Here is a 57,519-nt window from a genome sequence, read left to right on the forward strand (position 1 = left end):
AAATCGATCGGCGTTCGTCAAAACTCAAATGCGAAAAGGTACGGATCAAACCATGGCTCCCGAAAAGCAGGCAGCTTAGCGCCTTTGTTGCAGTTCGAGATAGAATGTACCGCCCTTACAGAAGAAGATCGCATAATCAGTCTTATGGAACTTAAGACGCATGGCAAATTCTGCTGCATAATTATTTGAAAACACGTAGAAAATTACTTTTGGCGCTTTCCGCATCAATGTGCCAGCGTCAGCCAGTCGCCGATCGTTGTCCCGACATGTTGCATGGAACGTGTTGCTGGGATAACCGGGCGCTCGGTTGCTATGGTCTTTCGGACTTCACGCGGGCTGAGCCCGAATTCATGGCTGAACGCGCGCGTGAAATTGGCTGCAACATCGAAGCCGGCGGCCTCGGCAATCTCCGAGATCGGCCTGGTGTCGGTCGGGTTGGTAAGATCCGCATAGGCCTGCAGCAATCGACGTTTGCGAATGTAATTGAAGACGCCCCCGCTCGTTTCGAACAATTGATAGAGCCGCGTCCGCGAAATCCCCAGCGCACGGCACATGACCTCAGGCGTCAAGCCATCCGAATGAAGATTGAGGTGAATATAGCGATGCGCCCGCTCCATCAGCCCCATATTGGTCTGTTCGTGACCGCGGTCAGAACTTGTGGAGGATGCAGCGCATGCAACGACCATATCGCCGATCGTCCGTATGATCCGCGGCACCTCCTCCACTGTCAAACTGCTCAGGTTCGCTTCCAGGCCGTTGATATAGCTGACCAGCAATTCAGCCAGACTACCGGAGAAGGCGGTATTGTTGGCGTTCTGCAAAAGGCTCGCGTCACGGGTCAACAGTTCATAGGGCAGGAAGACGAGCACAGCGACTGAATCGGTCATCCGCCCGCGGTACGGATAACCAAGAGACCTGAAAAATATCTCACCCGGGCCGGTCTCCGTTACATGCCGATCGGCCTCGGTCCAGGCCCGGCCGCTGCGCAACACGCCGACGTTCCAATGATCGATCGGGCTCGATCGCAGCATCGCCTGATCGCGAATATAGCTGCACGCCTGCGCGCGCTGCTGAACGATGAGGATATCGCCGAGATGCCAGCCGGTCTGTTCCGCAAGGAAACCGTCCCCCTCCGATTTTCCGTCCGGCAGATGAACATCCATAAGGGGCGCCACATGTGATCGCCAAGCCTGGAACTGTTCTTTCGGTGGCAATTCGTGCGTCGAGAATCGCAGGGGCACCAGCGCCGGTGGAACGTCCACTCGATGTTCTTTCTGGGAAGACGGTTCGCGCGGCCAGCGCCGCCGCTCCAGGTGCGCCGGCCATTCCCGTCCCGCAGCCGGGTCATCTCCAGATTCCGTAACCATCCAATTCCTCCAGCGCATTAGCCGATCCGGGCTGTTGAAACTGAAGCAAACAATCGTTTTCGCGGCTGAACGCGCAGCCAATTTGCGCTAAAGCTCTACGTGCATAAGCTACTTATCATATTCCTTTGCGAGCAGAAATGGACGGACCGATAATTTTCTGGATTCGGCGATAACGACAATTGCGTCCCGTTCATATATCTAAATAAGCAATGGTTAATTCCGAAAGACGTTCGGAAATTTCCAAAATACTCAACTGCCGGTGCAATGTAGTGTCGAAGCGCCGTCAACGTAAAAAGACACTCATTCAAAACAAAAGATGCAAACATGGGAGATAGGCCGTGAACTATCGGAGAAATAGTCGTGTGCGCTTTGCGCAAGCCTTGGCTTGCAACAGGAATTATCCTGAGGGTGCGCCAGGAAAGATTCTACCGCCCATCGTGCAGATTCATGCGAGACGCTCCTGATGCCGGACATCGGCAAATAATGGCGCGCGAGGGGTTGCGCGCAGCTGAGGCCATCTGTGTCGATGCGTAAAGGCTCGAGGCTTGCACGCAACCCCTATCATATCCACCCATTGTCGAATTTCTTTCACGCTGCCTTTCATGTGGCAGAGGAGGCTAAGATGACTACCGCATGTGATGAGAACGTTATCCAATTGAAGCCGATTTCGAGCTGCAGACGAGAAGTCGAAGTCGCAATGGTGGAAATGCTCGTCAGTTTGCAGAAACGTGGATGGTCGGCTGCGGAGTTGGCATTGACGCTCGCAGATGCCTCCGAAGATCTCGTCATGCTGATCGCGACCAAAAAGCTTCGACCGAATTAAAGCAGTTCCGGAAAAAGTGAGAAGCGGTTTTCTCAGGCCAAGCGCGAAGCGCTTTTGCTGGAAATTGCGTAAATAAAAAAGGTTAGAGCGGTTCTGGGCTTTCGTGAAAAGCTGAACCGCTCTGCTGTTTCTGTCTCGATGACATGGCGGCCTTGCTAGTAGGCGCGGTAATTTCCATCACCCCCTACCGCCTACGCTCTATCCCTGACCCACCAGGTCAGCCGCCGCGCCGGCTTGACCACATGGCCTGCACCGCCGGCGCCACGCCCGGTCGGCGGCATTTCGTCCAGAGCCGAACTGTTTCTGTAGCAGGTTCACGACGTCACTTGCCTATAAATTTCCATGCGCTAAATTATGCAATAATGAGTTGCATCCGTCTGTGCCGGCTCGATAGGGACGGATGGCTGCAGTCGCGATACCTTCGGATGCCGACATGATCTGGAATCATCGCATTACACGCATCGTTGTCGGCCTGTTGCTGCTGGCACTCGTGACCGTCGTGTCATTGCCGACGATTACCGGCTTTACCAGCCTTGATGGCACGGTCAATGCCCGGTTTGCTGTCGTTAATGCGCCAATCGACGGCACGATTGCCGAAGAACCCCTCAAGGTCGGCAGCCCGGTCAAGGCGGGGCAACCCCTCGCAGAAATCAGAAATACGCGCGTCAATCGGGCAATCCTCGCTTCGCTCGAGGCAGATCGCAACACGGCGCTCGACCGCGTCGCGGCCCTTAAAAAGGAACGGGAAGAGCTCTCCGCGCTTCGCGAGGAATTGTCTGCCAGATTGGAAATCTACAGGCAGACCACCATTGCCAATCTCGAGCGCGAAGTTGAAATCCTGCGGAAAAAAGTCGAAGTGTCGCAAGCTCAGGATCTGGTCGCGCAGGTCGACCTGAACCGCCGGATGGAGCTCGAGTCAAAAGGCATTCTGACGCAGAAGCTGGTCGAGGTCGCGCGGGCCGCCGGAGCTGCGACTGGTGGCGAGGTCGAAATCAGCAATTTGACTGTCGATCAATTGGAACAAAGGCTCAATGCGGTCCGCCAGGGTATCTTTGTCTTCGGCGACGGACAAAATGACGTGCCTTATTCGCGACAGCGTGAAGACGAGGTTGTCGTTCGCATCAACGACTTGAACTCACGCATCGCGGAAAACGAGACACGAGCCACCGAAGTACAAAAGCAGCTGATCAAAGAGGCAGATCGCGTCAGCAGCCTTGAGTCCGCAACCGCGATAGCGCCGTTCGACGGCGTTGTTTGGACCAGGAGCATCGTCGACGGTTCCAACGTGGTGCTGAACGACGAGTTGATGCGCCTCCTCGACTGTCGAGAGCTGTTTGTGGATATCCTCGTTCCCGAGGTCAATTACGACGAGATCTATCCGGGGCTTGTCGCGCAGGTGCGCTTGTTCGGCCGCAGCGATGTCTTCAAAGGAACGGTCATTTCTGCCAGAGGCAGTTCGGCTTCGGTCGAGACCGATTCCTTTGCCGCCAGTTTGCCGCCGTCGACCGAGCGTAATGCCCGCATTCGCGTTCGCCTCGATCCGTCCTTCATGAACGGCGACTTTGCGAATTCCTGCCAGGTGGGGCGCACAGTGCAGGTACGGTTTTCCAAGCATGGTATCAACGTGTCCAACTGGGTCAAAAGCCTGTGGTTCAGTATTTTTTAGCGCTGGTTCCGACCTTTCTCGTTCTGGCCTTCTTCTTTCTGGGGCCGTTCAATTGGTCGCGGCATCACACCTGGACACGGGCGGTGACCTGCGCGTTCGTCGCAGCATTCGCCTTGCGATACATGTTCTGGCGCTTGACCGAGACGGTGCTTCCCTATCCGAATGACGGCGCGAGTTTCTACTGGGTCTGGATCCTCTTTGTGGTCGAGGTTCTGGCCTGCGTCGAAGTCATCCTCTTTCTGGTATTGATGAGCCGCTATGTCGACCGGAGCGCGGAAACGGACAGGCTGGGTCGTGTTTTCTTCGCGCGCGACAAACGTGAGCTGCCGACAGTCGATGTTTTCATTCCCACCTATAACGAGCCGCTCGATGTTCTCGAGCGAACCATCATCGGCGCCCGCTCGCTGGATTATCCTGCGGACAAATTGAATGTGTATGTGCTTGACGATCAACGCCGGGATTGGCTGAAGGCCTATTGCGAAGAAAAGAACGTCATCCACGTCACGCGCGCCGACAACAGCCATGCCAAAGCCGGCAATATGAACAATGGGCTGAAGGTCAGCTCGGGCGAATTTATTGCGATCTTCGACGCCGATTTTGTTCCCTATCGGCATTTCCTTCGCCGAACGCTGCCCTTCTTTTCCGACGAAAGCATCGGCATTGTTCAGACGCCTCAACATTTCTTCAATGTCGATCCGGTGCAATCAAACCTGGGCCTGGAGAATATCTGGCCGGACGAGCAGCGTTTGTTTTTCGACGAGATTGCGCCCAGCCGAGATGCCTGGGACGTCAGTTTCTGCTGTGGGTCATGCTCGATTGCCCGGCGGCAAGCGATCGACGCAATTGGCGGTTTTCCGACGGAGTCGATCACAGAAGACCTGCTGACAACTCTTTCGATGCTCAACAAAGGCTACAAGACGCGCTACCTGAACGAGCGGCTATCGATGGGACTGGCCGCCGAAAATTTGACCGGTTATTTTGTGCAGCGCGAACGCTGGTGTCAGGGGGGTATTCAAACCCTTTACCTGTATAATGGCCCGCTGCGCGGCCCGGGATTGACGCTCTTTCAACGGATCATGTTCCTGCCGGCATCATGGCTGGTGCAGTATCTGGTCCGCTTCACGATATTGCTCGTCCCCGTCGTCTATCTCTGGTTCGGCCTGCTTCCGCTCAATTTCACTGATATAGCCGATTATGTGTCTCACCAGGTGCCGCTGCTGGCGGCGTATTTTCTGCTCATGCTGTGGATCACGCCGACGCGCTATCTGCCTGTGGTTTCCAGCGCCGTCGGCACCTTTGCGACATTCCGCATGTTGCCGACCGTGGTCTCCAGCCTGGTGAGACCATTTGGCAAGCCTTTCAGGGTGACGCCAAAGGGCAGTGGCAACGAGGCGAACCAGTTCGACCGCTACAGTTTCGCCTGGATCGCAAGCATGATCACGATCACCGTGGTTGGCCTGCTGGTCAACGTCGTACCGGAAACGTCGCATGTACAAGGCCAGTTTTCGCCGGTCGCGGCCTGGTGGTCAGGGATCAATATCGTCGTCCTGCTCATCGCGTCACTCATCTGCTTTGAGAAACCTCGGCGCCTGTTTCATGCGTTCAAGCTCGATGAGCCCGCTATCGTCGACAATGTCCCCGGCCAAGTCGTCAGTCTGGCACTCGACAAGGCGGTCGTTGCAGTCCCTGATATGGCGCGATTTCAATCCAAATCGGCGATGCTGAAACTTTCTGGCTTCGCCCCGATCAAAGCGGAGCTCGGACAGATCACCCAACGACGAAGGAGCGTAAGTCGCGGCGGTGACAAGCAAGCCTATTACCTGCACTTGTATTTCGAACTCAGCGGCTCTGCTCGCGACAGCATGATTGTAAAACTCTACACCGGTCGATATTCGCGCGACGTCCGCGACATCGACAAGGTTGCCGTCTCTCTTAATCTGCTGTTGCGGTCATTCGGGCGAACGCGCACCTTGTAACCCGGCTCACGAGTGAGTTCGTCGCGTTTTTGATGACATTGGTCGCTCCATCTGAGCGGCTGGGTTGGATTTGACGCTCAAAACTGAGAACCAGGACGATTGCCGTGACGCCGAAGAAATCGAATTTGAGGAACACGATCCTGGCTCTGCTTGAGCGAAGCGAGCCAGAGACCTGCTCTGGGCTGTCTACAAGATTCAGCCGGTATGGATTGCCAGCAAATCACCATAAACTGTCTGATTGCTCGCCAGCACCGGATGGCCCTGCAACAAGGCTTCACCCTCGGCCGGGAAGGCTAGATGGGTTCCACCGGCCTCCTTGACGAGGCAGTAGCCCGCCATGCAGTCCCAAGCGCGCATGTGAGGCTCGTAATAGCCGACAAGCCGGCCTGCGGCCACATAGGCCAGCATCAGCGCACCGGAGCCATTGCGGATGAAATTTCCACCTTTGCCGAGCAGGGCAGAGACAATTGCACCTACCCGTTCCGGCGTGACATAGGAGTTGCAGCCGATGCCGGTTATCGCATTCTGCAAAGTCCGCGACGGATCGAGGTTCAGAGTCTTGCCGTTCAGGCTTGCGCCCATGCCTGCTGCCGCTGCATAGAGTTCATCAGCGCAGGGAACATGGATCACGCCGATCACCGGCACGCCGCGGTGCAGAACGGCAATCGATACACACCAAGTCGGCATGCCATTGACGAAGGGCGCCGTTCCGTCGATCGGATCAACCACCCATGTCAATCCCGACTGCCCTTGCTGATAACCGTATTCCTCACCAAGAAATCCATCTGCAGGAAAGGCTTCTGCCACGCGCTGTCGCAGGAGCGTCTCGACGTCACGGTCGGCGATTGAAACGACATCCTGCAAATCCCGCTTCGTCTCGATCACCAGCGTCTCGCGGCCGTTGAAATAATCGAGCGCCATGGCGCCCGCCTCCTGCGCAATGGCTTTGGCGAGGGCGAAGCGTGTATCAAGTTCCGTCTCGTACGACATAATGCTGGTACTCCATGTGATGGTTCTTGTCGTTGCTGTTTCAGACGAGGCTCCGCAGGCGAAGGCGAGCGAAGCGACCGTACAAGCGAATTTTCAGGCATTGATCTGCAAGCTGTCGCCTCTGTTCATGCCGCATTGCTGCTCATGGGCATCGATGCAGTTCACGTCAATGGCGCTCATACCCGCCCGTCGGGCCGATTCAAGGCCTTGTTCGCTATCTTCGAACACGACGCACCGGGCCGGGTTTACTCCCAATAAACCGGCCGCCTGCAAAAACAGGTCTGGCGCCGGCTTTGGATTTGCCACGTCGTCGATCGTGACAATGTGATCGAAATACGTCCGCAGACCCGTCCCTTCCAGCGTCGCCGTCACAATCTCACGAGAACCGCCCGATGCAACGGCCATTGGAAGCAAGCCCGCCAACCGGCGAACGGTTGCAGCAACCGCACCAACTTCGAGCACCTTGTGCACATTCTGGAGAAAGTGCGATCGCATGGCGGCGATCACGGATTCGCGATCAAGCACGACGTCGAAATCTCGCTCGAAGGCGTCCATAAGAACGCCTTCGGACATGCCTGCCCGCAGCAGATACCAATCCCGGTTCATCGGCTTGCCGGAAAGTGAAAGGCCGGCCATCCATGCGTCCGCATAAATAGGCGGCGTGTCAACGAGTGTACCGTCGCAATCAAAAATAACAGCCTCGAAATCATTTTCGAGCGACAGAATATCAATCATTCCTATTCCTTCAGACGGGTGGGACATTGATTTGAAGCGGAGATTCCAGGAGGCGCGTTCATTTTGGTAGACCGGGATCGAACGCCAGTCGTCTCACAGCTTCGCCGGAGAGCTCTCACGCGCTGATAAGAGCAATGCCGCGACTTCGGAAGCCGAGTGTCGTGTCGGAAGCAACCGGCAGGATGCGGTCGACGGCATGGTCGACGATGAAGAGCGTGCCGACGTCGGTTTCGACCTCGTACTCGACATGATCTCCGAGATAGGCCGAGTGCAGGATGCGGCCGGCAAGCCCCTGCCCGCGTCCTTCCGAAAGCGCGATCGCGCCGGGTCGTACGGCAAGGCTTGCCGCGCCCGGCGTCGCCGCGCCCGCCGGCACGCGATGCCTGAAGCTACCAATGCGGATTTCAGCATCGCCGCCATCGATGCCGACCACCTCGCATGGGATGACATTCGCTTCCCCCATGAAATCGGCGATGAAGGCGGAAGCCGGCGCTTCATAGAGATCGCGCGGGGCGCCGGACTGGGCGATTTCGCCGTCCTTCATGACGATGATGCGGTCGGACACGGCAAGCGCCTCGTCTTGATCGTGCGTGACATAGACGGCCGTGAAGCCCAGGCGCTGCTGGAGTTGGCGGATATCCGTGCGCACCTTGCGGCGCAGGCGTGCATCGAGATTTGAGAGCGGCTCATCGAGCAGCAGCACCTGCGGCTCCAGCACCAGTGCGCGGGCGACGGCGACGCGCTGCTGCTGGCCGCCGGAGAGTTCGGCGGGGAGGCGGTGGCCCATGCCGGCAAGACCGACGAGCGCCAGCCCCTCCTCCGCCTTCTCGCGTGCTTCCTTGCGGCTGAGGCCGGAGGATTCCAAGCCATAGGCGACGTTGTCGCGCGCATTCATATGCGGAAAAAGCGCATAGGACTGGAACACCATCGAGACATCGCGCTCGTTGGCCGGCAGCATGGTGACGTCCTTGCCGCCGATGAGAATTTTGCCGGCCGAAGGATGTTCGAGGCCGGCAAGCATGCGCAGCGTCGTCGTCTTGCCGCAGCCGGAAGGGCCAAGCAGGGTGACGAGCGTGCCGGGCTCGATTGTCAGCGACAGGTCGGCAATGGCGGTGAAGGCGCCGAACGTCTTGCGCACGTTCTGGAAGACGACGGAACCGGCTTTTCGGTTGATCATGCGATTTTCTCCTGACGAGAGGAAGCGGAGGTGGCGAGGCCGGCGACGCGGTTTTCACGGCGCAGGCGCCGCTCGCCCACGATGAGCTGGAAGCCGGCGATGACGGTGATCATCACGACGATCAGCATGGAGGAATAGGCGATCGCCACGCCGTATTCGCCATTCTCGACGAGGCCGACGATGTAGGAGGTCGCCATGTTGTACTCGGCGCTGACGAGGAAGATGACGGCGCTGATGGAGGTGATGGCACGCACGAAGGAATAGACGAGCGCGGCAGTGATGGCAGGACGCAGGAGCGGCAGGATGACCTTGCGAATCGTGCGGAAACTGTTGGCCCGGAGCGTCAGCGAGGCCTCATCCAAGCTCTTGTCGAGCTGGCTCATCGCAGCGATGCCGCCGCGCACGCCGACCGGCATGTTGCGGAAGACGAAGCAGGCGATCAGGATCAGCGCCGAGCCGGTCATCTCGAGCGGCGGCAGGTTGAAGGCCATGATGTAGCTGACGCCGATGACCGTGCCGGGAATGGCGAAGCTCATCATCAGGGCGAATTCGAAGGCATTCTTGCCGGCGAATTTCTGGCGCACGATGATGTAGGCTGTAAGTAGACCGACTGCGGCTGTCAGCGGGGCGGAGACCAGCGCGATCTCCATCGTTGTCCAGAACGAGTTCCAGGCGACACCCGTCCAGGCAATCCCGTTTTCGAAGCTGATCGAAAAGGCCTTGGCGTAGTGGTCGAGCGTCAGCGAATTGTCGAGGCCCCAGGTCTTCACGAAGCCGCCGATCAGGATCATGCCATAGATGACGAGCGTGAAAAGGATCCAGGGGATGACGACGGCGTGAATGCCGATCGACAGCCCGCGCGGCAGGGCGATATGCGATCCGCTGTCGCCCTTGCCGGTGACGGTGGCAAAGTTCTTGCCCGCCAGCCAGACGCGCTGGGCGAGGAAGGCGGAGAGCGTGAAGGCGAGCAGCACCATGGCGAGCACGGCAGCGCGCGAGGGATCATTCTGCGAGCCGACGACGGCGAAGAAGATTTCCGTCGAAAGCACGCCATGGCTGCCGCCGAGCACCAGCGGGTTGCCGAAATCGGCCATGCTTTCGATAAAGCCGATGAGGAAGGCGTTGGCGAGACCGGGCTTCATCAGCGGCAGCGACACCCGCGAGAAGGTGCGCCAACGGTCGGCGCGCAGTGTCGTGGAGGCCTCTTCCATCGACGGGCTGACGCCTTCGGCGACTCCGATCAGCACGAGGAAGGAGATCGGCGTGAAGGACAGCACCTGCGCGATCCAGATGCCGGTAAGGCCATAGAGCCAGCGACCGGGCTCTAGGCCGAACAGTTGCGACAGCCCCTGCGTGACGACGCCGGCGCGGCCGAAGAGCAGCGTCAGCGCCAGACCGATGACAAAGGGCGGCGTGATGATCGGCAGGATCGTCAGTAGCCGCAGGCCCTTCTTGAAGGGAAAGCGCGTGCGGGTGGCGACGAGCGCGAAGGCAAGGCCGAGCAGGGTCGAGCCGAGGCCGGTCATGATGGCGAGCCACAGCGTGCGCCAGGCGACGCCGCAGCGGCCGGCGCCTATAACACAGTTGAGGCTCCAGATGCTCGGATCCTGGATGTTGCGGATGAAGTTATCCGCATTGAACGAGCCATCGAAATCCTGCACCGAACCGACGAACATGCTGCCGATCGGGTAGAAGACGAAGACCGCGACGAGGAAGACCAGGAGCGCGATTGCGCTGACGACAAAGGCATCGCCCTTCATCACGCCGCGCTCGGCAAGCCCGAAGGCGAAGAGCAGCACGAACGTGATGGAAGAGAGCACCGCACCCGCCCCCATGGCGGGCTGGCCGTTCGAGAGCGGACCAAAGAGCATGTCGCTCACCGTCCAGTTCCAGCCGGAAAAGCCGATGGCGAGGCCCTGGAGCGAGAGGAAGAGAACGCCGATCGCGCCGGTCCAGGCCAGCACGGCGCCGCGGCGCATCGGATCCACCATGCCGCGACCCGCGACCGCCAGGAGAAGGAGCACGAGCGCAGCGGCAAGCCATGGCCGGTCATGCGCGAAGATCTGTACGAGACCGGGGGCGGCCTCCGTGGAAAGGGGGAAACCGGCCAGCCAACCGAGCCCGAAGAAGCCGTTCTCGATCCGATACCAGGGCAACAGGGTCAATGCGACCACGCCCAGGAGCAGGACCACGTCCAGCCTGCGATTGCCATGTCTCATGGCTAACCTCGCTGTTTTTGAGTGTAGGAAGGCGGCGCCTGTGGAGGCAGGCGCCGCCTGTCAGGACATCAGTTGGCGGCGGCGCCGATTTCGCGATCCCAGCGTTCCAGCAGTGCCTTGCGCTTTGCCGGGTCGCCATAGGTCTTGAAGTCGTAGTCGATCAGCTTGATGTCCTCGAAGCGTGGCGCTTCCTTAGGGATGGTCGCGCTCTTGTTGGAAGGCAACTGGAAGGACTTTGCATCCTTCATGCGGGACTGGACTTCCGCCGTCAGCGCCCAGTCGTACCAGATCTTCGCATTGTCGAGGTTGCGTGCACCCTTGATGATCGACATGGAGCCGATCTCATAGCCGGTGCCTTCGCAGGGCGTGATCGCCTTGACCGGGAAACCTTCCGCCGTCTGCGCCACCGCGTCGTGCACGAAGACGATGCCGAGTGCCGTCTCGCCGCGTGCAGCCGCCTTGACGGGTGCCGAGCCGGACTTAGTATATTGCGAGATGTTGCCGTTCAGCTTCTTCAGGTAGTCGAAGGCCTGGTCCTCACCCATGATCTGCACGAGCGAGGCGAGCGCCGTATAGGCGGTGCCGGAAGAATTCGGGTTGGCGATCTGGATTTCGCCCTTCAATTCCGGCGCCAGAAGGTCGGCCCAGCAGACCGGCTCCTTATAGCCCTTGGTTTTGAAGATTTCCGTGTTGTAGCCCCAACCGAGCGCGCCGGCATAGACGCCGACCGTCTTGTAGCCGGAGCTTTCGGCCTGCTTCTTCGCCCAGTCGTTGAGTTCATCGAGCTTCGGCGACTTGTATTCCAGCGTCAGATTTTCCGATGCTGCCTGAAGATGCGGGTCGCCCGTGCCGGCCCACCAGATGTCGGTTTTAGGGTTGCGGGCCTCGGCGCGCACCTTGGCGTAGGTCTCGCCGGACGAGAGGCGAACCATGTTCACCTTGATGTCCCCATGCGCCTTCTCGAAATCGCCCTTCATCTGCTCGCAGATGACGACGTCGGCCGAGCAGATGAGGTTGAGTTCGCCAGCCGCCTGCGCTGGTAGCGCCGCGAGCGCCGTGCCGGCGAAGAGCATGAGGGAAAGGGTCTTGGTTTTCATAGTGGCATCCTCCTGTTGCCTGGGTTTGATTTCGCATGAACAAGACACAGCGGGGCCGTCGGCCTGCCCGCGGCGGCGCGTTCACGATGTCGCATTGGGGTTTGTCTAATTGCTCGATCAGTTCGTTGCGGCGATTTCCGCATCGAACCTGCGGAGCAGTCGACTTCGTTCTTCCGGCGAACCGAAGGTGGCGAAGTCATAGTCGACCATCTTGATCATCGAAATGTCAGGCGCTGCGATCGGCAGGCTGGATTTCGCGTTGGATGGCACCTGGTTCTGGCCGGACGCCGCTCCCGTACCCTGTCCTTCAGGGCTCAGTGCGAAGTCGACGAAGCGCTTTGCTTCTTCGATGTTCTTCGCACCCTTGACGATGCTCACGGCACCGATCTCATAGCCGGTGCCTTCGCAGGGCGCGACGATCACAAGCGGAAAGCCCGCCTGCTTCTGCGTGACGGCATCATGCATGAATGAAATGCCGATGAGCGTTTCTCCGCGCGCCGCCGCCTTGATAGGCGCAGATCCGGAGGGGGTGTAACGCTCGATGTTGCGGTTGAGCGCGGCGAGATAACGGAAAGCCTCGTCCTCGCCGAAGAGCTGGACCAGCGTCGCAAGCGTGGTGAAGGCGGTGCCGGAAGAATTCGGATTGCCGCTCTGGATGCGGCCGCGATAGGCGGTATCCGTCAGGTCCTTCCAGCAGGTCGGCGCCGGCAGCTTCAGCTCGCGTAAGAGATCGGCATTGTAGGCAAAACCGAGCGCCCCGGCATAGATACCGGCCGAGCGGCCGCCGGACATGGCGAAGAAATTCTGCGCCCAGGGCAGCATGTCGCGCTCATGGGCCGGCTGGTAGGGTTCGAGAAGATTTTCAGAACCGGCCTGCAGATGGGTGTCGCCCGTGCCGCCCCACCATACGTCGACGGTCGGTGCTGCTTTCTCGGCGCGGATCTGATTGAGGATATCGCCGGTGCTCTTGCGGGTCACCGAGATTTCGTGCCCGCTCTTTGCCTCATAGGCCGTCTTCATCGCAGCGCACCACATCTCGTCCACACCGCACAAAACGGTGAGTGACGGGGCAGCCATGCCGGTGCCGGTGCTCGCCAGCCACAAAGCCGCGACCGCGCTGAAAGCGGTGATGCCTCTCACGATTCCCTCCCATCGGACCCTGCGTCCCAATCTCCGCAATCAGGATGTCACATCTGCTGCCTTGCGCAATCGAAGAATGGTTACGGTTCTTACAGCTTTGCCGGCGGCGAACCCTCAAAAATGACAAAGGTTACAAATGTGACAAAGCGCATAACACGAGCCCGCTTTGAAGATCGTGACGGCCCTGCCTATAATGGATGCGGGAGGACGTGCATGTGTTGAATGAGAGGATCAGCATTCTGATCGTCGAGGACGATCCGGACATGGCGGAGCTGATCTCCGACCTCGTGGAGGCGGAGGGCTGGATGCCTCTCACCGCACCGTCGGCGGAGGAAGCAGCAATCGTGCTTTCGCGCGAAACCGTGCATCTCGTGCTCGTCGACCATAACCTGCCCGGCACTTCCGGCCGCACCTTCGCGCAGCGCCTGCGCGCTCAGACCAATATTGGCATCGTCATGGTGACGGCTGCCGGCAGCGCCGTGGACCGGGTGCTCGGCCTTGAAACGGCGGCGGACGACTATGTCGTCAAACCTTTCGAGCCGATCGAATTGACGGCCCGCATCAAGGCCGTACTGCGCCGGACCATCCCTTCACTGAAGCCGGAGCGCGAAAGCGAGCGAGAGCACGAACCCGCATCCCTTAGACTCGGCGATTGGTCAGTGGATCTCAAGAGCCGCCGCGCCACCTGCCGCACTGACCCAGCCAAGTCGCTGACGAGCGCCGAATTCGCGCTGCTCGAAATCCTTGCTGAAACCCCCAACACACCCGTCAGCCGCGCCCAGATCCTCGACCGGCTGGGCGCAGAGAGCGAGCGCTATATCGACCGCAATGTCGACGTGCTCGTGCTGCGCCTGCGTCGCAAGATCGAGCGTAATCCAGACCTTCCGCGCCATATCAAAACGCGCCGCGGCAAGGGCTATGTTCTCGACACCGACGAGGGCGAGATCGCATGGTGATCAGCCGTCCGTTCCTATCCTCCATCGCCTTTCGCCTGCCCTTCGCCATTGTTTTTATCTGCGTGCTCGTCTTCAGCCTCGCAACGATCGCCATCTACGGCTTGCAGCGGGCGCGCCAAGAGATGGCCGCCTATGGCTTGCAGGCGTTTTCGAGTCTTGCCAAGGCTTCGCTGGTCTCGCGGCAGGTTTCCGATCTCGTCTCCAGCGCACCTTTCCTGATGAATGCAACCTCGCCCTATCGAGTGTCCAGCGAAAGCCGCTCGGTCGTCGTGCAGGTCGATGCATTGCTGCGCGCTATGCAACCTGAAAACGACGAGGCTGCCGCGAATAGTTTTACCAGCAGCCGCATCGTCGAGCTGCTGGAAACGATCCGAACGCAGACGACGGCGCTTGCAGGCGATGCGGAATCCGCCCAGCAGCACAAGGCCGAGGCTGCCGCAGCGCTTGGCGAAATTGCGACCGGCAGCGGCATCGCCGATGTCGATCTCCGCAGTCGGCTGAATGCCGTCGTGCAATCCGCCTCCAACTCGGACAGCCTCTTCCAGCTCGGTGAATTGCGCCGGCGCTACGTGTCCGAGACCGCGCCGCGCCTCGAACGCGCCGCGCCGGACATCCGGATCGGCGCCGCCGAACTTGCCCCATACGAACGGGTCTTCGAGGCGCAGACGCGTTATCTCCTCGAAATGTTCGCCATCCGCGCGGCCGTCTCGCGCCTGCATAGTGTTTCCCGCGATCTGTCGCACGCGACTGAAACCCAAAGTGAGGTCGTCGCCCGCGGCCTCAGCGACGACCTCGTCTCGACCTCCGATGCCTTGAGCCGCATCCTCGTCATCGTCGCCGTCGCCTCGCTGCTGGTGCTGGCGATGGCCGTGGTCTCGATCCGCTCGGTCATGCGTGTCTCACGCGGCATTGTCGCGCTTTCGAACGGCATGAATGCATTGGCAGAAGGGCGCAAGGACGTTGACGCGCCGCGCTATGACGGCACGGAAACCGAGTTGGTGCGCCTGCTCGAAGCCTTCCGTGCATTCCGCGAGAGCGTCGAGCGCGTCACGCGGCTGCGGCGCACTGCGGAGGCCGCTGCCCGCACCATCCGCTCCACTTTCCGCAGCATGAACGAGGGCATTGCGCTGTTCGATCCGCGCGGCCGGCCGATCACCATGAACCGCCGCGTCATCGAGTTGGTCGGCTGGTCTGGTTCGGCCAGGAAATTGCCGCTTCGCAATTTCGTGACGCCGCTGCCAGAGATCGATCCGGCACTCCTGCCGGCCGAGAACGACGCCGGTCTGCTCTCCGACAGGTCCGTACTGCGCCACCGCTCTGACGCTGGGCGGGTGACGGAAGTGTCGATATCGCGCCAACCGGATGGCGGCATCGTGTTGCTGGCGCGCGATATCACTGACATGGACCGGCAGGAGGCGGAGGCAGCAAAGATCCAACGGCTCGACGGCATCATGCGCATGACCCACCAGGTGAGCCACGAGGTAGGCAACATGATCGGCATCATCACAGGCAGCCTCGGCCTGCTGGAGCGCGAAACCGGATTCAACGACCGGCAGAAGCGGCACCTCGCTCGCATCCGAAAGGCGGCCGACCGCGGCAGGTCGCTGGCCGGGAGCATGCTTTCCATCGGCAGCCAGCAGCCGATCCGTCCAGGACCGGTGGAGATCGGCGCTGTTCTGCGCGGAATGGCCGACGTGCTGGAAATCGCCATTGGCGAAACATGCCGGCTTGCCTTCAATATTGCCGACGACCTGCCCACAGTGGTCATCGATACAGCGCTCTTCGAACAATCGATCCTCAATCTCTGCCTCAACGCCGCTGCAGCCATGCCGGCTGGCGGAACGATCCTCATCCGCTGTTCCAGCAGCGAGGCGGGCGTCAGCGTCAGCGTTACGGACAACGGTATCGGAATGACACCAGAGGCCGTTGACAAAGCCTTTGAACCCTATTTCACAACCCGCGAAGCGGAAGGTGGCGCAGGTCTTGGCCTGGCCGTGGTTTATGGCTTCGTTCGCCAGAGCGGCGGCGACGCTCGCATTGCCTCGGCGCCGGGCAAAGGAACGGTCGTTGAACTATTGTTCCCGGCGTGAATTGCTCTCTACGCCAGCTTGTGAGGAATCGAGATGACTACTGCATTAGGACGATCCTCGACGGCGGGACCGGGCATACGGGCATGCCATTGGTCGGATCGCACACGACCGGATTGATCGCCCACCCAGGATCAGATCGGCAAAGCCCCGGCCGCGATCTTGAGACACTTAGCCGCCCTCGTCGATTTTTCTTCGAATTTACTGGCCGGACCGTTCGTCGAGGATGGACAGCGCGTCCTGCAGTCTGAGTGCCGCCAGCGCTTCCGTTGCCTCGTCCGGAGACCATCCTGCTTCGAGTGCTGCAGAAAGAACCAGCGATTCCGTTTGAAGTTCGAGCTTCTCATACAGCGGCTCGATGGCTTCGCGCGCGGTGACGACGTGCTGATCGGGCGGAGTAATGGGCGTCGCGGCAACCGTAGGCATGATGCTCCTCCTTTTAAACGCTAAGGTTCGAAACCCAATTGCAGGCATGCTTGTTCCGTTCATATCGCATTTTAGCCGGATCACGGATGACGGAAACTGTTCCGAAACTCTGGACGATCGCAACTTCGCCCGTACTCAACATCTGCGGGCTCACGGCGAAACCTTCGCCGGATGTGAACGAACGGACAGGCTACCGCACAATTGCCGAAAGCGGAAGCGACTTGCGGTAATCATAGAGCGGTTCCGCTATGAAGAACGCTGCCACATCCGGCGAAATTTCCGCCATTTCAGAAAAGCACGCATGACGATGGCCGGCGGTATCTTCTTATGATCGCCTACGCTCCCCGACCTGACGATCGGTGCGTTTGCATCGAGGAGAAACGCGATCAACGTGGCTGGATCCTTAGGATCGCGTCCTCCGTGCCTGCCAGGCTATGACGACACCGCGTCTTGCTGAAGATGCCGATGAATGGCCTTAGTGGCAATTTGAAAACATTAGCCGCAATCGATTCGCTGACGGGATCTGCAATGACCATCGACGCCGCACGAAATCCGCATCCGATCTACTTTGCCGGCGCTTTTGCCACGGGTGGGCTCCTGACATTCATGGTGCACCTCAATGGCGAGCTGGCACGTTATGGCAATCCGCTGTTCTCCTCTTGGACCGCTCACGGCACAGGCATCATCGCCGCCGTCATTCTTCTGCTGCTCATCCACCGGCGAGCCAGGCCCACGCGTGGCAAAACCCCCAGGGCGCCCTTATGGGCCTACTTCGGCGGAATATCCGGCGCGGCAACAGTCATGCTGACCTCGACCGCGGTCAACTCACCGCTCGGGCTCTCCGGTACCCTGGCTCTCGGTCTCGCAGGCCAGGTCGTCTTCAGCGTCGCGGCCGACAGTTGGGGACTGTTCGGCATGCGTAAGCGGCATCCCGATGCACGCGACATCGCGGCACTCGGCCTCGTCGTTGCGGGGGCGGCACTCATTATCCTGTTCGGGCGAGGTGCGGCGTGACGCTCTTCATTCTGCTTGCTTGCCTCGGCGGCGTGCTCGTCGGCCTCAGCCGTCAGCTCAATGGGCGTCTGAGCATCTCCACGACGCCGCTGATCGCGTCCTTCTGGAATCACGCCGTAGGATTTGCCGTCCTCACCTGCCTTGGTCTCTTTGTCGGAGGCCTGCTTCCGGCAGGCGCCGCCGAGGCGCCCTGGTACGCCTATCTGGGTGGTCCGCTCGGCGTTGTCTTCGTGGCCGCCGGCAGTTGGGCAATTGCGCGGATCGGCGCGGTCAATTCGGCTCTGCTGATCATCGGCGGGCAGATGGTAACGGGGGTGGCGTTTGATTACATCAGCGGCGTCCCGGGGTCCTTCTGGGCGAACGCCGGCGGTATTGTTCTCATCGTCGGCGGAATGATGGTCAGCCGGGGACGGCGCAAAGTCGACCGTTCACAGTAGCCAGGCACGAGATTTCCAAGCTGGCGGGGGATTGCTCCCCGCCGCCTCACGTCACTGCAGTCTCAGGCAAGATATTTCGTAAACCAGTCGACCGTTCGCTGCCAGGCGAGCTTGGCTGCCGCCTCGTCGTAACGCGGCGTGGTGTCATTATGGAAGCCGTGATTGACGTCGGGGTAGATATAAGCCTCGTATGTCTTGCCGGCCGATTTCAGCGCCCCTTCATAGGCCGGCCAGCCTTCGTTGACGCCCTTGTCCAGCCCGGCATAGTGCAGAAGCAACGGCGCCTTGATCTTCGGCACGTCTTCGGCGCGTGGCTGTCTGCCGTAGAAGGACACGGCTGCGGCGAGTTCCGGATAAGCGACCGCCGCTGCGTTGGCGACGCCGCCGCCGTAGCAGAAGCCTGTTATGCCGACCTTACCGGTGGTGAGATCACCCTTCATCAGGAACTCGACCGCCGCGAAAAAGTCGTTCATCAGCTTTTCCGGATCGACCTTCTGCTGGAGCTCCCGTCCCTTTTCGTCATTGCCGGGATAGCCGCCGACCGACGTCAGCCCATCCGGCGCCAACGCGATGAAGCCGGCCTTTGCCACCCGCCGCGCCACATCCTCGATATAGGGGTTCAGGCCCCTGTTCTCGTGAACGACGACCACGCCCGCGACCTTGCCGGCGGCTTTTGCGGGGCGAACGAGATAGCCGCGGACATCTCCATTTCCTTTCGGCGACGGATAGGTGATGTATTCGGCGGAGATATCCGGATCTGTGGCCTCGACCTGGGTCGCCAGCGCATAATTCGGGCTCAGCGACGCCAGAATGGCGGCTGCCGTCACGCCGCCGACAGCGAATTTGCCGGCGCGGTCGAGAAACTCACGCTTGGTAATCTTTCCATGCGCGTAATAATCATAGAGTTCGAGCAGTTCCTGTGGGAAATCCTTGGCTGTCATGCGGGTCATGATGGCTCCTCCTGGCCTCGGGTTCTCGCCCATCCTACACACGCAAGCGCGCTCGACTTTTCAACATTTCGCGAGTTTTGCGTGAGCTTGCCGGCGAAGTTGCCGCTAGTTGCCATCAAGCCTGTTTTCTGCGCGCCGGGCTTCAAACATGCGCCTGCTCCATTCCGCTGCCTTGGTATTCTCGCCACTGACCGCGCTTATCGAAAGCCGCCTACCGAATTATGAAAATTAATTTCATGCTCACGTCTCGTGGCCCGTTTTCTATTGACGCCTCCCGATTTTTGTCCCAACTTAAAGAAAATAAATTACTTAATCGGGAACTTGATCGGCATGAAAGTGGGCATCATCGGGCTCGGATTCCGGCTCGGCTACCTCGGCTACGTCTTCAAAGCGATCGATAGCAGCTTCGACATCGTCGGTTATGTGGATCCCGACCCTGCGGGACTGCCGGGTTTGACGGAAAAGGGCATTTCCGCCGGCAAGGCCTACGGCTCGCCGGAGGAGCTCCTCGCCTCCGAAAAGCTCGATCTGCTGATGATCGGTTCCCCCAATCACATGCATCTCGACCACATCCGGCTCGGGCTCCAGTCCGGCCTCAAGGTGTTCTGCGAAAAGCCGATCGTCACGACGATCGCGGAAAGCATCGAGCTTGCCCGTCTGATGGCAAAGTTCGGCCACGAGCGGCTGATGGTCGGTCTGGTGCTGCGATATTCGCCTCTTTATAAGGATCTGCGCGCCATCCAGGCCGAGGGCAAGCTTGGCCAGATCGTGTCGATCGAGGCTTCCGAGCATATCGAGCCCTATCACGGCGCCTTCTTCATGCGCGACTGGCGCCGTTACGAGCGCTATTCCGGCAGCTTCATGCTGGAGAAATGCTGTCACGACCTCGACCTCTATAATGGTGTCGTCGGCGCGCGGCCGGAGCGTGTCGCCAGTTTCGGCGGCCGCAAGAGCTTCATTCCGGCCAACGACCCGGCGCGCGAGGGCATTAACGACCTTGAGCTTTTCCACCGCAAGCCGAGCGGCTGGATGGGCTCGGACAAGGTTTTCGACAGCGATGCCGATATCATCGACTATCAGGTGGCGATCGTCGAATATGCCAATGGCGTCGGCATGAACTTCCACACCAATCTCAACGTACCCGACCAGTTCCGCCGTTTCGCCATCATGGGCTCGCGCGGCATGGCCGAGGGCGATTTCGTTCGCGGTTATCTGAACGTCCATGAACAGCTGACCGGCAACAAGGTGGTCGAGAACACCTATGCCGCCACCGAACTCTCTCAGCATTACGGCGCCGACGAACAGATGGCGAGCGACCTGCTCGAAAGCGTGCGCACCGGGCTCGAACTTCCCGTCTCCACGCTGAATGCGCTCGAAGCCGGCATTCTGGCGCTGGCGATGGACGAAGCGAGGATGAAGAAATCGGTCGTCGACCTGCGTCCTGTCTGGGACCGCTTCGACGAGGCCCTCCACGCCAGAGCGGCTTGAGGAAGGCGGCAAGATGAGTGTTCAAAGAAGCGCCTTCATCTTCGCCTGGATCCTCCTCCTTCCGGCCGTTCTCTATGTTCTCGCCATCGTCGCCTATCCCCTCGTCGATACGTTCATTCTCTCCTTCACCGACGCGTCGCTGAAGAAGACCACCAATTGGGTTGGCTGGGTCAACTACGAGAAGATCTTCAACGCCACATTTGCCGAGGTCATCCTCCGAACCTTCGTCTGGACCTTCTTCTCCGTCGCCCTGAAAATGGTGATCGGCACCTTCGGCGCCTGCATGCTGAATGCCGCCGTGCCCGGCCGGTCGCTGTTCCGGCTGCTGACCATGCCGCCATGGATCGTGCCGATGGCGATCGGCATCTTCATGTGGGGGTGGATGTATAATGGGCAGTTCGGGATGATCTCGGGCCTGTTGCAGCGCTTCGGCCTCGTCGACGGCCCGGTCGCCTTCCTCGCCTATGGCAGCACCGCCTTCTGGGCGACGATCGTCACCGATGTCTGGATCGGCGTGCCGCTGGTGACGATCTATTTCCTGGCGGCGATCCAATCCATTCCGAAAGATCTCTACGAGGCCGCCTGGACCGATGGCGCCGGCCGCTGGTACCGCTTCCGCCGCATCACCCTGCCGCTGATGGTGCCCGCCATCATCACCATGTCGATGCTGTCGCTGATTGCCACCTTCAACTCGTTCGACATCATCTGGATCCTGACGCAGGGCGGCCCGAGCGGCGAGACGACGACGATGATCATCGACACCTACCAGACGGCGATCGGCTCGAAGAAATACGGTGAAGGTGCGGCGCGCGCCGTCTTGATCTGCATCTTCCTGTCGCTCTTCTGCTTCGCCTATTTCCGCGTCACCCGCCGCCTCAACCCGGAGAAGCGCGCATGAGCAGTGCTGCCATGATCGACCGTTACCGCTGGTGGGAAATCATCCTGATCTATTGCGGCATCGCGGTGTTCCTGTTCTTCGTGCTGGCGCCCTTCGTCGAGGGCTTCCTGGTATCGCTGAAGCCGCTCGCCCAGCTTTTCTCCTCGCCCTATCGTTTCTGGCCGGAGAACGGCTCGTTCGAAGCCTACCGGACGATGTGGATCAGCGTGCCGGGCTTCGGGCGCTATATCTTCAACTCCTTCTTCATCTCGATCATCGTCACGCTGATCGTGCTCTGCCTCGTCATTCCGGCGTCTTATGCCTTCGCGAAGTTCGAATTCAAGGGCATGGGCATCCTGCTCGGCGCCTTCCTGACGGTGAACATGTTCTCCGGCGCCGTGCTGTTGATCCCGCTCTTCCGGCTGATGCGCAGCATGGGCGTGCTCAACACCTATCTCGCCATGATCGTGCCGGGTGTTGCCTTCCTGATCCCGTCGGCGATCTGGCTGCTGCGCACCTATATGATCCGCATTCCCCAGGAGCTCAACGAAGCCGCCTTCATGGATGGCGCCAGCCATTTCTACACGCTTCGCCGCGTCATCCTGCCCATTGCGATGCCGGGCATTATCGTCGTCGCCATCACCACCTTCATCGGCGCTTACGCCCAGCAATTCATCTTCGCGCTGACGTTCAACTCGAAGAGCGAATACATGCCCTTGCCGGTGGGGCTCTTTGCTTACTTCGGCAAGCAGGAGGTCATCTGGAACGAACTGATGGCGGCTTCCTTCGTCGGCATCGCGCCGGCGATGGTCGTCATCTTCTTCCTTCAGCGTTATCTCGTCGGCGGTCTGACCGCCGGTGCGGTGAAACAATAAGAGCAATAATCAGTGAACAGCTAACAACCACATTGGGAGTCACAACGTGAGCATAGCAATCAAGACAGGCCTTATGGCGCTCGCCCTGCTCGGTTCGACGGCATTGACCGCGGTCACTGCCCATGCGGCCGACAAGGAAATCAGCTGGATCTATTGCGGCGACACGATCGATCCGGTCCACACCAAATACATCAAGCAGTGGGAAGAAAAGAACGCGGGCTGGAAGGTCACGCCTGAGGTCGTCGGCTGGGCGCAGTGCCAGGACAAGGCAACGACGCTCGCCGCTGCCGGCACGCCTGTTGCGATGGCCTATGTCGGCTCACGCACGCTGAAGGAATTCGCCCAGAACGACCTTATCGTTCCGGTGCCGATGACCGACGAAGAAAAGAAGGCTTACTATCCGCACATCGTCGATACGGTGACCTTCGAGGGCAACCAGTGGGGCGTTCCGATCGCTTTCTCCACCAAGGCGCTCTATTGGAACAAGGACCTGTTCAAGCAGGCCGGCCTCGATCCCGAGAAGCCGCCGAAGACCTGGGCTGAAGAAATCGAGATGGCCAAGACCATCAAGGAAAAGACCGGCATTCCGGGCTTCGGTCTTTCCGCCAAGACCTTCGACAACACGATGCACCAGTTCATGCATTGGGTTTACACCAATAACGGCGCGGTGACGGATGCCGAAGGCAAGATCACGCTCGACAGCCCGCAGATTCTCGCTGCGCTGAAGGCCTACAAGGATATCGTTCCCTACTCTGAGGAAGGCCCGACGGCCTATGAGCAGAACGAAGTCCGCGCCATCTTCCTTGACGGCAAGGTCGCGATGATCCAGGCAGGATCGGGCGCCGCCTCCCGCCTGAAGGAGACGAAGATCAACTGGGGCATCACGACGCTGCCGCTCGGCCCCGATGCCAAGGGTCCCGGCACGCTGCTGATCACCGACAGCCTGGCGATCTTCAAGGGCTCCGGCGTCGAGGACAAGGCGACGGAATTCGCCAAGTTCATCACCTCGCCGGATGTTCAGTCGGAATACGAACTGCAGGGCGGCGCCGGCCTCACCCCGCTGCGGCCCTCGAAGAAGGTCGACGAGTTCGTCGCCAAGGACCCCTACTGGAAGCCGCTCATCGAGGGCATCAGCTATGGTGGTCCCGAGCCGCTGTTCACCGATTATAAGGGCTTCCAGAACTCGATGATCGAGATGATCCAGTCGGTGGTTACAGGCAAGGCCGAACCGGAAGCCGCGCTCAAGAAGGCGGCTGGCGAAATCGAAGCCTTCAAGTAAGCTTGCTTCAACGCCTTGGGATCGCGGAGGAGACAATCCGCGATCCCTCCCCTGATGATGAACGTGCGACGTAGGCGCCGGCGGAGACAGATTTTTGGGTCAGCTTTTTCTCAACAAAGTCCAGAAGTTCTATGGCGACTACGAGGTTCTGAAGGGCGTGCAGCTCGAGGTTCGGAATGGCGAGTTCGTCGTCTTCGTCGGCCCGTCCGGCTGCGGCAAGTCCACCCTGCTGCGAATGATCGCCGGCCTCGATGCGACGACGGCGGGCGATATCGTCATCGACGGCGTCAGAGTCAACGACCTGCCGCCGGTCAAGCGCGGCATCGCCATGGTGTTTCAATCCTACGCGCTCTACCCGCACATGTCGGTTTTCGAAAACATCGCTTTCCCGCTTCGCGTCGAGAAGATGGAAGAGCAAAAGCTCAAGGCCAAGGTCGAAAATGCCGCCCGCATCCTGCACCTCGACCAGCGGCTGCAGCAGAAACCCGGCATGCTGTCCGGCGGCCAGCGCCAGCGCGTCGCGATCGGCCGCGCCATCGTGCGCGAACCGAAGATTTTTCTGTTCGACGAGCCGCTATCCAATCTCGATGCCGCGCTGCGCGCCGACATGCGCATCGAGCTTGCCAAGCTGCACCGGGCGTTGAAGGCGACGATGATCTATGTGACGCACGACCAGGTCGAAGCCATGACCATGGCCGACCGCATCGTCGTGCTCGACGCCGGCAACATCTCCCAGACGGGCGCGCCGCTGGAGCTTTATCACAAGCCCGCCAACCAGTTCGTCGCCGGCTTCATCGGCAATCCGAAGATGAATTTCCTCCCCGTCACCTGCAAGGGTGTCAGCGCCAACGGCGTCGAAGTGGATTATCAGGGTCAGACCGCCATTCTGCCGGTGACGCCGCGCGACGGCATATCAGGCAAGACCCTGACGCTCGGCATCCGGCCGGAGCACATCCAGCTCAATGGCGGCGACATCGTCTTTACGGTGACGCCGACGGTGATCGAGCGCCTCGGGGCCAACACGGTCGCTTACGCCTCGCTCAACGGCGAGGCCGAAAATTTCTGCGCCATGCTGCCCGGCAGCGTCGGCATCCGTGCGGATGCGCCTGTTTCGACCGGCATCAATGCTGCGGACTGCCATCTCTTCGATGAAGCGGGCATTGCCTTCGAGCGGCGCGTGGAGCTGACCGAAATTGATATGAACGTGATCAATCCGACGGCGGCTTGAGGCGGCTCGGCTTCGTTGGACAATCTCCTGCGGACGACAGGCAGGGCCCAAGCAGCATCCGTTTCGCGCCTCGTTCGGTCATTGAAGCCAACTTAGTTCATACCAAAGCAGACCTTCATCACCGGCGTGGCGCTCGGTGACGGCGTCGTCCGATACCGCACTCGTGGTCCCAGTTACAGGCTGGTGGAGGCTTCCACATCCCAAACAGGGTGCATTTTCTCAACAGAAAGCAAATGTTGCGCCTACGAATTGCAGCGACATTGCAATGGAAATCACGAAAAATTAGGCGTCAGGTGGCACCCATCTTGTACAACCCCTGTAGCTTTCCCTCAGCTCCGGCTGTGGAAATTGCTGCAATCCCGAAAAATATTTCGGCCTGGGCGGAGCCGCGTATTTGGATGCCGAAGCTCTTGGAGTTGGCTAGCAAGCGAGCCTCGCTCAACGAAAGGTTAGCCATAAACATTGTATAGATACCAGATGGCGCGCGAATACATCTGTCGGTGATGTCGATCCTAGTGTCTTCTTCGTCCACGACGATCTCGACTAGAGGGAAGTTCATTAGCTCGTTGTCTCTCCCCATGGTTTCCACCAAAGCTGCAAAAGAGAAGCCATCTGTTTTCGAGTATATCAGCATAACCTTGCCGTGGCCCCACAGAGAGTCTCGCTCGCCTCGAACCCACATTGCTTCTTCATGAATTTCCACGCCCCAGGTAGGTTCCGTCACGCCTCCAGTGATGACTTTCAGGCCTTTTAGCTGTTCTTCGCTGACGAGTTGTACTTGATCTCCGCGCGTGCCCGCAGAAAGCTCTAAGAACGGGGCGGGGACGCCCATTTCTGCGATGTAGGTCGCTATTGCCGCTGAAAGCCGTTGGGAACGCGCGATGCTTTCTGGCGTCGGGTTCTTAAATGAAAATTGATGTACGCCAAACTCTGATCCATCTGGGAAATAACGGAGCCTCCCACCGAGAAACATCAGGGTCGCTGCGCTTATGCATTTTCCTGAGGTAAACTTCCGGGGAATGATTAAATCGTCAAGCTGCTGCGGATCTAGGATATATGTGCCAATGGACGTGGAGAACCATGCTTGACGGATCAATCGTCCGATAGCCATCGCAGCTTCAACATGACCACCTCCGGAGTTAATGTAGACCAAAGTTCTGGGCGGGGGTGTAGCGCGATCGAGAAACCGCTGGAATTTTTCGTCATCGCCTTCCTCAATTCGCCCGAATGCACTGATATGGAAAAAGCCTCCAAAGAAACTTTCCATCTGAGTTTGCGGGTCAGAATATTCGAAGTTCATCGCCCGTTGCGCCCTGTTAGCCAATGGTTTTTGATCGCATATTACTCAAGAGTAGGAGTCTCGGTGTCAACCGCGAAGGCTTCACCTCCGACCGAACTTTTGCAACATCTAATCTCTGATGTCTGCTATCGTGACAGGTGGCCAACGGCTTGGCGCATACGGACCCTAAATCTTGACGACCGCTGTTGTCACAATGCGATCATCCGCGGCGCACGTCGCGATCATTTACTTTGTTCTGACTGATCTTAAAATTCGCGAGCGATCCACCGGTAACTGCGGCCTTTGGCGATCAGGGACATTCCGCTCTCAATCCGAACTTGCTCCTACTAGACGAGACCGCGGGCGGCCACCTTTTCGAAGCGCATCACGACGTCGCAACGGTGGAAGACAATTGTGTCGAACAGGTTACCCCTGACAACATCCTGTGCACAACGCCCGATTTAGCGCCGCCGCTAATTACCAGTAACCAAACAACAAGTATATTTTTGCTCATTTGCTGGGAGAATTGCGGATGACTAACCTATATGTTGCCAAAGTACCGGACAAGACCCTTCTCGACATGCTTGCCGAGCTAAAGGCGAAGTATGGTTCGTCTCATATGGGCGTTGATCTCGGTGGTGTACCGCTAGGGGTGAACGAACACGAGCTAATCCGGAATAAGAAGGGGCGGTCCCTACTTATTCAGTCGTTTTCATTCAGTTCGGGCGACAACGCCTTCAACGTGAATATGGATCGCGGCAATGTTCTGCCGAGCCTTAACCCTGCTTATTATGACCTCATAAAGTTCGACCCCACGAATGGCCGTATTAGTGCCGAGAAGTTGCTTGAGGTTGAGGAGGTCCTTCGCCGTTACCTTATCTTTCCTAAGGCTGGCGACGCTAAAGGATTAGCTGAAAATACTCTTGGTATCATCGACCGCGAAACCGCCTCGCTTGCTCAACTCCACCAGACTATGCTGGAGAACGCCGAAGGTCTTCGTATCAGCTACGAGGAAGACGCCGCCGAACGTCGGAAGAAATTCGAGGAGCAGCAGCTTCTAGCCGACGAAGAGATCCGGAAGCGAGAAGCTGAGGCACTTGAGCGCATTAATGTTGAGAAAGCTGCCTTAGACGAGAAGATTAAGGAGTTCGACCAATCCGACCATATGTTTGCGCGCCGAAAACTGCGTGAGGACATTACCAACCAGGTACAGGAGTTTACCAAGCGCCCCCTCTCGTCGCGGCAGTCAGTCTCCAAATTCTGGCTTATCGCAGGTCTTTGCCTCGTCGCCAGCGCGGGCGCGGGCGTGCTCGCCTTCGAAAGCTTTCAGTCTTTCGTTTCGCTGGCCCAAGCAACACAGATCATACCAGACCCAACTGCTAGCGCCGACACTATCCTTAAAACGCAACGTCTCCCGCAAGATACCTATTTGTTGTGGATGATGGCGCTTCGCGGCGCGGTACTCTCGGCGGTTTGCGTCGGTTTCGCTGCGTATCTAATCTCGATGCTTCGCAAGTCCTACGATTCCGAGGTGCGAACCCTGCACGAATTCCAGCGATATGGCATGGATATTAACCGTGCGAGTTGGGTCATCGAGACCGCAATGGAAATGACCACCAAGGAAGGAGCTGCCCTTCCCGAGCGATGGGTCGAGGGAGCATGCGCGGGCCTGTTTCAGGCTGACAACAAAAAGGATGCTGAGGTCAGTTCGCTAGCGGCCCTGGGCGCGGTTATGGGTTTGGGGCCAGAAGTTACAGTTGGGCCTACCGGTGCCAGCTTCAAAATCCCTCCCAAGGGCGCCAAAAAGGCAGCAAACGACGCCGAGTAGATCGGCCTATTGGCGAATGAATCGAGGACAATTTGCGCTCGACCAAAACCTACCAGACTAGCCCACGGGCCGCGACTTCCTCGACTCGCGTCACCACGCCACCCCGATGAAAAACCATCGTATCGAACAGGTTGGAAACCACGCAGGTGTGGTTGGGGATGATGAACAGCTTTTCGCCGATCTGCGGCCGGGGGCCGGTGCAGTTCGTGAGATCGATCACGCCGTGTTCTTCCGACAGGCTTGTGATGCGTGCCTCGGGATAACCGACGATCAGGCCGTAATCGCTGAAGCCCTGAAGGTCCGAGGTCAGCGCCTTCGAGCCGGCGTCGATGACGGCGCGGTCGGCGTTCGGGCGGGAGACGACGGTCGCCAGCACATGCATGGCGCAGTCGTCCTCGGTGCAGTGGCCCATGCGCACCATCTGGCGATCGTTGTAGATATAGGTGCCGGCGCGGTGTTCCGTCGCTGACGTGACGAGATGCGCTTCGAACAGGCTTGGCGTGCCGCCATTGCTGACGATGGCGCAGCTTATGCCTTCCGATTGCAAACGGCTCACTGTTTCGGCGATGAAGGATTCCACGGCGGCGGCCGATTGCGGTTTCGGGTAGGTGACGATGCCGCCGAAGGTGAGGCCGTCGGCGGCGGCGATGCGCTTGGCGAGCGAGGCCGCCTCCTCGGGCGTCTGCACGCCGCAGCGGCCGGCGCCGGTGTCGCATTCCACCAGCACCGTCAGCGGCTTATGGCCGGAAAAATGTGCGGCGAGCCCGTCGATCGTCACTTCGCTGTCGGCGACGACTTTCAAAGCCGGAATTTTGTCGTTCAGCCTGGCCAGGCGCTCGAGCTTCTGCTGCCCGAGAATATTGAAGGTGATGAGGATATCGCCGAAACCGGCATCGGCAAAGACTTCGGCTTCCGTCACCTTCTGGCAGTTGATGCCTTTGGCGCCGGCGGCGAGCTGGGCGACGGCGAGCGCCGGGATCTTGTGCGTCTTGATATGCGGGCGGAAGTTCAACCCGTGCTCATCCATATAGGATTGAACGCGGGCGATGTTTGCAGCCAGCCGGTCCTCGTCGATGACAGGGCGCGGTGTCGAGAGATCGGCGATCCTGTCACCGGCCTTGGCGACGACGGCGAACCTGTTGTCATGCATCTAGGCGGCTCCGCGTTCTGTCCCGTGTGGATCGGCCACGATCGGCCAGATGGTCTTCGGCGCCCGCCGGTAGGGCGTCGTCGCTGGATTATTGGGATAAGGCGTTCCGGCGGAGCAGTAAAGGATTTCCGCGGCGATCTTCGAGAAGGACGCGAAGAAGTGGTTGGTGGATTTGATCACCAGGATCTTCTGCTTCGTCGGGTCGATGCCCATCACCGAAAACAGGCTTGGATCGAAGCTCTGGGCGCGCGTCGAATTGAGAATGATGTCGATGCCGTTGAGAACGATATGGGCGGCATCGCCGAATGGCGCCAGACTCTCGCCGAACTGCATTTCGGCATTCCTCACCAGCTTGACGACCCTGACGGTGCCGTCGATGGGATTGCCGGTGCCGGGCGCTGACTTGGCGCCGAAGCGTAGCGGAATTTCTGCCCCCTCGCCGGCCGCAAAGCAAATCTGGACGGCCATCGGATCCCAGATGGTGCCGATCGCCGCACTGGTGACGCCACGGGCCATGAGCTCGGCGAGAATAACAGTCGCATCTCCTGCCGTGCCGCCGCCCGGATTGTCCCAGACGTCGGCGATGACGACGGGCCATGCGGTCGCGGCCATTGCGCGCGCGACGGCTTCCTTCTCGTCGATCTGCGGCACCATGAAGGTGCCGCGTTTGGAAAACAGTTCGAGTCCGAGTTCGCGCGCCAGCGCCGCGCCTTTTTCCGGCTTGTTATCGGTCACCACAAGCAGCTTCGTTCCCATTTCGGGGACGTCGCCGACCATGAAGCCGTGGATCACCGAAATCGACAGGATCTCGGGATCATCCTTCTCGATCTGCATGATCTTGTTGACGAAGGAGCGCATCGGCTCGCGCGAGGTCGGAAAGACATCGATCATACGGCAATCAAACACCGACATGACTGGCTTGAGCCGGTCTTCGAGCGTGTCGACCGCGATGCGCCAGAGATCCTCGGCGCGGTCGACGAAATCGGTGTGCGGAAATTCCTTGAAATAGACGGCGAAATCGAGGGCCGCGAGGCGCTTAGCGGTGAGATGGCTGTGGGGATCGAGTTCGGCGCAGATCAAGACATCCGGTCCGACGATCTCGCGCATGCGCTGGAGAAGATCGCCTTCGGTATCCTCATATCCCGCGGCCACCATGGCGCCATGAAGGCCCATGACAACGGCGTCGACGGGCATCGCCGCTCTGAGTTGGGCGAGGATTTCATCCCGCAATTCTTCATAGGTTGCCCGGTTGACGAGCCCTGCGGGGTCGGCCCACGTCGCCGTTCCCTCGATCAGGTCCCAGCCCTTCTCTTTGGCGACGCGCCTTCCGACGGTGATCGGCGCGGTGCAGAGCGTTGGCGTCTCGGGATGCTGGCCGGGCGGGGCATAGAGCGAGGCTTCGAATGCGCGGCGATCCACGCAGATTGGGGAGAAGGTGTTGGTCTCGGTCGCCAGTGCTGCCGTGAATATGCGCAAGAAAGTGGCCTTCGTGTTGTCGGCTCCGCCTTACCCCATCGGGTTCGGCAGGTAGCCGGTGAAACCTGAGATCTTCCAGCGTCCTTGGTGAAACCGGCAATAATAGAGCGTCTGCCATTGCAGGACGTCGCGGGTGCCGTCGGACTTGGTAATGCCGCCGTCGAATTTCTTGCGAACGAGCGCCGTCTCGCCTTCGATCTCGATATCTTCGAGCGTCGTCGTGGTGAAGATCGCTGTGCGCGCATCTTCGGCAAAGCTCTGCTCGGCGAAATCCTTCGCCTGCCTCAGCCACTCCTGGCGGTAGGCTTTGAGGGTCGGGAAAGCGAGCCGCCATTTGTCGGGGTTGGTCTCTTTCCGGCCATCGATGCCAATGAAGCCTTCTTCCACGAAGTCATGCTCCACCATCGACCAATCGGCGGCCAGAAAGGCATCGATATCGCGGGAAACGAGCATCTCCCAGATGGCGCGGCGGGCGCTATCCGATGGGAAAGGATTCTGGAATGGATCGCGCATGGCTGCCCCGGATTGAAATTCTTTTCATAAAAGGTGTTTTTCGCTGGTCAAATTCTGCTTTCTATGGTCATTTGTCAACTTATCAAGAAAATAATTTGCAAGGACTTTGAATGCCTATCAAGCGCTATGGCACTGTTCAAACCGGCGCCGGCGGCAAGGCGCTGCCTTTCGCGCGCGCCGTCGAAGCTGACGGATGGCTCTATGTTTCCGGGCAGGTTGCGATGGAAGACGGCGAGATCATCGACGGCAACATCATCGCCCAGACCCATAAGACGATTGCCAATGTTCTAGAGATCCTGGAAGAAGCCGGTTACGGCGTCGAGCATGTCGTACGCGTCGGCGTCTGGCTCGACGATCCCCGCGACTTTTGGACCTTCAACAAGATCTACCAGGAGTATTTCGGCGCGCATCCGCCGGCGCGTGCTTGTGTGCAATCGTCGATGATGGTCGATTGCAAGGTTGAGATCGACTGCGTGGCCTATAAGAAGAAGGATTGACGGTGCCATCGGGGGGACGGGTTTGGATATTTTTTCGACATTGCAGGAAGACAAAGGCCGGCTCTCCCCCTCCGAAAGCCGCATCGCGGAGATCATCGTCAACGATTTCGAATTCGCCGTGAATGCCTCGATCATCGAGCTCGCCGAACGGGCCGAGGTCTCGCCGCCGACCGTCACGCGCTTTTGCCGGCGGCTCGGCTGCGAAAGCTTTTCCGATTTCAAGGTGCAGCTCGCCCGCACCGCCCATATCGGCGTGCGTTATCTGAAGCCGGAATCGAAGAGCACCGATCCGGCCGATGTCGCCCAGGATATCATCACCAAGGCGCAGAACGCGCTCTTCCTCCTGCATCGGTCGCTCGATCTTGCCGCCATCCAGGCTGCAGTTTCCCATATCGCCAAGGCCGATATGATCTATGCCTTCGGTTCCGGCGGCAATTCGTCGATGATCGCCGACGAACTGCAGAACCGCCTCTTCCGTCTCGGCCTTCGCATCACCGCCAGTTCCGACCACAGCATGCAGCTGATGATGGCAGCCGCCGCCAAACCGGGCGACGTGCTGATCGGCTCGTCCTTCTCCGGGCGCAATATGGAGCTGGTGCGGGCCTTCGAGCTTGCCCGCGACACCAAGGTGAAGACGATCGCTTTGACGCAGACGGACAGCCCGGTCGCCAAGGCCGCCGAAATCGTCGTGGCGATCGATCTTCCCGAGGGCAACAATATCTACCGCCCGACCTCGACGCGCATCGCCTACCTCGCGATGGTCGACATCCTGTCGAGCCTGATCGCCTACGCCATTCAGCCGAAGGCGACGGTGACGCTGCGGCGCATCAAGCAGCAGCTCGTCATTCACCGCGACGGCGACGACCGGCAATTGCTTGGAGACTGAAGCATATGAACGGGAGCGACAATCAATGACCCAATCGATCGCCGTCGTGACCGGCGCTGCAGGCGATATCGGCGCGGCGATTGCCGCCCGGCTCGCCGAGGACCATGATGTCGTTCTGCTGGCCGATATCGATGCGGCTGCCGCCGCCGCCGTGGCTTCGAAGCTCGGCCCGGGGGAGCGTTTCGTTGCCGTCGGCTGCGATGTGACCAGCGAGCCGAGCATTGCCGAATTGGCAGAACGCGCTGCCGGCAGCGGCGTGGTCCGAACCCTCGTCAACAATGCCGGGGCCGCCCGCGCCACCAGCCTGCACGACACGACGCCCGAGATCTGGCGGGCGGACAATGCGCTCAATCTCGAGGCGGCCTTCTTATGTTTCCGCGCCTTCGAACCGATGCTGAAGACGTCCAGGGGTTCGGTCGTCAACATCGCCTCGGTCAACGGCCTGCGTGTCTTCGGCCACCCGGCCTATAGCGCTGCCAAGGCCGGCCTCTTGCATTTCACCCGGCTGGTCGCCGTCGAATACGGCAAGTTCGGCATCCGCTCCAATGCGGTTGCGCCCGGCACGGTGAAGACGCAGGCCTGGGAAGCGCGCGCGAGCGCCAATCCCAACGTGTTCGAGGAGGCGCGCCGCTGGTATCCGCTGCAGCGCGTCGTCGATCCCAAGGACGTCGCCAATGCCGTGGCCTTCCTTGCCGGCCCGCTCGCCGCGGCCATCACAGGCGTCTGCCTGCCGGTCGATTGCGGCCTCACGGCCGGCCAGGCCGAGCTGGCGAGAACCTTTTCCCAATCCGAACATTACTGACAGTTAGGGCTTCGTTCTTAGAGACGCGATGCATGACATGACCTCCGGGACTGCCCGCCGCGGCTGCGCCTGCCGATTTCCCTGACGATTGATGATTCCATGAGCCGCCTTTTCCCCGACGTCTTCCGCAATCCGGCGATCCGCGCCAGCATGATCGCCATTTTCACCTTCGGAATGGCGGGGGCGATGACCGCGCCCTATCGCTCGATCGTCGGCATCCGCGAATTGGGTTTGAGCGACGGGCTCTATTCCTTCCTGGCCTTTGCTTCGGCGGCGGTGAACGTGGTCATCAGCGTTCTGCTCGGCAACCTCGCCGACCGGCTCGGCGAGTATCGTTCGGCGATGATCGGCGCCTGCATCTTCGGAGTCGTCGGCTACGGCATGGTCTATGCCATTCCGAGCGCGTCCATCTTCATCGCCAGCGCGCTGCTGCCGCTTCCGATCTACGGGGCGCTGAATTCGTTGCTGTTTGCCAATGCGCGCGCGGCGATGCAGGGCATGAGCCGGGACGACATGGTAACGGCCAACTCGGGCGTGCGCGCCATGATCTCGCTCTCCTGGGTGCTGATCCCCGGCATTACGGGCCTTCTGCTTTCGGGCGCATCGAGCATGCTGCCGGCCTATCTCTTTGCCGCCACCTCCTGCCTCTTATGCCAGAGCATCATCCTCTTCGCCCTGCCGAAGCGAGCGGCAGGGCAGATCGCCGCCATTGATCGTCTTTCCTATCTCGGCGCCCTGCGGCAGGTGATTTCACCGCGGATTTCGGCGCATATCATCGGGGTGGCGCTGATCACCAGCACGCTGCATCTCAACGACGCCCTGCTGCCGTTGATCGCCACCGGCGCGGCCCATGGCGCGCTCAGTGATGTCGGCATTCTGGTCGGGATCGTCGCCTTGCTCGAGATCGTCTTCATCATCGTCTGGTCGCGGATCGCGCGCGACGTCGGTCAGATGACCGCGCTTGCCGCCGGCACCATCGTCTATACCGTCTTCCTCGGCCTTCTCGGTCTTGCCTCTGAGCCGTGGCATCTCTACGCGCTCACCTTGCTCGCCGGCATCGGCGCGGCGGCGATCATCAGCATTCCGATCACCTATCTGCAGGATCTCATCGCCGATCGGCCGGGGCTCGGCAGCGCGCTGATCTCCGTCAACGTCTTTGCGAGTGCCGGGATCGGGGCGCTGGTCTTTGCGGCCGGCACGGCAATGTCCGGCTATTCCGGCACCGCCGTCCTCAGCGCCGTCACGGGATTGTCGGGGATCACGATCCTCGGCCTGCTGCAGAGACGAAATGCCGTTGCGCCTGTCGACGCCGAGACTTGATAAAACCAGGTGAAGAATCTGGCTTTCATCGCCATCCGTCTTGTGACAAGGGTTATGCTTCACTTCCCTTGAAGGCGACATGAAGGCGATCTCCGGCACGAACCTCGAACAGGCCAAGTCTCACAACCGGCGCGTGGTGATCGAGGCTATCCGCACGCATGGTTCCCTGTCGCGGGCGGCGATCGCGCGGATGACGGCGCTGACGCCGCAGACCGTCTCTAATATCGTCGAGGAGCTGGAGAGCTCGCACCTTCTCGTTGCGGCCGAGGCCCAGAAGCTGGCGCGGGGCCAGCCGATCATTCCTTACAGCATCAATCCGCACGGCGCCTATTCGATCGGCCTGGAGCTTGGTCGCCGACGCGCCAGCGGCGTGCTGACGGACCTCGCGGGCGCCGTCTGCGCCCGCATCGAGCACCAGGTCGAACACGCCGATCCGCAAAGGGCCATGCCGGCGCTGCAAACAATCGTCGAGGATCTTCAAGAGGCTTTCGTCTTCGATCGAAACAGGCTGCTCGGCGTCGGCATCGCCCTGCCCGGCCGCTACGCCGATGGCGGCACCACGTCTCTCAGCCCGCACAGCCTGCCCGGCTGGCAGGATTTTCCGGTCGGGCATGCACTGGAACAACGGGTCGGAGTGCCGGTCCTGGTCGAGAACGACGCGACGGCGGCCGCGATCGGCGAGCGTCTTCACGGTGTCGCCCGCGGTCTGGCCAGCTTCGTTTATCTGTTTCTGGCCGGCGGCGGCGGTATCGGCGCCGGAATGTTTCTCGATGGCCATCTCTACAAGGGCAGCCGCAACAATGCCGGCGAGATCGGGCATATCATCGTCGAGCCGCACGGCAGGCTCTGCAGCTGCGGCAAGCGCGGCTGCCTGGATCGATACATCTCGCCCTCGGTCGCCTACGAATTCATGGGCATCGCCAATGCCAGCGAGCTTTCGCCCGACGATCTCGACGCGCTGATCGCCGAGGGGCGCGAAGGCCTGGATGCGTGGCTCGATCAGGCCGTCCAACCGCTGCGGCAGACCGTCGACTTTCTCGAGCTTGCCTTCGATCCTCAGGCCATCGTGCTTGGCGGCAGCATCCCGACGTCACTGATGCGCCGGCTGGCCGAACGGCTGGAACCGCTGCACGATCCGCTCGATCCCGGCCTAAAGCGGACGTTGCCCCGCATCATGATCGGTATGACCGGCAAGGATACAGCGATCCTCGGCGCAGCCGCCCTGCCGATCTTTTCGGAAACCAATCCGCGCTTCGACGTCCTGCAAAAGCCGGTCGGCTGACACATCTCAGCCGCCTGCCGGCAGCCTCGCATCTTCTTGCCGCGCCCGACGGGGCAGAGGTCGTGCGAATATCACCACGTTGCCGAGAAGTGTCAGCGCCAAGCCTATCAGGCCGAGACTGGTCCAGTGGTAGCCCTCGAAGATCGTCGACAAGGACAGGGCGACGATCGGGAACAGGACGGTGGCATAGGCAGCGCGCGAGGAGCCGATGCGGGAGACCAGCATGAGATAGGTGGTGAAGCCGATCACCGATCCGACTGCCGCGAGATAAAGCAGGGCGGTGAGATAGGTGATGTCGGGCGGCGCCACCACCGGCGTTTGCGTCACGGCGATCAGCAAGAGGAGGATGATCGCGCCATAGGTCATGCCCCAGCCATTGGCTGTCAGCGGTGAGATTCCGGCCGCGCTGTTTCGGCGTGATGCCATGTTGCCGAGCGAGAAGAACAGCGTGCCGAGCGCTGCGAGCCCGATCCCCTTCAAAGTGCCCATATCGAAATCGACGACAACCTCCTCTCCGAAAAGCAGGAGGAGGCCGGTGGCTCCGAGCGCTGCTGCGAGGAGCGTGCGGCCGGTGATGCGGTCGCCGAAGAACAGGCGGGCATTGACGGCATTGTAGATCGTTGCCAGCGAGAAGATGACCGAGATCAGCCCTGAGGGAATGAAGCCGGCTGCAGTGTAGAAACAGATGAAATTGAGGCTGAACAGGCAGAGCGCCTGCGCCAGAATGAAAGGTTGGTCACGCAAGGCAGGGAGATTCAGCCGCCGCATGAGAGCCAGGATGGCGACAAGGATCACGGCTGCGAGCGCAAATCTGTAAAAGACCGAGACCAGGACCGGCACGGGACCGACCTGCATCGCAATGGCGATCCAGGTCGTGCCCCATATGAGGACAGTCGCGATGAAGAGAGCGGCATTTGCCATGGATAGTGATCCTCGTTTTCTCGAGCGATAGACCAACCGTGAGCCGGTCTCTTGCAGATTCTTGCTATGAAATGGATCTGCCCGGACTTCCCACTCGCCACGTGGGCCGTCCACCGGTATTGTTGGCAAGGCTTCGCACGTGTGGGGAAGAATTGGTGAAAGATAGCCGTCTCTCGGTTTTCAGGTTTTTGTCCGCATCTCCCTCTGCGCGGATGTCGCAGTCGATCGATTTGGGTTTCGGGCGATCAGCAGCTCTCTGGAGCAATGGCAGCGACAGGATGAGCTATGAGCGGCCGGACGGACATACGTTCAGCCTTTATCTCAACGGTGGCGCCGGAACGCGCCGCCTGGATGGCAGCCCCGCCGCGCAAGGCCGGCCCGGCGCCTTGTGCGTCATGCCACAGGGGCACTCCTCCGAATGGGAAATCACGGATCCCTTCGACTTCGTCCATCTCTATGTTCCCGACGATCAGATGCGCCGGATGTTTGCGGAGACGTTCGATCGCGATTCCAGGCTTATGGCTGTTGCCGAAGTGACCTTCGCCGATGCACCCGTCGTGGCGCATACGCTTCGGCAGCTGACCGAAGCGATGTTGGCGGGTGATCATCTGCTGGCCGAAGAAGCGATGACGCAGACGGTCAAAGATTTTTGGGTCGATCCGCGTTATGGAGGGATGCGCCCCTGCACGATCAGCGGCGGCCTCGCTCCTCATATCAGGCGCCGCAGCCTGGAGTATATCGAGGCTCATCTCGGTGAGACGATCCACTTGCAGGATCTGGCGGCGATCGGACAGCTCAGCGCCTTTCATTTTCAGCGGATGTTCCGGGCAAGCTACGGCGTGTCCCCGCATGGCTGGGTGGCCCACCGGCGTGTCGAGCGCGCCAAATCGATGTTGCGCGGCACGGACCCGATCGCACAGATCGCTTCGGCCTGCGGCTTCAGCAGCCAGAGCCACATGACACGCGCATTCAAACTCGGCACAGGCGTCACACCCTCTGCCTACCGGCAGCGACAGTGATGCGCCTTCACCTCACTTCACAGCGATGACGACCTTGCCTTTCGCGCGTCCCGTTTCGACATAGGCCAGCGCCTCGTTGGTCTTCTCGAATGGGAAAGTCCGGTCGATGACGGGGCGGATGGCGCCCGTCTCAATCAGCGCGGTGATCTTGCCGAGCTGCGCGCCGTTTGCCGTCATGAAGAGGAAGGAATAGTCGATCCCCCGGCGTTTCGATTTCCGCCGGATGCCGAAGCTCAAGAAGCGCATGACCTGCTGCAGCAACCAGCCGAAGCCGTTTTCCCTGGCGAAATCGGGATCGGGAGGACCCGATATCGAGATCAGCCTGCCGCCGGGCTTGAGGACGGCGAGCGATTTCTCCAGCGCCTCCTTGCCGAGGCTGTTCAGCACAACGTCATAGCCCTTCAGCAGCTTTTCGAAGTCGTCCTTCTTGTAATCGACCACCACGTCGGCGCCGAGGCTTTTCACCAGATCGACGTTTGCCGTGCTCACCGTCGTCGCCACATGGGCGCCGAGATGTTTGGCAAGCTGGATCGCGATGGTGCCGACGCCGCCGGAGCCCGCATGGATCAGCACCCTCTGCCCCTTCTGCAGCTTGGCGCGCTCGACCAGCGCCTGCCATGCGGTCAGTGCCACAAGCGGAATGGATGCGGCCTCTTCCATCCTGAGATTGGCGGGCTTCAGCGCAATATCGGCAGCGTCGATGGCGATATACTCGGCGAAGGTGCCGATGCGATCCTTGCCGGGCCGTGCATAGACCTCGTCGCCGGGTTTGAATTGCCGGACATTGGCGCCCACCCGCGCCACGACGCCGGCGACATCATTGCCGAGCACCAACGGAAGCCGGTAAGGCAGGATCAGCTTGAACTCTCCGTCCCGGATCTTGGCATCCAGCGGGTTGACGCTGGCGGCATGGATCTCGACCATGACGTCATTCTCGCGCAGCTGCGGTTCAGGGCTCTGACCGAGCCTGAGGGCGCCGCCTTTGTTGTAACGATCGATCAGGAATGCTTTCATGGGACGAACTTTCGTTTCTGGGAGGAGCCGGCGGCGCGGCAACGAGGTTCAATCGGAAAGCCGATTGAATTTCCGGAGGCTCTTGTCGACGAAGGACTCGGGCAGGAAACGGCGGACGAAGCGGACCTGTCCGGCTGCTTTCCCGGACGTGTAGCGTCTTTTGGGCGAGGCCGCGTTGGCAGCCCGGATAACAGTTGCGGCGACCACCTCGGGCGCATCACCTTTCGAAACGATCTCGCGCATCAGCTTCTCCGCGTCGGCGCGCACCGCATCATAGACGGCAAGCGGCCGGTCGGGGCGCGTCATGTTCTCCTCGAAGGAGGTGCGGGTGACACCGGGTTCGACGAGCACAACGCGGATACCCTGAGTGCGCACTTCATGGTCGAGCGATTCCGAATAACCTTCGATCGCGTGTTTGGTCGCTGCGTAGAGCGCATTGAAGGGCGCCGGGATCAGCCCAAGTATCGAGCTGAGGTTGACAATCCGGCCGCTGCGCTGCCGCCGCATCACCGGTAGCACCGCATTGGTCATGCGCAGCGTGCCGAAGACATTGACGTCGAACACGGCTTTCGCCTGCCCTATCGTCGATTCCTCGGCGCCGCCCAGCAGACCGATCCCGGCATTGTTGACCAGCAGATCGATCCGCCCTGCCCGGCTGAGAACCTCGTCGACGGTGCTCTGCACGGATTGATCGTCGATGACGTCGCATATCAGCATGCTGATCCCATCGGCGGTGTCGGCGATCGGCTTTCGGCTGGTGCCGAACACACGGTAACCGTCGCGCCGCAGCGCTTTCGCCGTCGCCAGCCCGATGCCGGAGGAAGCCCCGGTGACCAGGGCAATGCCGCGTTCTCTCTTACTCATCGACGTCGCCTTCGTTTTATCGTGGCATATCCATTGCAAGCTGTTACTATCAAAATGATAGCAAGTCACTACTAAAAAGATATCGACATGAAAAATCTTTCGGAACAGCCATGCCTGATCGCCCGCAGCCTGGCACTTGTCGGCGATGCGTGGAGCATGCTGATCATGCGCGACGCCCATGCCGGGCTGACCCGTTTCGATGATTTTCGAAAAAGCCTCGGCATCGCTCCGACCATGCTGACGGGTCGGCTGTCATCGCTGACCGAGGAAGGGCTGCTGCAAAAACGCCGGTATTCCAAGCGTCCTCCGCGCGACGAATATGTGCTGACGGAAGCCGGCCGCGACTTTCTGCCGGTGCTGTTTGCGATCGGCGCCTGGGGCCGCAAGCACCGCGGCGGCGGCGCGGTCACCCGCTTCTTCGATGCCGAGACCGGAACCGAGATCGATCCGGTCACCATCGACCGCGCGACTGGCGCTCCTGTTGGAACCCGTCCTATTCGCATCGTTGCAGCCGGATGTGAGCCGCCCGCGACGGATGAACCGGCCTCTGACAGCTCACCTTGACGCAACGCCGATACCCTTGCCGTCACCGTCTCCTGCGACGGCAAGGGATCGCCCTCAGATCATCTTCCTGCCAATCCGGGCGCTACGACTCCTGCAACCCGTAGAGCAGCGGCATCAGCCCCGCGAGCGCCTTGAAACGGTCCCATGACTTGGACGAGGGCTTCGTCCAGCCGGTCTCGGCAAGTGCGGAAAGGCGTGGGAAGACGAGACGGTCGAAGACGGCGCGATCCGTCATCGGTTCGGACCAGATGCAGGCCTGGATGCCGAGCAGCTGCTGTTTCTGGCTCGCTGTCCAGCCGCCGACCGGATCGAAATTGTAGAGCTTTTCCGCGTCCGAATTTCCTGCCCAGCTGGCGCCGGGCTCATCCCAGTCCGTCCTCAGCGCCATGTCGAGATAATAGACCTGGCCGGGGCAGACCACCATCTGATAGCCGCGTTCGGCGAGCTCGGCCGAAATCTCGACATTGCGCCAGCTGCAGAGATAGCTTTTCGACTTGTCGATGACGTCGCCGTGCGCGGCTTCCTCCCAGCCGCCGGTGACGCAGCCTTTGCTCGCCAGGAAGCGCTGGACGCGCTCCAGGAATTCCGCCTGCAGGATGGCGGCGCCTGAGCCGTGAATGTCGTCGGCGCCATGGGTGTTGGTGACAACGTTCAGCCGCTTGGCATGCGCATCGGCAACCTCGTCGCCGGCGATGGCGCTGAGGCGCGCCAGCGCTTCCGGAGAACCGGACCATGCGCCGAGCGGAACCTCGTCGGCGCCGAGGTGGATCGTCTTGAATGGAAAGAGCTCGATGAGTTCGGAAAGAATGGTCTCGACGATCTGGTAGGTCTGCTCGCGTACCGGATTGATGCAGTTGTCGGGAAAACCCTGAACCGAGTGATAGCTGCCTTTCTCGGCCGGATCGCGCAGCTCGGGTATGGCCTGCTGCATGGCATAACAATGTCCGGGCATATCGATCTCCGGCACGATTTCGATGCCGAAGCTCTTTGCGAGGGCGACGATCTCGCGGATGACAGGCTTGGTGTAGTAGCCGCCCGTTCGGGCCGGGCTTGAACCCAGAAGCGGCGGCACGGCGAGACCGTGGCCGCGCCAGGCGCCGATCTCTGTCAGGGCCGGGTAGGCATCGATTTCCACGCGCCAGGCCTCGTCGTCGGAAAGGTGCCAGTGGAAACGGTTGAGCTTGTTCCAGGCAAGCACTGCCAACAGCTTCTTGACTTCGGCCCCGCCGTAAAACTGGCGGGCGACATCGAGATGCAGGCCGCGCCAGCCCATCGACGGCTCGTCGACGATCTCGCCGGATGCGGGAAACTGGAAGACGCCGGGATGCAGCCTGGCGCCGCGCCAGATCTGGCCGAGCGTAACGAGGCCGTAGAGAAAGCCGGTGCGGCTGCTTGCCTCGATCGTGATCGACTCCTCTTCGAAGCTCAGCCGGTAAGCCTCCGGCCCGAAGCCGGCTGTGTCCTTCAGGCCGATACGAACCGCGCCTTCCGCCTCGGTTCGCACGATGCCTTCGACCGCGAAGAGATGCTCCACCAGCGCCGCGAAGCTTTTCGCTGCCGCCTCCCCTTCAGGGCTCTGCGCCTGCGGCGCAAAACCCGCCGGCAGCGGGCGGCGCGAGGCGACGGCGACGCGGTTCGGCCAGGGGATGATCGACACCGCGACGGGCGCGTTGACGGGAACGGGATAGATCTCGGCACCGCGCTTCAGCGGCGCATTGCTAACCGAAGAGCGTGTCGGCTCGACGCCGAGCACGATGGTGCTGCCGTCAGACAGTGCGAGATAGGCGCTCGTCGCGCCGTCCGTCCAGTGGCGGAACTGCCAGCTGAGCGCATAGACGGAGATCGTCCAGGTTTCGCCTGCGCCGAGAACGAAGTTGGCCGGCGGCTGGAATTCGGTGAAGTTCGAAAGCCGTTGCGACACTGTTGCGCCTTCGACCCGCCCGGCAGGATCGACGCGGCCCGGGCCGCTGACGCAGAGGGAAAAATTCGAAAGCGGTTCGTTGCCGAGGTTCCTGAGGCGCAGGACATAGGAGAATTCCTTGCCCTCGGCAGGCGGGTTCCAAAGGGTTTCAAGCCGCAGGGCGTTCGGTCGCGGTGTCGACATTGATTACTCTTCCTTGGGAAAAACGAGGTTTTTGGGCGTTCCGGCACGGCCACCGGGATCGGAGCGGCAGTTGAAGTCAATCAAATTGATTTAATAGTGATAGCCAGTTTGCCGCCGAGCCGTCAATCGGCCATCCGGAATTTTGCTGCCCGGCACCAGGACAAATTCTCCCGATGACATCGGCGGGGTGTCGCAATTTGGGAAAAAATCTCGGCTCGCCAATTCGCGTTAACGATTAAGGTACCTTTAAGTACCATAATCGCTTCAACGGTGGCGAATTGACCACCCCGAAGAGGGGTCGATAAGCATGAGGCTGCTCGCCACGGCCCGGATGTGCCCGGGATGCAATCCATCCAACTTCCGAATCAGGCGACATTTCCATGACCAGCATCAATACGAACAATTCCGCGATGGCAGCCCTTCAGACGCTGCGCACCGTCAATTCCAATCTCGAATCGACGCAGAACCGTGTTTCCACCGGCTACCGGGTCGACACCGCATCCGATAACGCCGCCTACTGGTCGATCGCGACCACGATGCGGTCCGACAACAAGGCGCTGTCAGCCGTGTCCGACGCCCTTGGGCTCGGCGCCGCAAAGGTCGATACGGCTTACACGGCAATGGACAGCGCGATCGACGTCGTCGACGAGATCAAGGCCAAGCTCGTGGCCGCGACAGAAGATGGTGTCGATAAGTCCAAGGTCCAGGAGGAAATCAGCCAGTTGCAGGAGCAGCTGATGAGCATCGCCCAGTCGGCTTCCTTCTCCGGCGAAAACTGGGTCGCCGGCGCTGACGGCACCGTGAGCGTCGTCTCGTCCTTCGTCCGCGACGGCTCCGGCGCCGTTTCGGTGAAAATGACCGATTATGCTCTCGATACCGCCTCGATGGGCAATGTCCTGTTCGGCATGAGCGGCGGCTCGATCGAAACTTCCACCGGCATTCTCGGCACTTCGTCCGGCGCGACCGGCTCGGTCTATTCGATGGATATCACCGACTTCACGCTCGGCCAGATCCAGTCGGCGCTGACAACCGTCGAATCGGCGCTGTCGGCGATGACCTCGGCAGGTGCACAGCTGGGTTCGATCTCGACGCGCATCGAACTGCAGGAAGATTTCGTCGGTGCGCTTTCCGATTCGATCGATTCCGGCGTCGGCCGCCTGGTCGATGCCGATATGGAGGAGGAGTCGAGCAGGCTTTCCGCCCTGCAAACCCAGCAGCAGCTGGCGATCCAGTCGCTGTCGATCGCGAATTCGTCGTCCCAGAACATCCTGTCGCTCTTCCGCGGCTAATCCTGGCCGACGCAAAGGGAGCCGGGCGCATAGAACGTCCGGCCAAAATTCGCCGATCGAACACCGAGCCTGGCCTTCCCGGTCAGGCTCGGTTGCGTTTCGGGAATGTGCGACAAAAGCCGGGGGGTGGCGATGTCCTCGGTCTGTGCGCGTTGTAAGCTTTTCGCCGCAGCGTGGCGGTTGACATGCCGATCGTTTCGATCGCAAACATGAAAGCCCTAGATTTCTCACAGATGCAGCCGCGCTGGCGGGATCCTCGCATGTCGGAACGACTTGAAGCTGCTCGTCCTGATGGAAGGCCCGCCATCGTCTGGCTCGGCTTCCTGGCCATGTGCGTCGGCATGTTCATGGCGATCCTCGACGTTCAGGTGGTGGCGACATCGCTGCCGACCATCCAGTCGGCGCTCGATATCGGTCCGGATCAGATGAGCTGGATACAGACGGCCTATCTGATCGCCGAGGTGGTCGCCATCCCGCTGACCGGCCTGCTGACGCGGCTTCTGACGATGCGGTGGCTGTTCGTCGTCGCCATTGGCCTGTTCGTGACGGCGTCCGCCGGCTGTGCGGCCAGCGGCAGCTTCGGCGCGCTGGTCGCCTGGCGGGTGCTTCAGGGCTTTTCCGGCGGAACGCTGATCCCCTCGGTGTTTTCAGCCGTGTTCATTCTGTTTCCGAACGAGCGGCAAGCGCTCGCGACGACGATTGCCGGCGTGCTGGCGGTGCTTGCGCCCACCGTCGGCCCGATCGTTGGCGGATGGCTGACCGAAACCTATTCCTGGCACTGGCTGTTCCTGATCAACATCCTTCCCGGGATTGCCTCGGCAATCCTGGCGGCCCGCTTCCTGCCGAAGCAGGCGGTCGATCCGTCCGAACTCAGGCATCTCGACGGTCTGTCGCTCCTGTTGATGGCGGCAGCGCTGACGGCGCTGGAACTCAGCCTCAAAGAGGCGCCGACCAGCGGCTGGACCTCGGCCTATGTGCTGAGCCTGCTGGCCGTCTGCCTTGTCTCGGGCGGCGCGTTCATAACGCGAACGCTGCGCCGGCGCCGGCCGATCGTCGATCTTGGTAATTTCGGCGATCGGAATTTTCTCGTCGGCTCGGTTCTGAGCTTCATCCTCGGCATCGGCCTCTTTGGCTCGGTCTATCTCATGCCGGTCTTTCTCGCCTTCATCAGGGGCCACGACGCCCTTGAGATCGGCGTGACCATGCTGGTCACCGGCATTGCGCAGCTGATCACGGCGCCGGTCGCCGTCGCGCTGGAAAAGCGCATGGATGCGCGGCTGCTGTCGGCCGCCGGTTTCGCCCTGTTTGCGATCGGCGTCGGCATGAGCGCGTTTCAGGATCCGCGCTCGGATTACGACGCGATGTTCTGGCCGCAGGTGGTGCGCGGCGTCGCCATCATGTTCTGCCTGCTGCCGCCGACCCGGCTGGCGCTCGGCACGCTTCCGGCCGATCGCGTTCCCGATGCGAGCGGGCTTTTCAATCTGATGCGCAATCTCGGCGGCGCCATCGGCATCGCGCTGATCGACACCATCATCTACACACGCTCGGAGCCGCTGGGCCAAGACCTCTGGGCGCGCCTCCAGGCCGGCGACATCGAGGCGGCCACATTTGTCGGCGCGCCTGCCGAGATCATATCGAGACATAGCGGCAGCTTCGATGCGGATACCATGGCGACGCTCGATCCGCTGGTCCAGACCGCGGCAAGCGTTCAGGCGATCAACGAAGCCTGGATGATCGTCGCCGTCCTGACCGGCTGCGCCCTGCTCTCAGTCCCCTTCGCCAGGCGGCCGGCGCCGGGCGAAGACCGTCGCTGACGAAGCCCAGTCCATTGTGGAACCGCCGGCGCTCGCCAAAAGTTTGGCTTTTGAAGCCATTAGCATTGGGAGGTCGGTATGAACACCGAGACGATCATTTTCGAACCGAGCGGCTGGGTCCCGAACAACCCCCGTCTGCCTGTATTGCTCTATCGGGAGCTTTTTGCCGATGATGATCCTGCTGATTTCAAAAGCCGCTTCGCGGCAAATGGTTGGACCGGCATCTGGACGAACGGTGTCTTCGATTATCAGCACTACCATTGCGGTGCTCACGAAGTCCTGGGCATTGCACGTGGTAGCGCCACACTGCTGATCGGCGGCCCCGGCGGTCGAGCGCTCGAAGTCGCGGCGGGAGACTGTCTGGTGCTTCCAGCCGGAACCGGGCACCAAAACCTCGGCTGCACGGCGGAGTTCGAAGTCATCGGGGCTTATCCCAAAGGGCAGCATGCCGACATTCAGACTTCGGCTGCTTCAAGCGAAATGCTGGCGAAAATCTCCTCGGTACCCCTGCCCGATACCGATCCCGTTCAGGGATCATCGGGATTTCTCGTCGAGAAGTGGCGGTAACCATCTGCGCCGCCGCGACCGGGGTCAAATGCCAGTCCTCTCGTTTTCTGATCCGCTCTGATGTGAGTCTATCGGTCGCGCCACCTTGTCGATCTTCCCGTCACCGGTAAGATTTCTCTCAATCTTTTTGAGCCATCCTTTGATTCCCCCGCGGACACCAATCGACGAGATCTCAATGGCCCTGAACCTCAAGCGCAGTTTGCAAATGCCACGACGCGAAGAGCTGGGTCTTCTCGCCATTAGCAACGGTTCCGGCCTGTCGATATCGGCGCTGCCGAACGGCACGCTGTTTGCCATCGAATATGCCGACGACAAGGGGGCGGTGCAGATCAATCAGATCCAGGGCTCGCCGCTCTACGGCGGCATCAGCCGCCTTTACCTGCGCATCGGCGGCGCCAAGCCTGATGTCGTCGAGATCGTCGGCCCTCGCGCCGACGGCCGCTTCGGGCACGACGCGACGAGCCTTTCCTGGAGCGGCAAGGCCGGCGACATCAGCTACACCGTCCGCCTCGAGCTTCATGCTTCCGAAACGGCCTGGTTCTGGCGCGTCACGCTCAAGCATCCGAAGAAGGGAATGCTGCCGGTGGATCTGGTGCTCGTCCAGGACGTCGGTCTCGGCGATCGCGGTTTCCTGATGAACAGCGAGGCCTATGCTTCGCAATATGTCGATCACCATATCGCCGATCACGAGACATACGGCCCCGTCGTCATGAATCGGCAAAATCTCAAGCAGTCGGGCCCCCGCAATCCCTGGCTCATCCAGGGTTGCTTCAATGGCGCGGCCGCCTATGCCACGGATGCGATCCAGCTGGTGCAGGCGAAGCACGGACAGGGCGACCTGCTGGTCGGTCCCTTCGGCACCAGCCTGCCGAGCGAACGGCGGCAGCAGGAGACGGCCTGTCCGGCCATTCAGTCGAGACCGCTTTCCGTGTCCGCAGACGGCGCGGCTGCGACCTTCTTTGCCCTGTTCGCCGCCGATCATCCCGAGGCGTCAAGCGATGCCGACCTCTCGCGGCTCGAGGATATCAAGGTGCCGGGGAGTGCAGCCGCTGATCCGGAGGCGGCCGCGGCCGCTCGCAGCCTGCTCCAGGATGCGCCCCTGCTGGAGGCAGAGTCGCTGGATCTGAAGGCGATCCGAAAGCTCTATCCGGAGCGGAGCCTGGAAGAGCGCGCGCACGGAAAGCTTCTTTCATTTTTCGTGCCGGACGGCGTGCTCAACCGCCACGTCGTTCTGCGCGACAAGGAACACGTCGTCGCGCGGCGCCATGGCGCCATCGTGCGGAGCGGTCAAAACATGCTGCTCGACGATACCACCCTTGCCGCCAGCTGCTGGATGCAAGGGATTTTCGCCGCGCAGCTGACGATCGGCAATACGTCCTTCCACAAGCTCTTTTCGGTATCCCGCGATCCCTACAATCTGACGCGCGCCAGCGGGCTGCGCATCATGGTCGATCTCGGCGCGGGCTGGCAGCTTCTGGCGGTGCCGTCGGCTTTCGAGATGGGGCTGAGCGACTGCCGCTGGATCTATGAGTGCCCGGATCGCAGGATCATCGTCACGGCGATCGCTTCCGGCGAGGATGCGGCGATGCAATGGAGTGTGTCCGTGGAAGGCAAGCCGTGCCGCTTCCTGGTGTTTGGTCATATCGTGCTCGGGGAGCGCGAATATGACGCCGGCGGGAACATCGAATTCGATCCCGGCCGCAAACGCATCTCTTTCCGGCCGGACCCGGCCTGGCTCTGGGGCGAGCGTTATCCCGAAGCCGTCTACTGGCTGGTGAGTTCGACGCCGGATACAATCGACGAGATCGGCGGCGACGAGTTGCTCTATGCCGATGGCGTTGCGCGCAACGGCGCCTTCATCGCGCTCAAGTCCCTGCCAACGCGGGCGTTCTCCTTTGCCGTCGTTGGCTCGATGACCGATGCCGAAGAAGCCGAACGGCTGGCGAGCCGGTATGAGGCCGGCCTCACCGATGAGGCCATGCTTGCGCCGGCATCGTCATTCTGGCGCAACACCGTGCGCGGCATGAGGATCGACAGTCCTTCACCCGATCTCGCCGCCCAGGCAACCCTCCTGCCCTGGCTCGCGCATGACGCCATCGTCCATCTAAGCGTGCCGCACGGCCTGGAACAATATACGGGTGCGGCCTGGGGTACGCGCGACGCCTGCCAGGGGCCGATCGAATTCCTGCTCGCCTATGAGCACGACCGCGAAGCCAGGGAGGTGGTGAAGACCGTCTTCAGCGAACAATATCTGGAAAAAGGCGACTGGCCGCAATGGTTCATGCTGGAGCCCTATGCCAACATCCGGGCGGGTGACAGTCACGGCGACGTCATCGTCTGGCCGTTAAAGGCGCTCTGCGACTATATCGAAGCGACCGGCGATCTCGCCATTCTCGATGAGAAGGTATCCTGGCGCGACGAAAAGACCATGCAGAAGACGCCCCATCCCGATGCCGTCGCGACCCATGTCGAGAAGCTGCTCGATACCGTCCGCACACAGTTCATCCCGGGAACGCATCTGATCCGCTATGGCGAGGGAGACTGGAACGACTCACTGCAGCCGGCCGATCCGCATCTGCGCGACTGGATGGTCAGCAGCTGGACCGTCGCCCTGCTCTATGAGCAGTTCGTCCGTTATTCCGCCATCCTGCGCCGCCGCGGCCAGGGCGGCAAGGCAAAGGCTCTGCGGAAGATCGCAACCGCGATGCGCCGGGATTTCAACCGACATCTGGTGCGCGACGGCGTCGTCGCCGGCTATGGCATCTTCGATCCCGCCCATAACGGCGTCGAATTGCTGCTGCATCCGAGCGATAAACGCACAGGCCTTTCCTTCTCGCTGATCTCGATGACGCAGGCGATGCTCGGCAAGCTGTTTACGCCGACGCAGAGGCGGCATCATATGCGGCTGATCGAAGAGCATCTGCTCTTCCCCGATGGCGTGCGGCTGATGGAAAAGCCGGCGACCTACGCCGGCGGGCCCGAAACGCTGTTTCGCCGGGCCGAATCCTCCTCCTTCTTCGGCCGCGAGATCGGGCTGATGTATGTGCATGCGCATCTGCGCTATTGCGAAACGCTCGCGCTGGAGGCTTCGGCAGAGGAGCTGTGGAAGGCGATATCAGTCGTCAATCCGATCGCCGTCACGACGGCCTTGCCGCATGCTTCACTGCGCCAGCGCAACACCTATTTCAGCAGCAGCGACGCGGCTTTCCATGACCGTTATCAGGCGGCGCAGCATTGGGCGCGCATCAAGACCGGAAAGATCGCCGTCGACGGTGGATGGCGCATCTATTCGAGTGGACCTGGCCTCTACACCAGGAGTTTCGTCGAAAATATCCTCGGCTTCAAACGACGCTTCGGCCGGCGCAGGCGCAAACCGCTCCTGCCTGCGGCACATGCCGCCGTCGATCTGCAGACGGATCACGCCGCCTGGCGGCGGCTGAGGAAGCCGAAGACGGGGGAATAGCGTTGAGAGAACCCTAAACAGCGGCAAGAGAGAACGGCTGGAGAGCATCCTATGTGGCCCCGTGTTCCCTCGCAGAATGGGGGATTCCGCGCCGCCCCGAGCAACAGAGTTTCTTATGATAGGCAACTCCTCACAAAGCAAAATCCTGAAACACACGGCCCGTTCCGATGCCGAAAAGGCGCGTATTTGTGCCGCTAACAATGCAGATCTGTATCAGGCGGTTTTCCGTGCCCATGGACTGCCTGATCAACGCACCAGCGCATTTTGGTCAAGCGACGCGATCGCACCGCCATACTATTCCAGCATGACGACACTCGACCCGGATGCAATGGAGGAACAGCTGGTTGAAATCGGTCGGCTGACAGATCGGCTGGGACGGCGCCCGGATTTCAAAGACGGGTTTTCCAGGCTCGATCTCGTCGGCAAAGGGTTCCGGTTGTTGTTCTCCGCATCATGGATTTGGGCTGAACCTCACAGAATTTCAGCGCATGCGCCGCAAGATTGGGCACGCATTCGCGACGGGGCGGCCCTGGAGCGCTGGGAATATTCGTGGAAAGAGTCGGGCAGCCCCACAGATGCCAACGTCTTCACACTGGCTCTGCTTTCCGATCCCGACATACATATCTATGGCCGATGGGCCGGTGACGGCTTTGACGCCGGCTGCATCGTAAATCGATCACCCGAGGCTGTCGGAATCTCCAATATCTTTAGCTTGGCTGGCACGCCGCAGGTCTTCCGGGATGCCACCTCGTTGGCCACTGTCGCCTTTTCACCCGATCTGCCGCTTGTCGGATACGAGCGTGATGAACCACTAGACGAAATGACGAAACTGGGTTTCAAGCCGGTCGGCCAATTGCGGATTTGGCTATCCGATGAGGGCGTCATGTAACGCTTTTTCTTCATTTGCGTTGTTCAGCGGGAAATCACGCAACGTCCTCAAGATGCGAACGTTCAGGACAGGCCGGTCGCATCGCGCAGTTCCTCGAACCGGGCCGCACTCTTCGACAGATGGCTGCGGATGGCACGGCGCGCGGCCGCTTCGTTGCCGTCGCGGATCGCCGTGAATATGGCGTGATGTTCCCTGCGCATGCGGGCGGCATGGCGCTTGCGCTCCGCAGCCGTCATCTTGTCCAAGCGCGCCCATTGCCGCGGCACCATGAGGTTGCCGAATGTATCGAAGAGGCGGCCATAGTAGGAATTCTGCGTCGCGACCAGGATCGACCGGTGGAAGGCGTAATCCTCCTCTGCGCCGTATCCGCCCTCTTCCAGCGCCCGGTCGAGCGCATCGAGCCGGTCCTGCATGCGGTCGATATCTTCCGGCGTGCGCCGCAGCGCGGCCAGACCGGCCGCCTCATATTCGACCCCCATGCGCAGTTCCAGCACCCTCAGAACCTCATCGATCGACTGCAGGTCATTGGGAATGATGGAGAAGGATCTCGGTGTCGGATCGTCCGAGACGAAAGCCCCGAGGCCCTGGTGCGTGGTGATCAGTCCTTTGGCGCGCAGGGTGGCGAGCGCCTCACGCACGATCGTGCGGCTGACGCCGGTCGCCGCCATGATCGCCTGTTCGGTGGGCAGGCGCTGGCCCGGCTTGAGGTCACCGGACTCGATTTGCGCCGTCAGCGTATCGGCAAGGTTGCTGCGCAGGTTCGACGGCTGGCGAATGGTGCTGAAAAGCGCGTTGTCCTTGTCCGTCATCCCTTGTCAAATCCTGCCTTTCGGGGCGGCTGCGCCGGCCGGTATGCTTTTGCTAACGCATGCCGGCCGGAAAGGCAAAGACGCGAGCCGAGACTCTATGCTTCGTCAGTCGGCGAAAGCGATCACCGCGCCAGCCAGCCGCCGTCGACGGGCAGCACTGTTCCGTGCACGTAATCGGATGCAGGCGATGCCAGGAACACGGCAGCACCGCCAAGTTCGGACGGCGTTCCCCAGCGTCCCGCCGGAATACGGGCCAGGATGGCGGCGTTGCGATCGGGATCCTCACGCAGCGCTGTCGTGTTGTTGGTGACGAAATAACCCGGCGCGATGGCGTTGACGTTAACCCCCTTGCCGGCCCATTCGCAGGCGAGCAGCTTCGTCAGCCCGGCAAGCCCGCTTTTCGAGGCCGTATAGGACGGGATGCGGATGCCGCCCTGAAAGGAGAGCAGCGAGGCGATGTTGATGATCTTGCCCCTGCCCTTCTCGACCATGTGGCGGCCGGCCGCCTGCGACAGGAAGAAGGCCGTCTTCAGGTTGACGTCGATCACCGCGTCCCAATCTTCCTCGGTGAAGTCGAGCGCATCGGCACGGCGGATGATGCCGGCATTGTTGACGAGAATGTCGAGGCCGCCGAGGGTCTGGATCGTCTCGGCGACGATCCCCTTGACCGGCTCAATGGTGCCGAGATCGGCCTTGATGACATGGAAGCGGCTTCCTGCCTGCCGCACCAGTGCCTCGGTTTCCTCCATCGAGGAGCGACCGACCGCAACGATCGAGGCGCCAGCCTCGGCCAGGGCGGCCGCGATGGCCTGGCCGATGCCGGTATTGGCGCCGGTGACGACGGCGGTCCTGCCGGAGAGGTCGAAGGGATTTGCCACGGTGCTCACCTCAGATCCGCAATGGCGATATGATCCATGTCGGTGAAGCTCTTGTTGTCGCCGGCCATCGCCCAGATGAAGCTGTAATTCTTGGTGCCGGCGCCCGAATGGATCGACCAGGGCGGCGAGATCACCGCCTGCTCGTTGGCGACCAACATATGCCGGGTCTGCTGCGGCTCGCCCATGAAGTGGAAGACACGCTGGTCGGATTCGAGATCGAAATAGAGATAGGCTTCCATGCGGCGGTCATGCGTATGAGCCGGCATGGTGTTCCAGACGCTGCCCGCCTCGATCATGGTGAAGCCGAGGGTGAGCTGGCAGGACTGGCAGACTTCCGGATGGATGAACTGGTAGATCGACCGCTTGTTGGCCGTCGCGGCTTCGCCCGGCGTCAGGTGGCGCGCCTTTTCGCGGGTGAGCAGCACGGTCGGGTGCGTCTGGTGCGCCGGCGTGGAGACCAGATAGAATTTCGCCGGATCGGCGGCATCGGCGCTCTGGAACCGGATGTCCTTGGCACCTTTGCCGGCATAGAGGCAATCATATTTGGCAAGGTCGTAGCTGGCGCCGTCTACGATGATGCGGCCGGCGCCGCCAATGTTCAGGGCGCCGAGTTCACGCTCGGCAAGGAAGGTCTCCTGGCCGATCGCCGTCGGCGCCGTCAGCGTCAGCGCGGTGCCAAGCGGCGTGGCGCCGCCAATAACCATCCGGTCGTAATGGGAATATGTCAGCCGGATCTCACCGCCCGCAAAGACGGTCTCGACCAGAAAGTGACGCCGCAGCGTTTCGGTGTCGTATTCGCGCACGGCCTCGGGATGGGAGGCGTGCCTCACGTCGATCTGCATGTCAGTTTTCCTTCAGCTTCGTTGTCGTCACGCATCGTCGCTATTGCGCAAGCCGGTCTATCAGGCGTCTTCCGCTGCGGCGGTATCCGTCTGGTTACATAGTTGTACGACAAGTTTGGTGTCAACAGGTTTGTCCCGGACTCGGCTGAGCAGACGTGAAGCGATCGCAAGCGGCTTTCGGCGCGGCCGGACATTCCTCGGCCAAAACGAAAAAAGCCTGCCGCGGGAGGAGGTGCGGCAGGCTTTCGATAAAAACCGAACGACAGCTGGGAGGAGGAGTGCTGCCGTTCCCGCAAGCGACCCTGGGAGGAGGATGGGGCGCCTGCATGTTCGAAGGGATGCGGGAGGAGGTGCATCGCTTCGATGGAATAATCATACTTATTTCCTGCTCAGATGATAGGCATTTCTTTGCAGGGCAGCTATGCGTTATGCGAAAAGCGGGCAGCTCGCCGTCTGACGGGCAAGCGCAAAAAGCAAAGCGCCCGCTCGGGAGGAAGCAGGCGCTGGGCAAGTCTCGAAAATGGTGGTCTGTCTGGCCGTTAGCGGGCGATGGCTGCGCGCGCAACGTTGCGGATGTCGCCGCGGCCGATGCCGAGGTCGTCCAGTTCGCGCGTGGACATACGGCCCAGTTCAGCGACCGTCTGACGGTACTTGCGCCAATTGTTGAAAGAGCGTGCTACGTTCATGATGATCCCCTTTCCGTGGGCTTTCGAAGCCTAGCTGCCAGTCCTTGGCGCTTCGTTCGCTTCGATGCGCTGTATATAATACGAGCCCTGCGATTGTTGCAGCGCCAATGCGGCACTGCACCTATGCGATATCTGCATGGGTTCTAAAGAGCAGCGGTTGAAGTCAGGCTTTGAAGCGGTCGAAGGCCGTCAGCCGGACGAGCGGCGGATCGGCCTCCTTCCACCGGTAGATGTCCGACCGCAGATAGGAAAGCTCGTCACCGAGATCGTCTTCGCCGACTTCGATCCACCAGGATTTCAGGCGGCCATCGCTTCCATCAGACCAGCGGTAGCCCCTTGCCTTCAGATGATCCTTCATCTCGAACGGGCTGTGTTCGGCAAAGATGCGGATGCGGCAGCGTTGGCTGGCGCGGTGAAGCTCGGCGAAGGGGTTTTCACCGTCGCCTTGCTGTCGATCGAGGATCTCCAGGAGCGCGTGGCAATCGTCCACCGCGCGGTGGCCTTCGTGGAAATAGCCGGCCTGGCCGACGAGATAACCGAGCTTCGTGCCCTCGAAACCGCGGGCGCTCCAGTCGATCTCCGAAACTGAGCACGCCCAGGCCTTGCCGGCGAAGATGGGTGAGAAGGCTTCGCAGAACGGCCGGTCGAACCCGGCATTGTGGGCAATGATGAGGTCCGCCGGTTCAATCAGGGCACTCAGCGACGCCAGGTCGATGATCTGTCCTTCGACCATGACGTCGGTAATCCCGGTCAGCCTGGTGATGTCGGGCGGGATCGGCCTGGACGGCTGCTGCAGGCCGCCATAGATGCCGACCACATCGCCGACCGCGCCGTCATCGTTGAAGGTGAAGGCGACCGCGCCGATTTCGATGATCTCGTCGCTGCGGTGGTTGAGCCCTGTCGTCTCCGTATCGACGATGACGCCGAGCCGTGAAAACCCCGGCCGTCTCGCTGCCGCGACCGGCCGGGCGGCGAGTTTCCTCAGGATGCGATAATTGCCGCTCTCCTCAAGTGCGCGCGCCATGTCTTCATCGCAGCGGGCCGCTGGCGGTGACGGCCGCCGGCGCGCCGTGCCGCGTGCTTCGGCCATCGCGGGCGATGCCTTGGCAAACATGTCGAGTTGCGAATCTCTGTGCACGCTCATGGAACTTGTATGTCACGGAGGCGCGGGCGAATCCATCGCCCGCGGCGCGCTATGCCCAGCCCTTGCCTTTCATGGACAGGAAAGTTTAGCTGAGTGTCAGCGGCGGAAGGAGAAACCATGCCTCGTGACGACATCAAGGACGCCGACGAAGACGTCGTCATCATCGGCGCCGGTGCTGCCGGTATTGCCGCTGCCCGCCGCCTGCTCGCCATCCGTCCCGGTCTTTCCGTCCTCTTGCTCGAAGCCGGCGATCGTCTGGGTGGCCGAGCCTGGACGGTCGGGCTGCCCGGAGCCGGCGATCTGGGTTTCGATCTCGGTTGCGGCTGGCTGCACGGGGCGCGGACCAATGCCTGGACGGCGATTGCCGGCGAGGTCGGACTGACGGTCGACCGCTCGCCGGCGCCCTGGAACGGCGGCCGGCGGCTTCGGCGCGACGATGCGGAGACCCAGGCCGCGCAGCAGGCGATCGGCGCTTATTTCGAACGCCTCGAAAGCCATGAAGGCAACGATAGCGACCTGGCAGCAAAGCTCCTGCCCGGCGGTCGCTGGAACGGCCAGATCCGGGCGATCGGCACTTACATCACCGGCGCAGAATTGGAGCGCTCGTCGATCGCCGACTACAACAGATATGATCCCGGCGCCGGTCCCGACTGGCGTGTGCGGCAGGGCTACGGAACATTGATCTCGCTTTATGGCGCGCCGGTCCGGTCAATGCTCGGCGTCGAAGCTATGCGCGTCGATCACCGCCATGCCGGCCGTATCAGCATCGAGACGAACCAGGGAGTGATCACCACCCGGACTGTGATTGTCACCGTTTCGACGAATGTGCTTGCCGCCGGCAGGATCGCCTTCGACCCTCCCCTGCCCGACAAGATCGAAGCGGCAGCTCGTTTGCCGCTGGGGCTCGCCGACAAGCTCTTCCTCAGCCTCGCCGATCCGGAGGCGCTGCCGGTGGATACGCATATGCTCGGCTCGACCAGTCGCGGTGCGACCGGCACTTATCAGCTGCGGCCGTTCGGCGCTCCCGTCATCGAAGCCTATTTTGCCGGCGATCTCGCCCATGATCTGGAGCGGGCGGGGTCGGAGGCTGCCTTTTCCTTCGCCGCGGATGAGCTGGCGGCACAATTCGGCACCGACATCCGCAAGCAGTTGTCTGTCGCGGCGATTTCGGCCTGGGCCGCGACGCCGTATATCGGCGGCTCCTATTCTTATGCGCAACCCGGCGCCTCCGATCTGCGCGGGATCCTCGCCGCGCCGCATGACGGGCGGATTTTCTTTGCCGGCGAAGCCTGTTCGCGCTCGCGTTATTCGACCGCGCATGGCGCTTACGAGACCGGCGTTGCCGCAGCCGACCGGATCGTCGGCGCGTCGTCGGGAAATCCATAGCGGCTGCCGGCCGCGACGGCAGGCGGAAATATTTTTTCCCACTTGTCGCACGGATGGGATTGGTTATTCTGCCCTCGCCCCCGCGCTACCCAGCCCGGGGCGCTGTACCTCATCCAGCGGCAGAGGCCGCTTCAAGCACGATATTGTCATTGATTGCAGGAGCCCCGGCTTCTACCCGACGATTTTGCGCGTCGGCCGCGGGTATCCGCATGAGGAGGAAGACATGGATTATCGCAAGCTCGGTCCGAGCGGGACCGTCGTCACCGCCTATTGCCTGGGCACCATGACCTTTGGCGCGGAGGCTGACGAAACGGCCTCGCACAAGCTGCTCGACGATTATTTCGCCTGGGGCGGCAATTTCATCGACACCGCCGACGTCTACAGCGCCGGCAAGTCGGAAGAGATCATCGGACGCTGGCTGAAGGCGCGTCCGACCGAAGCACGCCAGGCGATCGTCGCCACCAAGGGGCGTTTTCCGATGGGCAACGGTCCCAACGATATCGGCCTGTCGCGCCGCCATCTCGGCCAGGCGCTCGACGATTCGCTCCGCCGCCTCGGCCTCGAACAGATCGACCTCTATCAGATGCACGCCTGGGACGCGCTGACGCCGATCGAGGAGACGCTGCGCTTCCTCGACGATGCGGTTTCATCAGGCAAGATCGGCTATTATGGCTTCTCCAACTATGTCGGCTGGCACATCGCCAAGGCGTCTGAGATTGCCAAGGCGCGCGGCTATACGCGTCCGGTGACGCTACAGCCGCAATATAGCCTGTTGGCGCGCGACATCGAGTTCGAAATCGTCGCGGCCTGTCAGGATGCAGGAATGGGCCTCTTGCCCTGGTCGCCGCTCGGCGGCGGCTGGCTGACCGGCAAGTACAAGCGCGACGAGATGCCGACCGGCGCCACCCGCCTTGGCGAGAACCCCAATCGCGGCAGCGAATCCTATGCGCCGCGCAACGCTCAGGAACGCACCTGGGCGATCATAGGCGCGGTCGAGGAGATCGCCAAAGCCCGCGGTGTCAGCATGGCGCAGGTAGCGCTCGCCTGGACGGCGGCGCAGCCGGCCGTCACCTCGGTCATCCTCGGCGCCCGCACGCCCGAACAGCTCGCCGACAACCTCGGCGCGATGAAGGTCGAGCTCTCCAAGGAGGAGATGGTGAGGCTCAACGAGGTCAGCGCCCCGCAACCTCTGGACTATCCCTATGGCAAGGGCGGCACCAATCAGCGCCACCGCAAGATCGAAGGCGGCCGCTGAGCCCTCCGGCCGCAACTGAACGAAGCCTGTCTGCTTCATGCCGAAGCGGACAGGCTGTCCGAGTTGAGGCTTATCGACTCGTGCTTTGGGCTGCTGGTCGGTCGCCCGTGCTGCCCAATGTCTTCAGGTAGATCGATAAAAGCTGCGTCTGCGAGGAGATGCCGAGCTTGC

Annotated in this window: 51 protein-coding genes and 1 pseudogene (1 of these 52 only partly in view); 28 read left to right on the plus strand and 24 right to left on the minus strand. The window is 60.9% G+C overall.

Translation table 11 applies throughout. The features are described from left to right. Positions 1-189 (plus strand): hypothetical protein (locus QWJ46_RS02815; protein ID WP_302748910.1); only part of this gene is annotated, 189 nt, incomplete at its 5' end. Between the two features lie 35 nt (positions 190-224). Here the strand turns inward: QWJ46_RS02815 and QWJ46_RS02820 are convergent. Next, the gene (locus QWJ46_RS02820) at positions 225-1,367 is read right to left on the minus strand and encodes an AraC family transcriptional regulator (RefSeq protein WP_302748911.1); all 1,143 of its coding nucleotides are present in this window, start codon (positions 1,365-1,367) and stop codon (positions 225-227) included. A gap of 622 nt (positions 1,368-1,989) precedes the next feature. On the opposite strand from QWJ46_RS02820, the gene QWJ46_RS02825 reads away from it, so the two are divergent. From QWJ46_RS02825 to QWJ46_RS02835, 3 genes are all read left to right on the plus strand, one after another. Beyond that, positions 1,990-2,190 carry a hypothetical protein gene (locus QWJ46_RS02825; RefSeq protein ID WP_184458619.1) on the plus strand — a complete coding sequence of 67 codons (201 nt, stop codon included), beginning with the start codon at positions 1,990-1,992 and terminating at the stop codon, positions 2,188-2,190. 433 nt (positions 2,191-2,623) lie between these two features. Continuing rightward, positions 2,624-3,856, plus strand: a complete 1,233-nt coding sequence (locus QWJ46_RS02830; protein ID WP_184458618.1) for an HlyD family secretion protein — start codon at positions 2,624-2,626, stop codon at positions 3,854-3,856. After that, entirely contained in the window at positions 3,838-5,832 is a 1,995-nt protein-coding gene (locus tag QWJ46_RS02835) for a glycosyltransferase (protein WP_302748913.1), read from the plus strand. The genes QWJ46_RS02830 and QWJ46_RS02835 overlap by 19 nt, the downstream gene beginning before the upstream one ends. A gap of 195 nt (positions 5,833-6,027) precedes the next feature. Here the strand turns inward: QWJ46_RS02835 and QWJ46_RS02840 are convergent, their stop codons facing one another. From QWJ46_RS02840 to QWJ46_RS02865, 6 genes are all read right to left on the minus strand, one after another. Further along, complete coding sequence (locus QWJ46_RS02840; protein WP_302749488.1) at positions 6,028-6,825, minus strand: inositol monophosphatase family protein; 798 nt, start codon at positions 6,823-6,825, stop codon at positions 6,028-6,030. 90 nt (positions 6,826-6,915) lie between these two features. Then, on the minus strand, positions 6,916-7,557 hold the full coding sequence (locus tag QWJ46_RS02845; RefSeq protein ID WP_184458616.1) for an HAD family phosphatase: 642 nt from the start codon (positions 7,555-7,557) through the stop codon (positions 6,916-6,918). A gap of 115 nt (positions 7,558-7,672) precedes the next feature. Beyond that, positions 7,673-8,734 (minus strand): ABC transporter ATP-binding protein, encoded by a 1,062-nt coding sequence (locus QWJ46_RS02850; RefSeq protein WP_302748914.1) that lies wholly within the window; start codon positions 8,732-8,734, stop codon positions 7,673-7,675. Further along, positions 8,731-10,953, minus strand: coding sequence for an iron ABC transporter permease (locus QWJ46_RS02855; protein WP_302748915.1), 2,223 nt, complete (start codon positions 10,951-10,953; stop codon positions 8,731-8,733). The genes QWJ46_RS02850 and QWJ46_RS02855 overlap by 4 nt, the downstream gene beginning before the upstream one ends. 68 nt (positions 10,954-11,021) lie before the next feature. Beyond that, on the minus strand, positions 11,022-12,050 hold the full coding sequence (locus tag QWJ46_RS02860) for an ABC transporter substrate-binding protein (RefSeq protein WP_302748916.1): 1,029 nt from the start codon (positions 12,048-12,050) through the stop codon (positions 11,022-11,024). A gap of 117 nt (positions 12,051-12,167) precedes the next feature. Then, the gene (locus QWJ46_RS02865; RefSeq protein WP_302748917.1) at positions 12,168-13,190 is read right to left on the minus strand and encodes an ABC transporter substrate-binding protein; all 1,023 of its coding nucleotides are present in this window, start codon (positions 13,188-13,190) and stop codon (positions 12,168-12,170) included. A 215-nt stretch (positions 13,191-13,405) separates the two neighbouring features. Between QWJ46_RS02865 and QWJ46_RS02870 the strand changes: the two genes are divergently transcribed. After that, positions 13,406-14,146, plus strand: a complete 741-nt coding sequence (locus QWJ46_RS02870) for a response regulator (RefSeq protein ID WP_184458611.1) — start codon at positions 13,406-13,408, stop codon at positions 14,144-14,146. Further along, the gene (locus QWJ46_RS02875) at positions 14,143-16,236 is read left to right on the plus strand and encodes an ATP-binding protein (RefSeq protein ID WP_302749489.1); all 2,094 of its coding nucleotides are present in this window, start codon (positions 14,143-14,145) and stop codon (positions 16,234-16,236) included. Before QWJ46_RS02870 ends, QWJ46_RS02875 begins: the two co-directional genes overlap by 4 nt. Positions 16,237-16,434: 198 nt before the next feature. On the opposite strand, the gene QWJ46_RS02880 is transcribed toward QWJ46_RS02875, so the two are convergent. Both QWJ46_RS02880 and QWJ46_RS31240 read right to left on the minus strand, forming a co-directional pair. Further along, a complete protein-coding gene (locus tag QWJ46_RS02880; protein ID WP_064695708.1) occupies positions 16,435-16,659 on the minus strand; it encodes a hypothetical protein in 225 nt (74 codons plus the stop codon). A gap of 246 nt (positions 16,660-16,905) precedes the next feature. Further along, positions 16,906-17,055 (minus strand): annotated as a pseudogene (locus QWJ46_RS31240) (pirin family protein); the annotation flags it as partial. Positions 17,056-17,187: 132 nt separating this feature from the next. Between QWJ46_RS31240 and QWJ46_RS02885 the strand changes: the two are divergent. Both QWJ46_RS02885 and QWJ46_RS02890 read left to right on the plus strand, forming a co-directional pair. Then, entirely contained in the window at positions 17,188-17,673 is a 486-nt protein-coding gene (locus tag QWJ46_RS02885; RefSeq protein WP_302748918.1) for a DMT family transporter, read from the plus strand. Then, positions 17,670-18,110, plus strand: coding sequence for a DMT family transporter (locus tag QWJ46_RS02890; RefSeq protein ID WP_302748919.1), 441 nt, complete (start codon positions 17,670-17,672; stop codon positions 18,108-18,110). Before QWJ46_RS02885 ends, QWJ46_RS02890 begins: the two co-directional genes overlap by 4 nt. 62 nt (positions 18,111-18,172) lie before the next feature. Here the strand turns inward: QWJ46_RS02890 and yghX are convergent, their stop codons facing one another. After that, the gene (gene yghX / locus QWJ46_RS02895; protein WP_302748920.1) at positions 18,173-19,060 is read right to left on the minus strand and encodes a YghX family hydrolase; all 888 of its coding nucleotides are present in this window, start codon (positions 19,058-19,060) and stop codon (positions 18,173-18,175) included. A gap of 330 nt (positions 19,061-19,390) precedes the next feature. Here yghX and QWJ46_RS02900 point away from each other — a divergent pair, with 330 nt between their 5' ends. From QWJ46_RS02900 to QWJ46_RS02920, 5 genes are all read left to right on the plus strand, one after another. Then, on the plus strand, positions 19,391-20,548 hold the full coding sequence (locus tag QWJ46_RS02900) for a Gfo/Idh/MocA family protein (RefSeq protein WP_302748921.1): 1,158 nt from the start codon (positions 19,391-19,393) through the stop codon (positions 20,546-20,548). 13 nt (positions 20,549-20,561) lie between these two features. After that, the gene (locus tag QWJ46_RS02905) at positions 20,562-21,446 is read left to right on the plus strand and encodes a carbohydrate ABC transporter permease (RefSeq protein WP_097601388.1); all 885 of its coding nucleotides are present in this window, start codon (positions 20,562-20,564) and stop codon (positions 21,444-21,446) included. Further along, positions 21,443-22,300: a carbohydrate ABC transporter permease gene (locus tag QWJ46_RS02910; RefSeq protein ID WP_064837045.1), complete on the plus strand. Its 858-nt coding sequence runs from the start codon at positions 21,443-21,445 to the stop codon at positions 22,298-22,300. The genes QWJ46_RS02905 and QWJ46_RS02910 overlap by 4 nt, the downstream gene beginning before the upstream one ends. Positions 22,301-22,373: 73 nt before the next feature. Continuing rightward, entirely contained in the window at positions 22,374-23,579 is a 1,206-nt protein-coding gene (locus QWJ46_RS02915; RefSeq protein WP_221156576.1) for an ABC transporter substrate-binding protein, read from the plus strand. 94 nt (positions 23,580-23,673) lie between these two features. Further along, the gene (locus tag QWJ46_RS02920) at positions 23,674-24,807 is read left to right on the plus strand and encodes an ABC transporter ATP-binding protein (RefSeq protein ID WP_302748922.1); all 1,134 of its coding nucleotides are present in this window, start codon (positions 23,674-23,676) and stop codon (positions 24,805-24,807) included. 289 nt (positions 24,808-25,096) lie between these two features. Here the strand turns inward: QWJ46_RS02920 and QWJ46_RS02925 are convergent, their stop codons facing one another. After that, positions 25,097-26,107, minus strand: coding sequence for a hypothetical protein (locus QWJ46_RS02925; protein WP_302748923.1), 1,011 nt, complete (start codon positions 26,105-26,107; stop codon positions 25,097-25,099). A 511-nt stretch (positions 26,108-26,618) separates the two neighbouring features. Between QWJ46_RS02925 and QWJ46_RS02930 the strand changes: the two genes are divergently transcribed. Further along, complete coding sequence (locus tag QWJ46_RS02930) at positions 26,619-27,914, plus strand: hypothetical protein (RefSeq protein WP_302748924.1); 1,296 nt, start codon at positions 26,619-26,621, stop codon at positions 27,912-27,914. Between the two features lie 49 nt (positions 27,915-27,963). Here QWJ46_RS02930 and QWJ46_RS02935 read toward each other — a convergent pair whose 3' ends face one another. From QWJ46_RS02935 to QWJ46_RS02945, 3 genes are read right to left on the minus strand one after another with little or no spacing between them, the layout of a single operon-like run. Continuing rightward, entirely contained in the window at positions 27,964-29,064 is a 1,101-nt protein-coding gene (locus QWJ46_RS02935; RefSeq protein WP_302748925.1) for a D-TA family PLP-dependent enzyme, read from the minus strand. Further along, on the minus strand, positions 29,065-30,540 hold the full coding sequence (locus tag QWJ46_RS02940) for a M81 family metallopeptidase (protein ID WP_302748926.1): 1,476 nt from the start codon (positions 30,538-30,540) through the stop codon (positions 29,065-29,067). Between the two features lie 30 nt (positions 30,541-30,570). Next, on the minus strand, positions 30,571-31,053 hold the full coding sequence (locus QWJ46_RS02945) for a hypothetical protein (RefSeq protein WP_302748927.1): 483 nt from the start codon (positions 31,051-31,053) through the stop codon (positions 30,571-30,573). Between the two features lie 110 nt (positions 31,054-31,163). On the opposite strand from QWJ46_RS02945, the gene QWJ46_RS02950 reads away from it, so the two are divergent. From QWJ46_RS02950 to QWJ46_RS02970, 5 genes are all read left to right on the plus strand, one after another. Further along, on the plus strand, positions 31,164-31,550 hold the full coding sequence (locus tag QWJ46_RS02950) for a RidA family protein (protein ID WP_302748928.1): 387 nt from the start codon (positions 31,164-31,166) through the stop codon (positions 31,548-31,550). Between the two features lie 22 nt (positions 31,551-31,572). After that, positions 31,573-32,436, plus strand: a complete 864-nt coding sequence (locus QWJ46_RS02955; RefSeq protein ID WP_302748929.1) for a MurR/RpiR family transcriptional regulator — start codon at positions 31,573-31,575, stop codon at positions 32,434-32,436. A gap of 25 nt (positions 32,437-32,461) precedes the next feature. After that, on the plus strand, positions 32,462-33,238 hold the full coding sequence (locus QWJ46_RS02960; protein WP_302748930.1) for an SDR family oxidoreductase: 777 nt from the start codon (positions 32,462-32,464) through the stop codon (positions 33,236-33,238). Positions 33,239-33,337: 99 nt separating this feature from the next. Next, entirely contained in the window at positions 33,338-34,558 is a 1,221-nt protein-coding gene (locus QWJ46_RS02965; protein WP_302748931.1) for an MFS transporter, read from the plus strand. A gap of 79 nt (positions 34,559-34,637) precedes the next feature. Beyond that, positions 34,638-35,840: an ROK family transcriptional regulator gene (locus QWJ46_RS02970; protein WP_302748932.1), complete on the plus strand. Its 1,203-nt coding sequence runs from the start codon at positions 34,638-34,640 to the stop codon at positions 35,838-35,840. 6 nt (positions 35,841-35,846) lie between these two features. On the opposite strand, the gene QWJ46_RS02975 is transcribed toward QWJ46_RS02970, so the two are convergent. Beyond that, complete coding sequence (locus tag QWJ46_RS02975) at positions 35,847-36,761, minus strand: DMT family transporter (RefSeq protein ID WP_184458596.1); 915 nt, start codon at positions 36,759-36,761, stop codon at positions 35,847-35,849. Positions 36,762-37,039: 278 nt separating this feature from the next. Between QWJ46_RS02975 and QWJ46_RS02980 the strand changes: the two genes are divergently transcribed. Next, entirely contained in the window at positions 37,040-37,780 is a 741-nt protein-coding gene (locus tag QWJ46_RS02980; protein ID WP_302749490.1) for a helix-turn-helix domain-containing protein, read from the plus strand. A 12-nt stretch (positions 37,781-37,792) separates the two neighbouring features. Here QWJ46_RS02980 and QWJ46_RS02985 read toward each other — a convergent pair whose 3' ends face one another. Together QWJ46_RS02985 and QWJ46_RS02990 are read right to left on the minus strand one after the other, a co-directional pair. Next, complete coding sequence (locus tag QWJ46_RS02985) at positions 37,793-38,794, minus strand: NADP-dependent oxidoreductase (RefSeq protein ID WP_302748933.1); 1,002 nt, start codon at positions 38,792-38,794, stop codon at positions 37,793-37,795. 48 nt (positions 38,795-38,842) lie between these two features. Beyond that, the gene (locus QWJ46_RS02990; protein ID WP_302748934.1) at positions 38,843-39,658 is read right to left on the minus strand and encodes an oxidoreductase; all 816 of its coding nucleotides are present in this window, start codon (positions 39,656-39,658) and stop codon (positions 38,843-38,845) included. 87 nt (positions 39,659-39,745) lie between these two features. On the opposite strand from QWJ46_RS02990, the gene QWJ46_RS02995 reads away from it, so the two are divergent. Beyond that, complete coding sequence (locus QWJ46_RS02995; protein WP_302748935.1) at positions 39,746-40,222, plus strand: helix-turn-helix domain-containing protein; 477 nt, start codon at positions 39,746-39,748, stop codon at positions 40,220-40,222. 82 nt (positions 40,223-40,304) lie between these two features. On the opposite strand, the gene QWJ46_RS03000 is transcribed toward QWJ46_RS02995, so the two are convergent. Then, positions 40,305-42,326, minus strand: coding sequence for a beta-N-acetylhexosaminidase (locus QWJ46_RS03000; protein WP_302748936.1), 2,022 nt, complete (start codon positions 42,324-42,326; stop codon positions 40,305-40,307). A gap of 380 nt (positions 42,327-42,706) precedes the next feature. Here QWJ46_RS03000 and QWJ46_RS03005 point away from each other — a divergent pair, with 380 nt between their 5' ends. The 5 genes from QWJ46_RS03005 (at position 42,707) to QWJ46_RS03025 (ending at position 50,348) form a co-directional block, all read left to right on the plus strand. Continuing rightward, positions 42,707-43,615, plus strand: coding sequence for a flagellin (locus tag QWJ46_RS03005; RefSeq protein ID WP_302748937.1), 909 nt, complete (start codon positions 42,707-42,709; stop codon positions 43,613-43,615). A gap of 260 nt (positions 43,616-43,875) precedes the next feature. Beyond that, positions 43,876-45,429 carry a DHA2 family efflux MFS transporter permease subunit gene (locus QWJ46_RS03010; RefSeq protein WP_302748938.1) on the plus strand — a complete coding sequence of 518 codons (1,554 nt, stop codon included), beginning with the start codon at positions 43,876-43,878 and terminating at the stop codon, positions 45,427-45,429. 78 nt (positions 45,430-45,507) lie between these two features. After that, positions 45,508-45,996 carry a cupin gene (locus QWJ46_RS03015; RefSeq protein WP_184458589.1) on the plus strand — a complete coding sequence of 163 codons (489 nt, stop codon included), beginning with the start codon at positions 45,508-45,510 and terminating at the stop codon, positions 45,994-45,996. Positions 45,997-46,171: 175 nt separating this feature from the next. After that, the gene (locus tag QWJ46_RS03020; protein WP_302748939.1) at positions 46,172-49,459 is read left to right on the plus strand and encodes a cellobiose phosphorylase; all 3,288 of its coding nucleotides are present in this window, start codon (positions 46,172-46,174) and stop codon (positions 49,457-49,459) included. Positions 49,460-49,574: 115 nt separating this feature from the next. Continuing rightward, on the plus strand, positions 49,575-50,348 hold the full coding sequence (locus tag QWJ46_RS03025) for a hypothetical protein (protein ID WP_302748940.1): 774 nt from the start codon (positions 49,575-49,577) through the stop codon (positions 50,346-50,348). A 62-nt stretch (positions 50,349-50,410) separates the two neighbouring features. Here the strand turns inward: QWJ46_RS03025 and QWJ46_RS03030 are convergent, their stop codons facing one another. The 5 genes from QWJ46_RS03030 to QWJ46_RS03050 all read right to left on the minus strand — a co-directional run bounded on the left by QWJ46_RS03030 (position 50,411) and on the right by QWJ46_RS03050 (position 54,707). Beyond that, positions 50,411-51,157 carry a FadR/GntR family transcriptional regulator gene (locus tag QWJ46_RS03030; protein WP_184458586.1) on the minus strand — a complete coding sequence of 249 codons (747 nt, stop codon included), beginning with the start codon at positions 51,155-51,157 and terminating at the stop codon, positions 50,411-50,413. Between the two features lie 122 nt (positions 51,158-51,279). Continuing rightward, a complete protein-coding gene (gene kduD, locus QWJ46_RS03035) occupies positions 51,280-52,044 on the minus strand; it encodes a 2-dehydro-3-deoxy-D-gluconate 5-dehydrogenase KduD (RefSeq protein ID WP_302748941.1) in 765 nt (254 codons plus the stop codon). Continuing rightward, positions 52,041-52,877 carry a 5-dehydro-4-deoxy-D-glucuronate isomerase gene (gene kduI / locus QWJ46_RS03040; RefSeq protein ID WP_302748942.1) on the minus strand — a complete coding sequence of 279 codons (837 nt, stop codon included), beginning with the start codon at positions 52,875-52,877 and terminating at the stop codon, positions 52,041-52,043. The genes kduD and kduI overlap by 4 nt, the downstream gene beginning before the upstream one ends. A gap of 539 nt (positions 52,878-53,416) precedes the next feature. Continuing rightward, positions 53,417-53,563, minus strand: coding sequence for a DUF1127 domain-containing protein (locus tag QWJ46_RS03045; RefSeq protein ID WP_011428254.1), 147 nt, complete (start codon positions 53,561-53,563; stop codon positions 53,417-53,419). A 163-nt stretch (positions 53,564-53,726) separates the two neighbouring features. Then, entirely contained in the window at positions 53,727-54,707 is a 981-nt protein-coding gene (locus QWJ46_RS03050) for a 3'-5' exonuclease (RefSeq protein WP_302748943.1), read from the minus strand. A gap of 117 nt (positions 54,708-54,824) precedes the next feature. Here QWJ46_RS03050 and QWJ46_RS03055 point away from each other — a divergent pair, with 117 nt between their 5' ends. Together QWJ46_RS03055 and QWJ46_RS03060 are read left to right on the plus strand one after the other, a co-directional pair. Further along, positions 54,825-56,093 carry an NAD(P)/FAD-dependent oxidoreductase gene (locus QWJ46_RS03055; protein ID WP_302748944.1) on the plus strand — a complete coding sequence of 423 codons (1,269 nt, stop codon included), beginning with the start codon at positions 54,825-54,827 and terminating at the stop codon, positions 56,091-56,093. 223 nt (positions 56,094-56,316) lie between these two features. After that, on the plus strand, positions 56,317-57,348 hold the full coding sequence (locus QWJ46_RS03060; protein ID WP_302748945.1) for an aldo/keto reductase: 1,032 nt from the start codon (positions 56,317-56,319) through the stop codon (positions 57,346-57,348). Positions 57,349-57,418: 70 nt separating this feature from the next. Here QWJ46_RS03060 and QWJ46_RS03065 read toward each other — a convergent pair whose 3' ends face one another. After that, a protein-coding gene (locus tag QWJ46_RS03065; protein WP_302748946.1) for a helix-turn-helix transcriptional regulator crosses the window boundary here: on the minus strand, positions 57,419-57,519 show its 3' end. The gene runs 754 nt beyond the window's last position; 101 of the gene's 855 nt are visible here — the last part of the coding sequence; its start codon lies off the right edge, out of view; it ends in the stop codon at positions 57,419-57,421.

This window comes from Rhizobium sp. CBN3, assembly GCF_030518245.1.
GTDB lineage: Bacteria > Pseudomonadota > Alphaproteobacteria > Rhizobiales > Rhizobiaceae > Rhizobium > Rhizobium aethiopicum_A.

What these genes read in the sequence shown, in the direction of transcription:
- QWJ46_RS02885 (WP_302748918.1), top strand. Translation starts at nt 17,188, where the DNA reads ATGACCATCGACGCCGCACGAAATCCGCATCCGATCTACTTTGCCGGC.
- QWJ46_RS02900 (WP_302748921.1), top strand. Translation starts at nt 19,391, where the DNA reads ATGAAAGTGGGCATCATCGGGCTCGGATTCCGGCTCGGCTACCTCGGC.
- QWJ46_RS02945 (WP_302748927.1), bottom strand. Translation starts at nt 31,053, where the DNA reads ATGCGCGATCCATTCCAGAATCCTTTCCCATCGGATAGCGCCCGCCGC.
- QWJ46_RS03050 (WP_302748943.1), bottom strand. Translation starts at nt 54,707, where the DNA reads ATGAGCGTGCACAGAGATTCGCAACTCGACATGTTTGCCAAGGCATCG.
- QWJ46_RS02825 (WP_184458619.1), top strand. Translation starts at nt 1,990, where the DNA reads ATGACTACCGCATGTGATGAGAACGTTATCCAATTGAAGCCGATTTCG.
- QWJ46_RS03030 (WP_184458586.1), bottom strand. Translation starts at nt 51,157, where the DNA reads ATGACGGACAAGGACAACGCGCTTTTCAGCACCATTCGCCAGCCGTCG.
- QWJ46_RS02995 (WP_302748935.1), top strand. Translation starts at nt 39,746, where the DNA reads ATGAAAAATCTTTCGGAACAGCCATGCCTGATCGCCCGCAGCCTGGCA.
- QWJ46_RS02990 (WP_302748934.1), bottom strand. Translation starts at nt 39,658, where the DNA reads ATGAGTAAGAGAGAACGCGGCATTGCCCTGGTCACCGGGGCTTCCTCC.
- QWJ46_RS02985 (WP_302748933.1), bottom strand. Translation starts at nt 38,794, where the DNA reads ATGAAAGCATTCCTGATCGATCGTTACAACAAAGGCGGCGCCCTCAGG.
- QWJ46_RS03005 (WP_302748937.1), top strand. Translation starts at nt 42,707, where the DNA reads ATGACCAGCATCAATACGAACAATTCCGCGATGGCAGCCCTTCAGACG.
- QWJ46_RS03045 (WP_011428254.1), bottom strand. Translation starts at nt 53,563, where the DNA reads ATGAACGTAGCACGCTCTTTCAACAATTGGCGCAAGTACCGTCAGACG.
- QWJ46_RS02980 (WP_302749490.1), top strand. Translation starts at nt 37,040, where the DNA reads ATGAGCTATGAGCGGCCGGACGGACATACGTTCAGCCTTTATCTCAAC.
- QWJ46_RS03060 (WP_302748945.1), top strand. Translation starts at nt 56,317, where the DNA reads ATGGATTATCGCAAGCTCGGTCCGAGCGGGACCGTCGTCACCGCCTAT.
- QWJ46_RS02960 (WP_302748930.1), top strand. Translation starts at nt 32,462, where the DNA reads ATGACCCAATCGATCGCCGTCGTGACCGGCGCTGCAGGCGATATCGGC.
- QWJ46_RS02935 (WP_302748925.1), bottom strand. Translation starts at nt 29,064, where the DNA reads ATGCATGACAACAGGTTCGCCGTCGTCGCCAAGGCCGGTGACAGGATC.
- kduI (WP_302748942.1), bottom strand. Translation starts at nt 52,877, where the DNA reads ATGCAGATCGACGTGAGGCACGCCTCCCATCCCGAGGCCGTGCGCGAA.
- QWJ46_RS02820 (WP_302748911.1), bottom strand. Translation starts at nt 1,367, where the DNA reads ATGGTTACGGAATCTGGAGATGACCCGGCTGCGGGACGGGAATGGCCG.
- QWJ46_RS02965 (WP_302748931.1), top strand. Translation starts at nt 33,338, where the DNA reads ATGAGCCGCCTTTTCCCCGACGTCTTCCGCAATCCGGCGATCCGCGCC.
- QWJ46_RS02975 (WP_184458596.1), bottom strand. Translation starts at nt 36,761, where the DNA reads ATGGCAAATGCCGCTCTCTTCATCGCGACTGTCCTCATATGGGGCACG.
- QWJ46_RS02855 (WP_302748915.1), bottom strand. Translation starts at nt 10,953, where the DNA reads ATGAGACATGGCAATCGCAGGCTGGACGTGGTCCTGCTCCTGGGCGTG.
- QWJ46_RS03015 (WP_184458589.1), top strand. Translation starts at nt 45,508, where the DNA reads ATGAACACCGAGACGATCATTTTCGAACCGAGCGGCTGGGTCCCGAAC.
- QWJ46_RS02915 (WP_221156576.1), top strand. Translation starts at nt 22,374, where the DNA reads ATGGCGCTCGCCCTGCTCGGTTCGACGGCATTGACCGCGGTCACTGCC.
- QWJ46_RS02880 (WP_064695708.1), bottom strand. Translation starts at nt 16,659, where the DNA reads ATGCCTACGGTTGCCGCGACGCCCATTACTCCGCCCGATCAGCACGTC.
- QWJ46_RS02970 (WP_302748932.1), top strand. Translation starts at nt 34,638, where the DNA reads ATGAAGGCGATCTCCGGCACGAACCTCGAACAGGCCAAGTCTCACAAC.
- QWJ46_RS02905 (WP_097601388.1), top strand. Translation starts at nt 20,562, where the DNA reads ATGAGTGTTCAAAGAAGCGCCTTCATCTTCGCCTGGATCCTCCTCCTT.
- QWJ46_RS02930 (WP_302748924.1), top strand. Translation starts at nt 26,619, where the DNA reads ATGACTAACCTATATGTTGCCAAAGTACCGGACAAGACCCTTCTCGAC.
- QWJ46_RS02845 (WP_184458616.1), bottom strand. Translation starts at nt 7,557, where the DNA reads ATGATTGATATTCTGTCGCTCGAAAATGATTTCGAGGCTGTTATTTTT.
- QWJ46_RS03010 (WP_302748938.1), top strand. Translation starts at nt 43,876, where the DNA reads ATGTCGGAACGACTTGAAGCTGCTCGTCCTGATGGAAGGCCCGCCATC.
- QWJ46_RS03000 (WP_302748936.1), bottom strand. Translation starts at nt 42,326, where the DNA reads ATGTCGACACCGCGACCGAACGCCCTGCGGCTTGAAACCCTTTGGAAC.
- yghX (WP_302748920.1), bottom strand. Translation starts at nt 19,060, where the DNA reads ATGACCCGCATGACAGCCAAGGATTTCCCACAGGAACTGCTCGAACTC.
- QWJ46_RS03025 (WP_302748940.1), top strand. Translation starts at nt 49,575, where the DNA reads ATGATAGGCAACTCCTCACAAAGCAAAATCCTGAAACACACGGCCCGT.
- QWJ46_RS02860 (WP_302748916.1), bottom strand. Translation starts at nt 12,050, where the DNA reads ATGAAAACCAAGACCCTTTCCCTCATGCTCTTCGCCGGCACGGCGCTC.
- QWJ46_RS02950 (WP_302748928.1), top strand. Translation starts at nt 31,164, where the DNA reads ATGCCTATCAAGCGCTATGGCACTGTTCAAACCGGCGCCGGCGGCAAG.
- QWJ46_RS02925 (WP_302748923.1), bottom strand. Translation starts at nt 26,107, where the DNA reads ATGAACTTCGAATATTCTGACCCGCAAACTCAGATGGAAAGTTTCTTT.
- QWJ46_RS02910 (WP_064837045.1), top strand. Translation starts at nt 21,443, where the DNA reads ATGAGCAGTGCTGCCATGATCGACCGTTACCGCTGGTGGGAAATCATC.
- QWJ46_RS02830 (WP_184458618.1), top strand. Translation starts at nt 2,624, where the DNA reads ATGATCTGGAATCATCGCATTACACGCATCGTTGTCGGCCTGTTGCTG.
- QWJ46_RS03055 (WP_302748944.1), top strand. Translation starts at nt 54,825, where the DNA reads ATGCCTCGTGACGACATCAAGGACGCCGACGAAGACGTCGTCATCATC.
- QWJ46_RS03020 (WP_302748939.1), top strand. Translation starts at nt 46,172, where the DNA reads ATGGCCCTGAACCTCAAGCGCAGTTTGCAAATGCCACGACGCGAAGAG.
- QWJ46_RS02850 (WP_302748914.1), bottom strand. Translation starts at nt 8,734, where the DNA reads ATGATCAACCGAAAAGCCGGTTCCGTCGTCTTCCAGAACGTGCGCAAG.